The 56548-nt window shown below is 64.4% G+C and carries 51 protein-coding genes (2 of these 51 cut by a window edge); 32 read left to right on the top strand and 19 right to left on the bottom strand.

Features of this window, described 5'->3' with window-relative positions; translation table 11 throughout:
• A protein-coding gene (locus KGR00_RS01290; RefSeq protein ID WP_224417990.1) for an alpha/beta hydrolase crosses the window boundary here: on the bottom strand, positions 1-338 show its beginning. It extends 574 nt beyond the left edge of the window; only the first 338 of its 912 coding nucleotides appear in the window; its start codon is at positions 336-338; the stop codon falls past the left edge of the window.
• Between the two features lie 36 nt (positions 339-374).
• On the bottom strand, positions 375-1886 hold the full coding sequence (locus KGR00_RS01295) for a DASS family sodium-coupled anion symporter (RefSeq protein ID WP_224417989.1): 1512 nt from the start codon (positions 1884-1886) through the stop codon (positions 375-377).
• A gap of 111 nt (positions 1887-1997) precedes the next feature.
• On the opposite strand from KGR00_RS01295, the gene KGR00_RS01300 reads away from it, so the two are divergent.
• Together KGR00_RS01300 and KGR00_RS01305 are read left to right on the top strand one after the other, a co-directional pair.
• The gene (locus tag KGR00_RS01300) at positions 1998-2960 is read left to right on the top strand and encodes a LysR substrate-binding domain-containing protein (protein WP_224417988.1); all 963 of its coding nucleotides are present in this window, start codon (positions 1998-2000) and stop codon (positions 2958-2960) included.
• 1008 nt (positions 2961-3968) lie between these two features.
• Positions 3969-4745 (top strand): sulfite exporter TauE/SafE family protein, encoded by a 777-nt coding sequence (locus KGR00_RS01305; RefSeq protein ID WP_224417987.1) that lies wholly within the window; start codon positions 3969-3971, stop codon positions 4743-4745.
• Between the two features lie 74 nt (positions 4746-4819).
• Here KGR00_RS01305 and KGR00_RS01310 read toward each other — a convergent pair whose 3' ends face one another.
• A complete protein-coding gene (locus tag KGR00_RS01310) occupies positions 4820-5824 on the bottom strand; it encodes a LacI family DNA-binding transcriptional regulator (RefSeq protein ID WP_224417986.1) in 1005 nt (334 codons plus the stop codon).
• Positions 5825-6095: 271 nt separating this feature from the next.
• Here KGR00_RS01310 and KGR00_RS01315 point away from each other — a divergent pair, with 271 nt between their 5' ends.
• Positions 6096-7013 carry a dihydrodipicolinate synthase family protein gene (locus tag KGR00_RS01315; protein WP_224417985.1) on the top strand — a complete coding sequence of 306 codons (918 nt, stop codon included), beginning with the start codon at positions 6096-6098 and terminating at the stop codon, positions 7011-7013.
• Positions 7014-7139: 126 nt separating this feature from the next.
• Positions 7140-8411 carry an Nramp family divalent metal transporter gene (locus KGR00_RS01320; protein WP_224417984.1) on the top strand — a complete coding sequence of 424 codons (1272 nt, stop codon included), beginning with the start codon at positions 7140-7142 and terminating at the stop codon, positions 8409-8411.
• Between the two features lie 118 nt (positions 8412-8529).
• Here the strand turns inward: KGR00_RS01320 and KGR00_RS01325 are convergent, their stop codons facing one another.
• Complete coding sequence (locus KGR00_RS01325; RefSeq protein ID WP_224417983.1) at positions 8530-10308, bottom strand: sigma-54-dependent Fis family transcriptional regulator; 1779 nt, start codon at positions 10306-10308, stop codon at positions 8530-8532.
• A gap of 269 nt (positions 10309-10577) precedes the next feature.
• On the opposite strand from KGR00_RS01325, the gene KGR00_RS01330 reads away from it, so the two are divergent.
• The 5 genes from KGR00_RS01330 to KGR00_RS01350 all read left to right on the top strand — a co-directional run bounded on the left by KGR00_RS01330 (position 10578) and on the right by KGR00_RS01350 (position 15733).
• Positions 10578-11105 (top strand): 2,4'-dihydroxyacetophenone dioxygenase family protein, encoded by a 528-nt coding sequence (locus KGR00_RS01330; protein WP_129139517.1) that lies wholly within the window; start codon positions 10578-10580, stop codon positions 11103-11105.
• A 7-nt stretch (positions 11106-11112) separates the two neighbouring features.
• Complete coding sequence (locus KGR00_RS01335; RefSeq protein ID WP_224417982.1) at positions 11113-11931, top strand: SDR family NAD(P)-dependent oxidoreductase; 819 nt, start codon at positions 11113-11115, stop codon at positions 11929-11931.
• A complete protein-coding gene (locus KGR00_RS01340; protein WP_224417981.1) occupies positions 11931-12935 on the top strand; it encodes an alcohol dehydrogenase catalytic domain-containing protein in 1005 nt (334 codons plus the stop codon). The genes KGR00_RS01335 and KGR00_RS01340 overlap by 1 nt, the downstream gene beginning before the upstream one ends.
• Positions 12928-14214: an MFS transporter gene (locus KGR00_RS01345; protein ID WP_129139514.1), complete on the top strand. Its 1287-nt coding sequence runs from the start codon at positions 12928-12930 to the stop codon at positions 14212-14214. Before KGR00_RS01340 ends, KGR00_RS01345 begins: the two co-directional genes overlap by 8 nt.
• Before the next feature lie 64 nt (positions 14215-14278).
• Entirely contained in the window at positions 14279-15733 is a 1455-nt protein-coding gene (locus KGR00_RS01350; RefSeq protein ID WP_224417980.1) for a carbohydrate porin, read from the top strand.
• Between the two features lie 88 nt (positions 15734-15821).
• On the opposite strand, the gene KGR00_RS01355 is transcribed toward KGR00_RS01350, so the two are convergent.
• From KGR00_RS01355 to KGR00_RS01375, 5 genes are all read right to left on the bottom strand, one after another.
• Positions 15822-16811 carry an isoaspartyl peptidase/L-asparaginase gene (locus tag KGR00_RS01355; protein WP_129139512.1) on the bottom strand — a complete coding sequence of 330 codons (990 nt, stop codon included), beginning with the start codon at positions 16809-16811 and terminating at the stop codon, positions 15822-15824.
• Entirely contained in the window at positions 16808-17602 is a 795-nt protein-coding gene (locus KGR00_RS01360) for an amino acid ABC transporter ATP-binding protein (RefSeq protein WP_129139511.1), read from the bottom strand. The genes KGR00_RS01355 and KGR00_RS01360 overlap by 4 nt, the downstream gene beginning before the upstream one ends.
• Complete coding sequence (locus tag KGR00_RS01365) at positions 17599-18714, bottom strand: amino acid ABC transporter permease (protein ID WP_224417979.1); 1116 nt, start codon at positions 18712-18714, stop codon at positions 17599-17601. The genes KGR00_RS01360 and KGR00_RS01365 overlap by 4 nt, the downstream gene beginning before the upstream one ends.
• A 9-nt stretch (positions 18715-18723) precedes the next feature.
• Positions 18724-19881: an ABC transporter permease subunit gene (locus KGR00_RS01370; RefSeq protein WP_224417978.1), complete on the bottom strand. Its 1158-nt coding sequence runs from the start codon at positions 19879-19881 to the stop codon at positions 18724-18726.
• Between the two features lie 121 nt (positions 19882-20002).
• Positions 20003-21037 carry an amino acid ABC transporter substrate-binding protein gene (locus KGR00_RS01375; RefSeq protein ID WP_224417977.1) on the bottom strand — a complete coding sequence of 345 codons (1035 nt, stop codon included), beginning with the start codon at positions 21035-21037 and terminating at the stop codon, positions 20003-20005.
• Positions 21038-21326: 289 nt separating this feature from the next.
• Between KGR00_RS01375 and KGR00_RS01380 the strand changes: the two genes are divergently transcribed.
• The 4 genes from KGR00_RS01380 to KGR00_RS01395 all read left to right on the top strand — a co-directional run bounded on the left by KGR00_RS01380 (position 21327) and on the right by KGR00_RS01395 (position 24275).
• A complete protein-coding gene (locus KGR00_RS01380) occupies positions 21327-22253 on the top strand; it encodes a LysR family transcriptional regulator (protein WP_224417976.1) in 927 nt (308 codons plus the stop codon).
• A gap of 140 nt (positions 22254-22393) precedes the next feature.
• Positions 22394-22903 (top strand): CinA family protein, encoded by a 510-nt coding sequence (locus tag KGR00_RS01385; RefSeq protein ID WP_129139506.1) that lies wholly within the window; start codon positions 22394-22396, stop codon positions 22901-22903.
• A gap of 72 nt (positions 22904-22975) precedes the next feature.
• Positions 22976-23809, top strand: coding sequence for an ammonia-dependent NAD(+) synthetase (nadE, locus tag KGR00_RS01390; protein WP_129139505.1), 834 nt, complete (start codon positions 22976-22978; stop codon positions 23807-23809).
• Between the two features lie 322 nt (positions 23810-24131).
• The gene (locus KGR00_RS01395; RefSeq protein ID WP_203234809.1) at positions 24132-24275 is read left to right on the top strand and encodes a hypothetical protein; all 144 of its coding nucleotides are present in this window, start codon (positions 24132-24134) and stop codon (positions 24273-24275) included.
• A gap of 135 nt (positions 24276-24410) precedes the next feature.
• On the opposite strand, the gene KGR00_RS01400 is transcribed toward KGR00_RS01395, so the two are convergent.
• Both KGR00_RS01400 and KGR00_RS01405 read right to left on the bottom strand, forming a co-directional pair.
• Positions 24411-24947, bottom strand: coding sequence for an HPP family protein (locus KGR00_RS01400; RefSeq protein WP_224417975.1), 537 nt, complete (start codon positions 24945-24947; stop codon positions 24411-24413).
• A 118-nt stretch (positions 24948-25065) separates the two neighbouring features.
• Positions 25066-25971, bottom strand: a complete 906-nt coding sequence (locus KGR00_RS01405; protein ID WP_224417974.1) for a LysR family transcriptional regulator — start codon at positions 25969-25971, stop codon at positions 25066-25068.
• A gap of 107 nt (positions 25972-26078) precedes the next feature.
• Here KGR00_RS01405 and KGR00_RS01410 point away from each other — a divergent pair, with 107 nt between their 5' ends.
• From KGR00_RS01410 to KGR00_RS01455, 10 genes are all read left to right on the top strand, one after another.
• Positions 26079-27203, top strand: a complete 1125-nt coding sequence (locus tag KGR00_RS01410; RefSeq protein ID WP_224417973.1) for a muconate/chloromuconate family cycloisomerase — start codon at positions 26079-26081, stop codon at positions 27201-27203.
• 27 nt (positions 27204-27230) lie between these two features.
• The gene (gene catC / locus KGR00_RS01415) at positions 27231-27521 is read left to right on the top strand and encodes a muconolactone Delta-isomerase (RefSeq protein WP_224417972.1); all 291 of its coding nucleotides are present in this window, start codon (positions 27231-27233) and stop codon (positions 27519-27521) included.
• A gap of 85 nt (positions 27522-27606) precedes the next feature.
• A complete protein-coding gene (gene catA / locus KGR00_RS01420; protein WP_224417971.1) occupies positions 27607-28581 on the top strand; it encodes a catechol 1,2-dioxygenase in 975 nt (324 codons plus the stop codon).
• Positions 28582-28657: 76 nt separating this feature from the next.
• Positions 28658-30028, top strand: a complete 1371-nt coding sequence (locus KGR00_RS01425; RefSeq protein WP_224417970.1) for a Rieske 2Fe-2S domain-containing protein — start codon at positions 28658-28660, stop codon at positions 30026-30028.
• A 13-nt stretch (positions 30029-30041) separates the two neighbouring features.
• Positions 30042-30533, top strand: a complete 492-nt coding sequence (gene benB / locus KGR00_RS01430) for a benzoate 1,2-dioxygenase small subunit (RefSeq protein ID WP_224417969.1) — start codon at positions 30042-30044, stop codon at positions 30531-30533.
• Between the two features lie 28 nt (positions 30534-30561).
• Positions 30562-31590 (top strand): benzoate 1,2-dioxygenase electron transfer component BenC, encoded by a 1029-nt coding sequence (gene benC, locus KGR00_RS01435; protein WP_224417968.1) that lies wholly within the window; start codon positions 30562-30564, stop codon positions 31588-31590.
• Positions 31587-32366, top strand: a complete 780-nt coding sequence (gene benD, locus KGR00_RS01440; RefSeq protein WP_224417967.1) for a benzoate diol dehydrogenase BenD — start codon at positions 31587-31589, stop codon at positions 32364-32366. Before benC ends, benD begins: the two co-directional genes overlap by 4 nt.
• A gap of 173 nt (positions 32367-32539) precedes the next feature.
• Entirely contained in the window at positions 32540-33859 is a 1320-nt protein-coding gene (gene salA / locus KGR00_RS01445) for a salicylate 1-monooxygenase (RefSeq protein ID WP_224417966.1), read from the top strand.
• A 162-nt stretch (positions 33860-34021) separates the two neighbouring features.
• Complete coding sequence (locus KGR00_RS01450) at positions 34022-35260, top strand: benzoate/H(+) symporter BenE family transporter (RefSeq protein ID WP_224417965.1); 1239 nt, start codon at positions 34022-34024, stop codon at positions 35258-35260.
• Positions 35261-35405: 145 nt separating this feature from the next.
• A complete protein-coding gene (locus tag KGR00_RS01455; RefSeq protein WP_224417964.1) occupies positions 35406-36629 on the top strand; it encodes a benzoate/H(+) symporter BenE family transporter in 1224 nt (407 codons plus the stop codon).
• Between the two features lie 60 nt (positions 36630-36689).
• Here KGR00_RS01455 and KGR00_RS01460 read toward each other — a convergent pair whose 3' ends face one another.
• From KGR00_RS01460 to KGR00_RS01470, 3 genes are read right to left on the bottom strand one after another with little or no spacing between them, the layout of a single operon-like run.
• Positions 36690-37805: an ABC transporter permease gene (locus KGR00_RS01460; protein WP_224417963.1), complete on the bottom strand. Its 1116-nt coding sequence runs from the start codon at positions 37803-37805 to the stop codon at positions 36690-36692.
• A gap of 1 nt (position 37806) precedes the next feature.
• Positions 37807-40533: a ribosome-associated ATPase/putative transporter RbbA gene (gene rbbA / locus KGR00_RS01465; RefSeq protein ID WP_224417962.1), complete on the bottom strand. Its 2727-nt coding sequence runs from the start codon at positions 40531-40533 to the stop codon at positions 37807-37809.
• Positions 40530-41606: an HlyD family efflux transporter periplasmic adaptor subunit gene (locus KGR00_RS01470; RefSeq protein WP_224417961.1), complete on the bottom strand. Its 1077-nt coding sequence runs from the start codon at positions 41604-41606 to the stop codon at positions 40530-40532. The genes rbbA and KGR00_RS01470 overlap by 4 nt, the downstream gene beginning before the upstream one ends.
• Before the next feature lie 162 nt (positions 41607-41768).
• Between KGR00_RS01470 and KGR00_RS01475 the strand changes: the two genes are divergently transcribed.
• Positions 41769-42296, top strand: coding sequence for a TIGR02281 family clan AA aspartic protease (locus KGR00_RS01475; RefSeq protein ID WP_129139493.1), 528 nt, complete (start codon positions 41769-41771; stop codon positions 42294-42296).
• 251 nt (positions 42297-42547) lie between these two features.
• On the top strand, positions 42548-43096 hold the full coding sequence (locus KGR00_RS01480) for a carboxypeptidase-like regulatory domain-containing protein (protein WP_224417960.1): 549 nt from the start codon (positions 42548-42550) through the stop codon (positions 43094-43096).
• Positions 43097-43108: 12 nt separating this feature from the next.
• Here KGR00_RS01480 and KGR00_RS01485 read toward each other — a convergent pair whose 3' ends face one another.
• Complete coding sequence (locus KGR00_RS01485; RefSeq protein WP_224417959.1) at positions 43109-43264, bottom strand: hypothetical protein; 156 nt, start codon at positions 43262-43264, stop codon at positions 43109-43111.
• Between the two features lie 148 nt (positions 43265-43412).
• Positions 43413-43901 (bottom strand): GNAT family N-acetyltransferase, encoded by a 489-nt coding sequence (locus KGR00_RS01490; RefSeq protein ID WP_224417958.1) that lies wholly within the window; start codon positions 43899-43901, stop codon positions 43413-43415.
• Between the two features lie 208 nt (positions 43902-44109).
• On the opposite strand from KGR00_RS01490, the gene KGR00_RS01495 reads away from it, so the two are divergent.
• Together KGR00_RS01495 and KGR00_RS01500 are read left to right on the top strand one after the other, a co-directional pair.
• Complete coding sequence (locus KGR00_RS01495; RefSeq protein WP_224417957.1) at positions 44110-47409, top strand: CHASE domain-containing protein; 3300 nt, start codon at positions 44110-44112, stop codon at positions 47407-47409.
• Positions 47390-48313, top strand: coding sequence for a GGDEF domain-containing response regulator (locus KGR00_RS01500; protein WP_224417956.1), 924 nt, complete (start codon positions 47390-47392; stop codon positions 48311-48313). Before KGR00_RS01495 ends, KGR00_RS01500 begins: the two co-directional genes overlap by 20 nt.
• A gap of 156 nt (positions 48314-48469) precedes the next feature.
• Here KGR00_RS01500 and glpK read toward each other — a convergent pair whose 3' ends face one another.
• Both glpK and KGR00_RS01510 read right to left on the bottom strand, forming a co-directional pair.
• Positions 48470-49981 carry a glycerol kinase GlpK gene (gene glpK, locus KGR00_RS01505; RefSeq protein ID WP_224417955.1) on the bottom strand — a complete coding sequence of 504 codons (1512 nt, stop codon included), beginning with the start codon at positions 49979-49981 and terminating at the stop codon, positions 48470-48472.
• A gap of 81 nt (positions 49982-50062) precedes the next feature.
• Positions 50063-50899, bottom strand: coding sequence for an MIP/aquaporin family protein (locus KGR00_RS01510; protein WP_224417954.1), 837 nt, complete (start codon positions 50897-50899; stop codon positions 50063-50065).
• 408 nt (positions 50900-51307) lie between these two features.
• Here KGR00_RS01510 and KGR00_RS01515 point away from each other — a divergent pair, with 408 nt between their 5' ends.
• The 5 genes from KGR00_RS01515 (at position 51308) to KGR00_RS01535 (ending at position 56039) form a co-directional block, all read left to right on the top strand.
• Positions 51308-52252, top strand: coding sequence for a LysR substrate-binding domain-containing protein (locus tag KGR00_RS01515; RefSeq protein ID WP_224417953.1), 945 nt, complete (start codon positions 51308-51310; stop codon positions 52250-52252).
• A 110-nt stretch (positions 52253-52362) separates the two neighbouring features.
• Positions 52363-53397: a TRAP transporter substrate-binding protein DctP gene (gene dctP, locus KGR00_RS01520; protein WP_224417952.1), complete on the top strand. Its 1035-nt coding sequence runs from the start codon at positions 52363-52365 to the stop codon at positions 53395-53397.
• A gap of 68 nt (positions 53398-53465) precedes the next feature.
• On the top strand, positions 53466-53975 hold the full coding sequence (locus KGR00_RS01525) for a TRAP transporter small permease (protein ID WP_224417951.1): 510 nt from the start codon (positions 53466-53468) through the stop codon (positions 53973-53975).
• On the top strand, positions 53972-55252 hold the full coding sequence (locus KGR00_RS01530) for a TRAP transporter large permease (RefSeq protein WP_224417950.1): 1281 nt from the start codon (positions 53972-53974) through the stop codon (positions 55250-55252). Before KGR00_RS01525 ends, KGR00_RS01530 begins: the two co-directional genes overlap by 4 nt.
• Positions 55253-55274: 22 nt before the next feature.
• Complete coding sequence (locus KGR00_RS01535) at positions 55275-56039, top strand: M15 family metallopeptidase (protein WP_224417949.1); 765 nt, start codon at positions 55275-55277, stop codon at positions 56037-56039.
• 309 nt (positions 56040-56348) lie between these two features.
• Here KGR00_RS01535 and KGR00_RS01540 read toward each other — a convergent pair whose 3' ends face one another.
• On the bottom strand, positions 56349-56548 hold the 3' portion of the coding sequence (locus KGR00_RS01540; RefSeq protein ID WP_224417948.1) for a transporter substrate-binding domain-containing protein. The gene runs 628 nt beyond the window's last position; 200 of the gene's 828 nt are visible here — the last part of the coding sequence; its start codon lies off the right edge, out of view — the gene reads right to left on this strand; its stop codon occupies positions 56349-56351.

The following is a 56548-nucleotide window of genomic DNA, read 5'->3' on the forward strand; positions in this document are numbered from 1 at the left end:
CGATCGTGTGCTAGCAGGTCAAACCTTTCGAATCCCAAGCGGCGCATTAACGTCAGTTGATCTTGTGCCATCACTCGCTTTGAGTAGTTTGAGTGATCCGGCAGGCCAACTGGCTTCGATGAATCGCCGTAACCACGAAGATCGGCTGCGACGACGGTGAAATGTTCGGCCAGTGCTGGCGCTACCTTGTGCCAAATCGCAAGTGTCTGGGGGTGGCCATGCAATAATAGTAGCGGTGGGCCGCTACCGCCGATGAGAGCGTTGATGTAGGTCCGTGGTTCGACCTCAATACGTCGTGTCTCAAAACTGGGGAACAACTGACAAAGACTAGAAGACATCTTTGTTTCTCCTGATGAGTTTGAGTGACCCAATGTCTAGCGAATCCAGATCGAACCTACAATGAAATAGCTCAGAAATGTTACTAGCAATACACCTCCGATATTTAGCCAAAATCCGGTGGTGACCATTGACTTTATCCGCATGTGGCCGGTGCTAAATACGATCGCATTAGGTGGTGTTGCGACCGGTAGCATGAACGCACAACTGGCGGCGATGGCAGCGGGTATTGCGATCATTTCCACGGAAAACCCCTGAGATATTGCGACCGCCGCAAGGAGTGGCAGGAAGGCGGCCGCGGTTGCGGTATTGGACGTGACCTCGGTCAGAAATATGATGACGGCGGTCACTAGTGCAATCATGCCGAGTAGTGGTAAGGTGCCAAGTGATCCGATGCTATCTGCGATCCATTCGGCCAGGCCGGTCGACTGAATGGTTGCGGCCAGCGATAGCCCTCCGCCGAATAGAAGCAACACGCCCCAAGGAAGCTTGACGGCGTCTTTCCAGCACATAAGGAAGATGCGCTGCTTGGTATCGACTGGAATGAGAAACAGAGACAACGCGCCGGTAAGGGCAATGCTGGTGTCGTTGATACCGTGCAGGTGGTTTGCGATAAACGGCTTGAATATCCAGCTAAGCGCCGTGAGTGAAAAGACTGCCGAGACCATTTTCTCACCCTTGGACCAAGGACCTAACGCTGCTATCTCCGCACGAATCAGTTCCCGGCTGTTCCCGTCATGGAGTTTAAAGCCGCGCCGAGTCAACCACCACCACGTGAAAAGCAGCATCGTCGCCGCGACCGGGATACCCAGCAGCATCCACTGACTGAAGCCGATAGAAACCTCGTAATTTGCTTGTAAAAAACCAGCAAGCATTGCGTTCGGTGGTGTGCCGATGAGGGTTGCGACGCCGCCGATACTTGCTGCATAGGCGATGCCCAGCAGCAGGGCTGTGGCAAAGCGCGCACGTTCTGCGTTGTCCGAGCCGTCTTTGCCATGATCAAGCAGGTGAACCACGGACATGCCGATTGGCAACATCATGATCGTGGTTGCGGTGTTGCTGACCCACATGCTGAGAAATGCCGTGGATAGCATGAAGCCGGCTATCTGTTGCGAAGGGGAGCTACCAACCAGCATCAGCGTATTGAGTGCGATACGCCTGTGGAGGTTCCAGCGCTCCATCGCGAGGCCGAGTATGAAGCCGCCCAGGAAAAGATAGATGATCGGGTTGGCGTAAGGGACGGTGGCGTCGCCGATCTCGCCGATACCCAATGTCGGAATTAACAGGATGGGCAGTAAGGAGGTGATGGGGATCGGGATGGCCTCGGTCGACCACCAGGTGGCGATCAGCAACGTCATGCCCACGGTTGTCCAGGCTGAGACGGGCATGCCCGTGGGCGGGGGGATCACCAGGCACACAATCAACAGGATCGGCCCGAGATAGAAACCGATCCGGGCGGCAAGGTGACTGGATGTGTTGCCATCCCCATTGGCGTGCGCGTTCAAATTACGAGCTGAGGATGATGATACTATAGTTGTATTTTTCGTCATGGAGCATCTCTCCTATATCACCTGGGCAGCGCTTGTATCGGCTCCTACGGGGTGTTTTGTCGTTAGGGCTGGGCCTTACTTGAGACGTCGTTTAAGGATCAGGCACCAGCAATGCTATTATTCACGTTGCGTGAAGGTAACCTGCTTGGTGTGAGAGGTATGGACACGATTCGTAAACAATGGCCGCTTCCGGAAGACCTCCGTGTATTCCTGATTGTCATCAGGAAACGGAGCTTCACGGATGCAGCCGCTGAGCTGGGCGTGTCTCCCGCCTATATCAGCAAGCGCATACGGCTCCTCGAGAAGGCGTTGAATACTCGCCTGTTTCACCGAACCAGCCGGCGCTGCGCGTTGACAGATGACGGGAAACTGGCCGAGCGTGCTGCGGTGCAGATCCTGGACGATATGCATACCCTGTTCGATGATCTGTCCGATGCGCGCCAGAGCCCGCGTGGTCTGCTCCGTATCTGCAGCAGTTTCGGGTTTGGACGCAACCATGTGGCACCTGCCATCGCAGGGCTCGCGAAGCAGTTTCCAGAATTGGAGATCCGCTTTGAGGTGTTTGATAGGGTGGTCGATATCGTAGGAGAGGGTTTCGATCTGGAAATTCGAGTGGGCGACGATTTGCCCGGTCAGCATATCAGTCGCCATCTGATCTCGAACCAGCGCGTGCTCTGTGCAGCCCCAAGTTATCTGGAGCGATGCGGGATTCCGGTTACACTGGATGAGTTGACTGAGCACGACTGCCTGGTCATCAAAGAACGCAATAACGCTTTCGGTGTCTGGAATTTGGAATGTGGCGGCAGCACTCAGAGCATTCGTGTCAGGGGGCCTTTGTCCTCAAATAATGGTGAAATCGTGCTTCAGTGGGCATTGCACGGTCGTGGCATCCTGCTACGTTCAATGTGGGATGTCGGACCACTTTTGAAGCAGGGCAGCTTGGTACGCATACTAAACGACTACAGTCAGAGTGCCGATGTTTGGGCGATTTATTCAACTCGAGCTGCCAACTCGGCCAAGATACGCGTGTGTCTGGATTTTTTTGAAAATTACTTCTCTCAACTGGAAGTCTGATGGTTTGATGCTAGTACTGAATTCAAGCGATAAGCGCGGAGCCTGCGGTGTTCAGATCTCTTGATAATTTCTCTCAAGGGTGCTTGTTTCGGTGTTGGCCAACCGAAAGGATTTATCGGCGGCCGGGGCAATTGTTTACCATTTTAATTCCTTTCCAGAAGGTGGCTTGGGTGGCAACTTTCTGAATTTAAAATTTGGTGATTGGTTAGTGTAGAGTCGTGGCTAAGAGCTTCTTTAATAACCGGTGGATGGGATGGGCTTCCTCGTTGGCAAGGCCCGAGGCGTCGGACCGTTGCGAGGGCGCTGTAAACCCCTCCCTGGGCGCTACCTTTGCCATCCATGGCAAAGGACCCTCGCTTCGCCTTGCCCCCGACGCCCATCATCATCGGGGTTTGGAAATGCGTTCTAAAGGCTGCTCACGGAAAGAGTGGCGGTTCAGTAAAATGGCTAGTTGCGTGCATCGAGTGGTATGGGGGCAGACCCGGTTATGGCGCACTGCCTCCTCTGCGATGATAGAGTTGGGGCCTTGCATCTCGCTGACCTTCAAGGAGAAGAACATGAAGAAACGGGGATGCTGATTTGTGTTCTACTTGGCATGGGTGGGTCCATGGCCGCCCACGCCATCGGCCAGGCTGACTGAATCCATGTCAATATGGCGGTTGCGAAAATGCAAAAGGCCTGGATAGGAGCGGGAAACCTGGAAGCATCGAAGGAAAGGCTTGAGGGCCTGGCCAAGGAAACCCGAAGATGAGGAGCAGCCTTGACGCGTTTCTGGAGTTGGCCAAGGGCGTAGATGTCAGCGCGCCGATGGAAACCATGGACATGGCGAAATTTGATCGCTTGGGCTCATGGGATTCGAATCGCTCGTCATGGGCCCTGCGTATCAGTGTACCGTCTTGACGGGGTGTTCACGGCCACGCGGCAAGATCCGGTCGATGCTCGAAAATGAACGAGTCATTTGAGCATCGCCGAAGATAATTTCTGCAATTCCCAGCGAGAGTACATGCCATGGTGGCGTATCCCCTGATTGGTCTGCTGGCCGGATTCCTGGCGGGCGTGTTCGGTATCGGCGGGGGTGTCGTCGTGGTGCCGTTGCTGGTGGTAGTGCTGGGCTGGCAAGGCGTGGAGGGCGACATCGCCCTGCATCTCGCGGTAGGCACGTCGCTGGCCACGATCGCCATCACGTCGCTTTCGTCAGCCCGGGCGCATTATCGTCACGGTAACGTGCGTCTCGACTGCCTGCTGCCGATGCTGCCGGGAATGACGGTCGGGGCGATCGGTGGGGTCTTTCTGGGCGATGCGTTGTCCGGGCGTGTCCTGTCGCTGCTGTTGGGCCTGTTCTTCCTGTGCCTGGCGGGCAAGCTGCTGCTGGGAGCCCGGCCGCGCGGCGCCCGGGCGCTTCCCGGCTGGCCGGGAATGGCGGCGGCCGGCAGCGTGGTTGGCATTGCCTCCGCGCTGTTCGGCATCGGCGGCGGGGCGCTGACGGTGCCTTTCCTGGAGTGGCGCAGCGTCCCCATGCGTCAGGCGATCGGCACGGCGGCCGCGGCGGGCATCCCGCTGGCCCTGGTGGGGGCGATGACGGCGATGCTCGTCGGCGGTGATGCGGTCGCCATGAACTGGACTACGGGCTATGTCTACTGGCCGGCCTTTTTCGGCATCGTCATCCTGAGTGTGCCGGGCGCGCGACTCGGCGCACGGCTCGCCTCCCGGTTACCCGCGCGGGTTCTGAAGCTGACGTTCGCGGTGCTGCTGCTGCTGGTGGGCGGGCATTTCCTGCTCGGGTAGGGTGGAAAGTTGATCGAGATACGCCGTCGGCCGGGTGTCGATGGTCGGGTTCGGCCGGGCGCCGGACAGCACGCTCATCGATGAATCACGGACGAGGCTCTCGGCATCAAGCTGGGCATGGCGCGCCTGATGCAGGCCGTGCCCCGGGCCTTTTCGCTGAACAACAATTCAATGGCCTGTTGAGCGACATAGTCGAAAGGCGTGTGAACCGATGTCAAAGGCACCGGCAGGCGGCTCGCCAACGGGATATCGTTGTAGCCAACCAGTGAAAGCGATGCACCGATATCGATGCCGAGACGGTGCGCGGCGGCCATGACCCCAATGGCGAGATTGTCATTGACGGCGAATATCGCCGAAGGGCGCTCCTGTCGAGAGAGAATGTCGAAACCCGCTGTCTCACCCGACTCGATACCGAAACCGGACTCGACCACCCACTCCTCGCGGACGGTGATGCCGGCTTCTCGCATGGCCCGCCTGAAGCCTTCCTGACGGTCCCGCGCAGTGGATGTGAAGCCGGGCCCGGCGACCAGCGCGATGTCTCGATGGCCGAGGTCGAGTAGATGTCGAGTCGCGAGATAGCCGCCTTGGGCATCGTCGCCCAAGGCAGAGGGGCTGGTGCCATCGGTGCGTAATACCAGGGTGTGCGGCACGCCCTGCTCGCGCAATCGCGAGGGAAGCTGGTCGTCTAGCCGGCTGGTCGCCAGGATCAAGCCATCCACCCGTCGGTTCAGCAGCGACTCGGCCGCCTGGCGTTCGCTTTCGGGGTCGTCGCCGCAGGTCGCCACGATGGCGAAATAATGGCGTTCCTGCGCGGCCCGGGAGATTGCCTCGTAAATGAGTGCCATGACGGTGTCGCTCAGCCGGGGGACCAGCACGCCGATGGTCCCTGTGCCCCCACGTCGCAGACTGGACGCCAGTATGTCTCGCTTGTAGCCGAGGACTTCGGCGGCCTCTCTGACCCGCTGGGCAGCGGGGCTCCTGGAGGGCGGTAGGCGCTCGTCCAGAACGCGGGAGACGGTCGAGGTGCTCACGCCGGCGGCCTTGGCGACGTCGTGCATGGTTATCGGTTTGTCGTTCATTGCTTTGCTTTTCATGACCCTGGGTGAGGCAGAGAGCTTGCGTGCCGGAATGTTAGCGGCGCCAAGGACGTCGACTCGAATGATTCTAGCGACTGCCGTGTCGTCTTATAAGTAAGCAATAGGATGATGGTGACGCCCTGGCGTCGACCCATGCAAACATCCCCCAGTCCCGCTTAGACCAAGGTTGTATTTGCGCCCGAAATATTTGGTGCAAGCATTTGCAAACGTTCCCAGTAACGTTACCACATTCGTGCAACGACGAGGAATTACCATGTCTCTCGATCTCAGAGGTCTGACCCCCGCACCGGTCACCCCCTTCACTCGCGATGGTGAAGTGGATTATGCCGGCATCAAGAAGATTGGTTCCTGGCTAGGTGGTATCGACGGCATCAAGGGGCTGGTCGTCCTGGGGCATGCCGGCGAAGGCACATTCCTGACGTCCGAGGAACAAACGCGGGTCATCGAAGCGTTCGTCGAATCGGTCAAGGGCGAGGTACCGATCATCGCCGGCATCACCCGTGAAGGCGATTACGTCGCCGCCGAGGAGGCAAAGCGGGCGGTCGAGGCGGGTGCTTCCGCGGGCCTCGTCTATCCTTCGCATGGCTGGCTGCGTTTTGGCTATCAGGAAGGCGCGCCGCAGGAACGTTACCGTCGTATCCACGAGGAAAGCGGTCTGCCGCTGATTCTGTTCCAGTATCCGGATAACACCAAGGCCACCTACAACCTGCAGACTCAGCTCGATATCGCCGCGCAGCCGGGCGTGTTCGCCATGAAGAACGGTGTACGCAACATGAAACGCTGGGACACCGAAATCCCCGTGATTCGTGCCGAACGTCCCGACCTGCAAATCCTGACGTGCCACGATGAATACCTGCTACACACCATGTTCGACGTGGACGGGGCATTGGTCGGCTATGGTGGCATCGCCCCGGAGCCGCTGATCGAGATGATCGAGGCCGGTAAGGCGAAGGACTACACCAAGGCGCGCGAGCTGCATGATCGTCTAATGCCGGTCACCAAGAACGTCTATCACCGTGGCTCCCATATGGAAGGCACCGTGGCCCTCAAGTGGGCACTGGTCGCTCGTGGGATTCTCGATCATGCGACCGTGCGTGCACCGCTACGCCCGCTCGCCGAAGGCGCGGATAAGCAGATCGCCGATGCCATGCGTCAAGCAGGGCTGGCCTGAGCGCATCCGGCCAGGATCCCCCCCCGGGTCTTGGCCGACCTCCTCGGTGATGCCTTCTGGGCATCACCGTCTCGCCAGACTCGTCCATACCTCCATTCCTATAAAAATAGTTATCAGGAGCGCGTGATGAATACGGATACCCAGCGAGATACTGAAAGATCCGCGTCGTCGGCGACTTCCCGCCAGGCCCGCTTTTCGTTGTCGGTCCCCCAAATGCTCGCCCTCATGGGCCCGGCCTTCGTCGCCGGCGCGTGGCGTTTCGGGCCAGGCGCGCTGACATCCGCCGTCCAGGCCGGCAGCCAATATGGTTACGCCCTGCTTTGGGTCATTCTCGTGTCGGCGGTGCTCATGTTCGTCTTCAATGACATGGCGGTGCGTCTTGGGTTGGCTTCGGGCGACTCGGTGGTCGCCGTGACCAAACGGACGTTGGGCCGTGCGGTCGGTGTCCTGGCCGGTTTCGGTGTGTTTGCCATTACCCTGATGTTCGCCGTAGGTAATGCGGTGGGGTCGGGTCTGGCGTTGAGCCTGCTGCTCGGCGGCTCTGTCGTCGGTTGGACCCTGGCATGCACGGTTGCGGTGGGGCTGCTCATCGCGATGCGTAACACCTACAAGGCCATGGAACGGCTACTGGTGGCGTTGATCGGTCTTATGTCGGTCGGCTTTCTGGCGTCGACGATTCTAAGCGATCCCAACTGGGTAGCCGCGGCCAAGGGATTGGTACCCCAGATCCCGGCCCAGGCCGGTGTGCTACTGATCGCACTCATCGGCACCAACTTCTCGATCAACTCGGCATTCTATACCGGCTACGCCATCCACGAGAGAAAGCTCAAGCGAGAGCAGTATCGTGCCATCACACTCATGGATACGTTGCCGGGCAACATGGCGACGGCTGTCATGGCGATGTTGATCATCATCGTGGCTTCCGCCGTGCTCAACGCGACGGGGGCCGTGGTGACCACCTTCCCGCAACTGGCAAGCGTACTTGAACCGTTGGCGGGACGACTGGGTTCCACTCTGTTCGGTCTGGGCTTTTTTGCGGCGGCTTTCTCCTCTATGGCGGCCAACGCCTCGGCCGGTGGTACTCTGCTCGCGGATGCCCTGGGCTGGGACAGCCGCCTTTCCTCCTGGCGGGTCAAGATTCTGGTGTACGGTGTTCTGGCCTGGGGGGCGGGAGTCACCCTGGTGTCCAAGGGGTCTCCCATCGAGTTGATCCTGATCGCTCAAGCGTTGACGGTTCTGGTCGCTCCTTTCCTGGGGATCATTCTCTTCCTGCTGACGCAACGCCGCGATGTCATGGGCGATCTCCGGAACGGGCCCTGGCAGACCGGGTTCGCCATCCTGGGTCTCATTGCCATCTTTTCCATCTCGTTCCGGCTTATTGTCAAACTCTTCGGTTGAGCCCGAGGCGCATCCAGGTCCCGTGGCATTGATGGCGAGCTGGCGAAGCATGGAAACCATTTAGCGGCGGCTTTCGTCCCTCGTTCTGGATATCCTTGGCGCGAGTCATCGCCAGCGCTCACCACTTGTTGGGATAGCGATACCGGCTGGGGTCCAGCTCCAGCTTCTGCAGTCGATAGGCGAGCTTGGCGCGGGTGATGCCCAGGTCGCGGGCGGCCTGGGAGACGTTGCCTTCGCTGTCGCTGAGCACCCGTTCAAGCATCTCGACTTCCCGCTCTGTGGTGGGCTGGCCGGGCGTCCTGGCGCCGCCGGCGTCGGTCGTCTCGAGGTCGCCGGCGCGGTTGATTCTGAGCCGGGGGCCGGGGTTCGAGGAGAAGGCGGTGTCCTCGAACAGGTGAAAGACATCGATCGGCCCGCCATCCATGGCATTGATGACGCCACGTTCCACCAGGTTCTGGAGTTCGCGGATGTTGCCGGGGTAGTCGTATTCCAGCAAGGCGTCGGAGGCCTTGCGGGTCAGCCCGGTGATCGATTTCCGATAGCGCTCGGCGTAGTGGCGTGAGAAATGCTCGACCAGCAGCGGAATGTCGTCGCGCCGCTCCCGCAACGGCGGCAGCCGAATCGGGAAGACGTTGAGGCGGTAGTAGAGGTCCTCTCTGAAGCGGCCGGCCTGAACTTCCTGAAACAGATCCTTGTTCGAGGCGGCGACGATGCGCACGTCGACCCGGATCGGCTGGCCCCCGCCGACGCGCTCTATCTCGCCATCCTGCAGCGTGCGCAGCAGCTTGCCTTGGGCTTCCAGGCTCAATGACGGGATTTCATCGAGAAAGAGGGTCCCGCCGTCGGCGCGTTCGAAACGCCCGGGGCGACTGCGTTCCGCCCCGGTGAAGGCGCCTTTCTCCACGCCGAACAGCTCGGCCTCGATCAGCGTATCGGGGATCGCCGCGCAGTTGAGGGCGACGAAGGGGCCTTCTGCCAGCAGGCTGTTGCGGTGCAACGCATTGGCGAAGAGATCCTTGCCCACCCCCGACTCGCCATTGAGCAGCACGGTGGCCGGCGTGGGGGCCACGCGCTCGATCTTCTGCAGGGCGATGCTGACGGCGGCGGAAATCCCCACGATCCTCTGAAAATCGCTACCGGCGGCGGTGCTCCCCGGGGCTGGTGGCACCTCGGTCTTGCGCCGGGAGGCTCGCGCCGGTGCCTCGGCATTCGGCAACGTGTGCCGGTCGAGCTGCAGCCAGCCGAGATCGTCGAAGTCGTCCATGCGCTCATTGGTGGTTTCACCCACGATCCGGCAGTGCGCATGGCCACAGCCGGCGCACTCGAGTTCCCGATAGATCACGCGCTTGCCATAGAAGGCGCTGGCATAGCCACTGGCATAGCCGAGCTGCATCCAGCAGATGGGCTCCGGGGAAAGGCCGTAGGCCTTGATGTGCTCGGCGGCTTCGATGGAGTCGTGCCAGAGAAACTCCGCGTCGAAGGTGCCGTTGGGGATGTCGTGATCGCGGCGTATGGTCTCGACCTTGACCATTCCCATGACGGCATGCAGGCGCTCGCCCGCGCTCAAGACCCCGGCGTCGTCGTTATCCGGCCAGTGCTTGCGCACGAAGGCGGCATCCGAGGCCCCGGCCGAGAAGCCGACGCGCATCAGCAGATCGCGTGCGCCGATGGGGCCCAGCGCCTCGATCAGCTCACGACGCAGGGCGCCGAACGAGTTGGCGCCGAACAGCAGCATGCGGCGGGTGTCGAACCAGATTCGCCCGTCGTTGGGGGTGAAACGCAGACTCTCCGTCAGGTCGTGCAGCGTCGGCGGGTCGCCGGCATGCAGCACATCTTCGACGACATTGGCTCGCCGAGCCTGTGCCGTGATCTCCGAAAGGCGCAGTTTTCTGGGCATGTATTGACCCTACCAAAGTCGCAGATATGAGTTCGATTTGGCCTCGGTTTTAGAATTTTTTGTGAAAAAAATGAATTTTATAAATTCTAGAGGATCGTGACCTGTCTTGCCGTTAGTCATTGGTCTTCATTGCGGATGGGATTTCGTTGTCTCAATGGGGGGTTATGCCTGTGACTTATACAATGGTCTATCTCTCTTCATCGGTGGCATGTGGCTTGCTGCTGGTTAATGGAAGACCCCGATGACGCAACATTGAGAGGAGAAAGACCATGTCGAATGCCCCCGCAAGCACGGCCTATAAAATCGTCGAAGTGCCGGAGCCGATGAAAGCCATGCAGGATCGCTTCGGGCGAGAAGGGAGTTATATCGGGCGCTCGGAAGCGGAAAGCCCGTGGGTGCCTTTTGGCGATAATGCCGCAATACGCCATCTGGCTTTCGATGTCAGGAACAATGTCTACTGCAATATCTTGTGGATAAAGGGGCCGGGTGTCATCGGTACACACAAGCACCGTGGCATGGTCTGGGCCGTGGGGATGGAGGGAAGTTTTCGCTATCTGGAGTACGACTGGACCTGCGGCCCCGGTGATTTCATCACCGAAATGCCCGGCCAGGCCCACACCCTGGTGACCGATGAGCCGAATGGCATGAAGGCGCTGTTCTGGATGCAGGGAGCCAATGAGTTCTACGACGAGAATGGCGAATGGGCGGAAACCCTGGACGTCTTCTGGTTCATCAATCACTACGTCACTTACTGCGAAGAAAACGGCATTCCCATCAACGATCAACTGTTTCTGTGAGGTGGGTATGCGTGTCTTGGAACAGTTCAGCGTCGAAGGACGCTCGGCATTGGTGACGGGAGGCGCCTCGGGTCTGGGTCTCGCTTATGTCGAAGCCCTGGTGGAAAACGGCGCTCGCGTCACGCTGGCGGATATCGATGTCGACGCCGCGATACGTGAAGCGGCGCGCTTGCGGGAGCAGGGCTTCGAGGTGCATGTCCAGGCGCTCGATGTGGCCGACCGGGAACAGACGCGCCTGGTGTTCGAGGAGCATGTGCGCCGCTTCGACGGTCTGGATATCGTCTTCGCCAATGCCGGTATCGATCCGGGGGCGGGCTTCTGGAATCCGGGCGGCTGGCGCAACGAGGACGGGCAGGTCGACACCCTGGACCCGGCCCGCTGGGATCGCACGATCGCCATCAATCTGACGGGCACCTTCAATACCCTGCGCATGGCGGCTAAGTACATGAAGCCCCGGCGCCGCGGCTCCATCGTCGTCACTTCGTCGAACGCCGCCGTCATCACCGAGCCCGTGGTGGGCCTGCCCTACATGCCGGCCAAGGCCGGGGTGTCGCACATGGTCCGCCAACTGGCCCTGGAACTCGCGGCGTTCGGGATACGCGTCAACACCATCGCGCCGGGGGGCTTCGTCACCAATATCGGCGGCGGCTGGCTGAAAGACTCGGACGTGCGCCAGAGCTGGGATGCCAAGGTACCCCTGGGGCAACTGGCGGAGCCGGAGCAGATCAAGGCGCTCGCCCTCTATCTGGCCTCGGAGGCGTCCTCGTACATGACGGGGGCGCAACTGGTCATCGATGGCGGGACCTCGTTGGGGAGGGTCGGCTGATGCGTGCTGCCGTTTTCCATGAACTGCACCGGCCGCTGGAGATCCGCGAGCTTCCCGATCCCACGCCGGGCGACGACGAAGTCGTCATTCAGGTGAGGCGCTGCGGGATCTGCGGGTCCGATCTGCACATGACCGAAGATGCCGTCTTCGGCCTCTGCCCCGGCGACGTGCTGGGTCACGAGTATGCCGGCGAGATCGTCGCCTGCGGTACCGCGGTCGATAACCTGCGCACGGGGCAACTGGTCTCCGTCATGCCCTTCCGCAGTTGCGGGCGCTGTCTCTCCTGCCTGTCGGGGGACCCGGCCTGGTGCCGGCAGATGGTGCTCGAAGGCGGGGGCTATGGCGAATACGCGGCCACCGCGGCACGCCAGTGCATTGCGCTGCCCGAGGGGGTGAACACGGACGACGGGGCGATCGTCGAGCCGTTGGCCGTGGCGCTCCACGGCGTCCGGCTCTCCGGCATGCGCCCCGGGGACCGCGTGCTGATCCTCGGTGCCGGTCCCATCGGTCTGGCGGCCGCGTTCTGGGCGCGTCGCTTCGGAGCGAGACAGGTCGTCGTCCAGGACATCGCCCGCTATCAGGAGCAGCGTGCCCATTACATGGGAGCGACCGGTTTCGTCTGTGCCCCGCAGGAACCCGTGGCGGCCGCGGAACGTCAGCTCGGCGGGGAGGCGGACGTCGTCTTCGAATGTGCCGGTGTGCCGGGACTCATCGCCCAGGCCATCGAGCAGGTGCGCCCGCATGGCACGATCCTGCTCCTCGGCCTTTGCACCAAACCCGACAGTTTCGTCCCCTTTGCCGCCCTGTCGAAGGAAGTCCGTCTGCAGACGGCGGCCTTCTTTTCCCGACGCGAGTACGAAAGTGCCCTGGACGTACTCGACGCCGGTGCCGTCGAACCTCGCCACTTGATTACCGAGACGGTGTCGCTGCAAGACGCGCCGACGGTATTCGAGTCCCTGAAAAACCGCACTCGCCAATGCAAGGTGCTAATCAATCATGAATAACAACAATGCTAATGCCATCCCCGACGCGCCTGTCAGCTCACGCTACCAGATCATTCTGGTAGCCCTGCTGAGCTTCAACTTCGGTATCGTCTTCTTCGACCGGAATGCGCTGAACTTTCTGATGCCCTTCGTCCAGCCCGAACTCGGGCTGACGAACACCCAGATAGGTCTGACGGCGTCGGCACTGTCGATTACCTGGGCCCTGTCGGGCCTGATATTCGGCGCGATGTCCGATCGTAGCGGGCGAAGAAAGAGCTTTCTCATTCTGGCGACCATCATTTTCTCCCTCTGCTCCTTCCTGACGGGGCTCGCCAGCTCCTTCCTGCTGCTGCTCGGTGCGCGGTTGCTCATGGGGGTCGCCGAGGGACCCATTCTGCCGATATCGCAGACGGTGACGGCCATGGAAGTGACGCCCAAGCGTAGGGGCGTGGCCATGGGCGTGATGCAGAACTTCGGCTCGAACCTGCTGGGCTCCTTCGCGGCCCCGGTAGTGCTGGTCGCCATCGCCACGGCCTTCGGCTGGCGCGAGGCGTTCTTCCTCGCCGGGGTGCCGGGGCTGATCGCCGCCGGATTGATCTGGTGGCTGATGCGGGAGCCCGGCGTTTCTCCGGTACCGTCCGCGGTGGGTGACAAGCCAGCCTCACGGCGACCGAGTATCAAGGAGATGCTCGCCCACCGAAACATGGTCATCTGCTCGCTGATGGCGATCCTGCTGGTCGGCTATCTGGTGGTCTGCTGGTCCTTCATGCCGATCTATCTCACCAGTGTGCGCGGCTACTCGCCAGAAGTGATGGGCTGGCTGATGGGGACCCTGGGCATCTCGGCGGCCGTCGGGAGCTTCGTGGTCAGCGGTATTTCCGATCGAATCGGCCGTAAGCCGGTGATGATCATCACGCCCTTCATGGGGCTGATTCTGACCCTGGGCGCCATGTACTTCCAGGGGCATGCGTTCATCCTCGCCCTGTTGTTCTTCTTCGGCTGGTCCCTGAACGGCATCTTCCCGCTGTTCATGGCCATCGTTCCCTCCGAAACCGTCGATGCACGCTACATCGCCACGGCCCTCGGTTTCGTGTGCGGCATTGGCGAGGTCCTGGGCGGTGGCATCCTGCCCACGGTGGCCGGTGCGGCGGCCGACGTGGCTGGCGAGTCCGCGCCGCTCTGGCTGATGAGCGGTATCTGTGTGATCGCCGGCATCCTGGCCATGGGGCTTCAGGAGACTGCCCCGGCGGTCCTGGCCAGGCGGTCGCAAGAGACGCTCGCCTCGACATCACTCAATTGAATCCGGCCCTGGTGCCGAAAAAACAATAGTCATAAACGCACGCCAAATAATCATAAGGATAACAATGAACGCCTCGATCCCTGCACGCCGTCATTTCCAAGGTCGGCATGGAATTTCGCGCCGAAACATTTCCAAGTTCCGCATGCTGGCGCTGGCCAGGCCGGTCTTGTCGGCCGCCGTCATCATGGCGGTATCCTCGAACGCCTGGGCAGAAAAGTCAGCACTATCGGAGCGACTCGATGACAATCAAGAGGCCCCCCGCCTGACCCAGAAAGAACCCCTGTTCAGCGGGCTGGGAAGAGAGCTCGATGCTGCCGGCATCAAGCCGCATCTATCGCTCTGGTCCCTGTGGGTCGGCAACCCGTCCACCGGCCCCAGAGAAGGGAGTCACGCTGTCACCAATAACATATTCGCCGGGGCCGACTTCGACCTGGAAAGGCTATTTGACATACCCGATGCGACCTTCCATCTGGAATATATTGCCTTCCCCGGCAATTATAATGTCGGGCAACCTACCACATCCGCCTATGCCGGTGCCGCGGGCGGCTATTTCGGTGGATCGCCGGCGCGCAACGATATTTCCAGCGGTTACCTGTCGCAGTTTTCCTATGAGCAGACCTATTTCGATGGCCGATTGAAGACCGTGCTGGGCCGTACCAACGCCCGGCGCTACTTCTTCGAGAACAACTGTTCCAGTGTCGTGGCCTGCAACGACCCCATCTGGGATTATGCGACGGGGTCGCTCCCGCCACCCTACGCCTCCTGGGGCGCATTCGGGCAGCTCCGGCTAGGCAACCACAAGAGCCTGAAGCTGGGCGTCTTCGAGTCCGATCCTCAGCAGTATCTGGACAAGGGGCATGGCTTCGACTGGAATCCCTCGGATTCCGCCGGGGAGAGCATTCTTGCCGCCATCGGCCACGAGACGACGTTCTCGGAGGCGACGTATCCCGGACGCTACGAACTCATCGGGTTCTACAACACCAGTGATCAGTACGACCCGCGTACCGGCGAGCGTGACGGCAGTGGTACCGCCGGTGTCATGTTCAAGTTCCGCCAGGCGTTCTGGCGCCCGGATGGGGGACGGGGAGACAGCGTGGACCCGGAGGCGCTGCTCGTGTTCGGATCGATGGAGGCGGCGCCCGGTGACAACCAACCCTACCAGGCCTTCGTCGAAACGGGGCTAACCTATCTGAACCCCTTTGATCGACCGGCCGACATGGCCAATATCAAGGTGAGTTATGCCCGCCTGGGGAGCCGTCAGCTCGAGGCACAGCGTGCCGCTCGCATCGCCAATGGCGGGACGACCGATACAGGGTCCCGGAACGTGTACCGTGTCGAGACGAATTACCATCTTGGCTTGCCCGGCTACGTGTTCCTGGAACCGTCGGTGCAATACGTCATCAACCCCAGCAACGTCTACAACCCGGCGGCGCGGGATCTCAATGACGACGGGTTCGTGGTGGCCTTGCAGTTCGGCATCGATCTGGGCAAGGCCCTGGGGCTGAGTGCGCCGGATTGAGAACCGGACGCCTTGCATAGAGAACGTCGTTGGATGAAGCCTGCAACCGAGAGACAGCGGCCGGCCCGTCAGGGCCGGCCGCTCTCGTTCAGTCATGCACTCGGTCATCCTTGGCGTAGATCGCCGTGTGACGCCGCCCCTGACGGTCCCGCCAGGCGCGATACATGCCCGGGGTATTGAAGACAAGTTGGGTATCCCCAGCCGGCGAGACGGCAATGATTCCGCCCTGGCCGCCGAGAGCCTTCAGCTCCTGAAAGACCACCTCGTGGCAGGCCGCCTCGAGGTCCTTGCCGGCATGGCGCATGCGCGCGGCGATGTCGTGGGCCACGGCGGCACGTATGAAGTATTCGCCGTGCCCGGTGGCGGAAATCGCCGCGCTGCGGTCATCGGCCCAGGTGCCGGCGCCGATCAGCGGAGTGTCTCCGACTCGCGAATAGCGCTTGTTGGTGATACCGCCCGTGGAGGTGGCCGCGGCGACATGACCGTGACGGTCGAGCGCCACGGCGCCCACCGTACCGAACTTGTGGCCCGGCGCTGGATCGTCCTGACCACCACGATGGTCGGCCTCGCTGGGCTCCAGCGTCGGGGCCCCGCCCTTGAGGCGATTGTCCTGCCATTGGCGGCGGCGGAGTTCGGTGTCGTACCAGTCATTGGCGACCTGAGGCAGCTGGTGTTCCACCAGGAAACGATCGGCACCTTCGCCGATGAGCATGACGTGCTCGCTGCATTCCATGACGGCACGCGCCCCGCGGATCGGGTTGCGGACGTGATGAACGCCGGCAATGGCTCCGGCGTTACGATCGCTGCCGCGCATGATCGCGGCGTCCAGTTCATGTCGGCCGTCGTCGGTGAACACGGCGCCCTTGCCGGCATTGAACCAGGGAGAGTCTTCCAGCACCGCGACACTGGCTTCCACGGCGTCCAGACTGCTGCCGCCCGCTTCCAGTATTTGCTGGCCGGCGTCTAGGGCCCGTCGCAGTGTCTCGTGGATGTCGCTTTCGTCCTGCGTGGTCAACAGGCCGGGCGTCAGCACGCCGGCGCCGCCATGAATCGCCATGGCGATGGGGACATCATTCATGCGGTAGAGACTCCGTGATCGAGGATTTGCGTCAGAAACTGCCGGGTACGCGGCGAGCGCGGCGTATCGAAGAATTGTCGGGGTGGGGCTTCCTCGACGATCTCGCCACGGTCCATGAACACCACGCGGTCGGCCACGCGACGCGCAAAGCCCATTTCGTGGGTGACGCAGATCATGGTCATGCCCTCCTTGGCGAGGTCCACCATGACCTCGAGCACTTCGGCGATCATCTCGGGGTCGAGCGCCGAGGTGGGCTCGTCGAAGAGCATGACCTTGGGGCGCATGCACAGGGCGCGGGCGATGGCGATACGCTGCTGCTGGCCACCCGATAGCTGGCCCGGGTACTTGTTGGCGTGTTCGCGCATCTGCACCCGGTCGAGCAGCGCCAGGGCATGCTCGATGGCCTCGGACTGGGCAATGCCGAGGTTGGCGGTTTGGGGGAGCGTGCAGTTCTTGAGCACGCTCAGGTGCGGAAAGAGATTGAAGTGCTGAAAGCACATGCCCACGCTGCGCCGGATGCGCTGCAGGCGCTGGCGGTTGTCGTCAAGTGTCTCGCCCAGTACCTCGAGCGTGCCCTGCTGATGGACTTCGAGCTGGTTGATGCAGCGGATGAGCGTGGACTTGCCCGATCCTGAGGGGCCGCAGATGACGATGCGCTCGCCGCTTCGGACATCCAGCGAGATATCCTTGAGGGCGTGAAACTTGTCATACCACTTGTCGAGGTGCTGGATCCGCACGACGGGTGAATCCTGCGACGGCGTGGCAGAGGGAGAAGTCGATACAGGGCTCATGAGCGGCTCTTTTCCAGTTGTTTTTCCAGATGGCGCGCGTAGCGAGACAGGGCGAAGCAGATGGTGAAGAAGAACATCGCCAGGAACAGATAGACCTCGTGCTCGAGACCCAACCATTCGGGGGCGGAAGTGGTACTCATGGCAATGCCCACGATATCCAGTACCCCGACGACGACGACCAGCGTGGTCTCCTTGAACAGCCCGATGAACTGTGTCAGCAGTGGCGGGATGGTGTTGCGCAACACTTGAGGCAGGATGATCAGTCCCATGGTCTTCCAGTAGGAGAAGCCCAGCGCCTTGGCGGCTTCGTACTGACCCCGCGGTATACCCTGCAGGCCGCCCCGAATGGTCTCGGCCATGTAGGCGGCGGTGAACATGATCAGCACGATCAACACCCGCAGCAGGATGTCGATGGTGAAACCTTCGGGAAAGAACAGCTGGATCATCAGTGACGCCATGAACAGCAGCGTGATGACGGGTACCGAACGCACCAGCTCGATGTACAGCACGCTGAGCAGCTTGATGGCGGGTTTGCTCGAGCGGCGACCGAGCGCCAGGAGGATGCCGATCGGCAGGGCGAAGAGCATGCCGATGACGCCCAGGAAGACGGTGACCAGAATGCCCGCGAACTTCGTCGACGAGACCTCCGCCAGCCCCGCGCCTCCCTTGAGCAGCCACCACATCACGAACGGCAGGGCGACCAGGTAGCCCAGCACCCAGCGGCGGTCGATGCGCTTGAGGTAGAGCAGAGGAAAGATCGCCGCCGAGAGTGCGAAGGCGATATTGACGCGCCAGGTCTGCGTGTCCGGATAGAAACCGTAGACGAACAGCTCGATGCGTTGCGTCACGGGTAGCCAGCAGGCGCCGTCGCCGAGACAGTCGGCCTGGCTGTCGCCGCTGAAGGTCGCCGAGAGGATCAGCCAGTCCAGGGCGCGTGGTACAAACCATGCCAGCAGGGCCAGAGTGACGAGTGTCAGCAGGGACTGGAAGGAGGTCGGGAACAGGTGGCGCTTCACCCAGCGCTTGGTGCGCTGCACGCCACCCTGGCTAGGTGGCGATTGCGCCGGACGATGCGTCTGCTCGGGCGTGGAGACGGTCGAGGACGATGACATGGGAGCTCCTTAACCGTGCGTGCGCAGGCTGACGCGGTAGTTGTAGAGATTCATCAACAGCGAGGTGACCAGGCTGAAGACACAGTAGGTCGCCATGACCAGGGCGATGCACTCGATGGCCTGGCCCGTCTGGTTGAGCGTGGTACCACCCGTCGACGACACCAGCTCCATGTAGCCGACGACCACGCCCAGTGATGAATTCTTGATGATGTTGAGGTAGGTGCTGGTGACCTGAGGGATCATCGGATAGATCGCCTGGGGAACGATCAGCCGGAACATGGTGGGCATCTCGGAAAAGCCCAGGGCGTGGGCCGCCTCGTATTGTCCGCGCGGCACCGACTGGATGGAGCCGCGGACGATTTCGGCGATATAGCTGGCGCTGTAGACGGAAAGCGCCAGCCACAGTGCCATCAGCTCGGGGGTGAGGTTGACGCCGCCGCTGAAGCCGAAGCCGCGTGAAACGGGCACATCCCACTGCCAGTGGCTGCCGCTGATCAGGTAGACGATGACCGGCAAGACGACGGCGCCCGCGAGCATGGCGGGCCAGACGGGCGGCCCGAAGCCCTTCCAGGCAAGACCGGCCCGGTAACGCGCCATCAGCGCATAGCCGAGGGCGCCGCCAATGACGACACACAGCAGCCCCCAGCCGACCAGCGCGCCATCGCTGGCCCAGGCGAGCGTCAAGCCGCGGTTGCTGAGATACCCGACATCGAACAGCGAGATGGCCTGGCGTACGCCGGGCAGCGCCAGCATCAGTCCGTACCACCAGATCAGATGGACGATCAACGGGACATTGCGCAGGAATTCGACGGCGAGATAGCTGATCCGGCCCAGCAGCCAGTTCTCCGAGACCCGGCAGACACCGAGGAATACGCCGAGCAGGGTGGCCAGGGCGATGCTCAAGCCCGACACGAGCAGGGTATTGAGCAGGCCGACCAGATAAGCGCGAAAGTAGCTGTCATCCGGGGTGTAGTCGATCAGCCGAAAGCTGATCGCATAGCCGGCGCGTTCCTGCAGGAAGCCGAAGCCCGAGGCGATGCCCAGGGCATCGAGGTTGGCGCTGGCATTGACGATCAGAAGATAGAAGGCGCCGGCGACGAGGGCGAGGATGCCGCCTTGTTGCAATGCACTGAGAACGCGCGCACTTTGCAGGGGATTGTTCCACATGAGCGTTACTCGAGACGATGCCACGCGAACGCAGCGGTGCAGCGGACGATGCTGCGCGACGAGCGCCCGGCCAGGACGAGCCGGACGCTCGGGGTCTTCTAGTACCGGGGCAGCCGGCCGCTTAGCGAATGGGCGCCGGGTAGATCAGCCCGCCGTCGCTCCACAGGCGGTTGAGGCCACGATCGAATTTCAGCGGCGTCTCGGGGCCCACGTTGCGGGCGAATATTTCCGCGTAGTTGCCGACCTGCCTGATGGCCTGGTAGGCCCAGTCGTTGCTCAGTCCGAAGCGCTCGCCGATACGGCCATCGGTGCCCAGCAGGCGAGCGATGTTGGGGTTCCGGGTTTCCTCGCGCAGTGACTCGACGTTCTGCGAGGTGACTTCGAGTTCCTCGGCGTTCATCAAGGCGAAGGCGGTCCAGGTGACGATGTCTCGCCATTGGGCATCGCCCTGGGGTACGTAGGCGCCCAGTGGCTCCTTGGAGATCGTCTCGGGGAGCAGGGTATAGGCGTCGGGATCGGCGAACTGGGTCCGGCGCGAGGCAAGGCCGCTCATGTCGTTGGTAATGGCGTCGCAACGTCCCTTCTGGAAGGCGTTGTACAGTTCCGTGCTCTTCTCGATGACCACGGTGCGATAGCTGAGATCCCGTCGTCCGAAGTAGTCTTCCAGGTTTTGTTCGGAGGTGGTGCCGGGCGACAGGCAGAAGACGGCGCCATCGAGTTCTTCGATGGAATTGACGCCGAAGTCGGCATGCGTCATCACCCCCTGGCCGTCGTAGAACCAGGGCGTAGTGAAGTCTGCCCCCAGATTGGCATCCCGCGAGGCTGTCCAGGTCGTGGCTCGTGACAGCACATCGATCTCGCCCGAGGCGAGCGCCGTGAAACGGTTCTTGGCCGTCGTCACCACGAATTCCACCTTCTCGGCATCGCCGAGCACGGCGGCGGCGATCCCGCGGCACAGGTCGACATCCATGCCGCTCCACCGACCCTCATCCGTCAGATAGGAAAAGCCGGCCTTGTCGCTGCTGACACCGCAGCGCAGGGCATCGCGTGCCTTGACGTCATCGAGCAGGCTGGCCTGGGCGGCACCGGCATAGGCCAGGCTCAGGCCCAACAGGCCCATGGCGGTAATCTGTCCCAGCATCTTGTTGTTCTGCATGTTATTTACCTTCCGTTCCGTGACGTTGATTCGAGTAGCCCGGGACCGACGCAGCCGTGAGAAAGAAGCTACGCCATGGCCTCTGACCAGGCCATCGACCCCTGCATCAGGTGTCTCTGGCGCCAGTCGGCGTCTGGTCAACACTACGCACACCCTACGGGTGGCTCTAGCATTGATTGATCGTGACCGCTGTACTAGCTATCGAATATTCGCATGACCTGATATTTTGTCAGTATTCTTCCCCGTCCGCGCGGTGCTCGGGGCGCCGCGCCCGACTCAGCGAGGCGCCATGGATATCATCTGGTACGCCGACTTCCTGGCGCTTGCCGAAACCGGCAAATTCACCGCCGCCGCACGGCTTCGTAATTGTTCGCAGTCGACACTGAGCCGGCGTATCCAGTTGCTGGAAGCCCATCTCGGCACGCAGTTGTTCGATCGCGCAGTGACCCCCATCCGTCTGACCGCCTCGGGGGATGCGTTGATACCCGCCGCCGCGGAACTGGTGCGCTTGTCGCATGAATGCGAGCAGAGCGTGAAAGTCGTCGATCGGCCACTGACCTTCGCGTCGCTGCATACGCTGGCATGCAATTTCTTCCCGCAGTGGATCTCGCGCTACTCCACGCCGGAAGCGCCCTTGTTCACGCGTATCGATACCGGCCACAAGAGCACCGAAAACTATTACATGTCGCTGATGTCGGGACGCAGCGATTTCATTCTCTTCTATCGGGACGATGAATCGCAGCGTTACTTCCAGCGCGAGGACTTCGAAGTGCTGTCACTGGGTCACGACGAACTCTATTGGGTAGGGACGCCGGCGCTGGCGCGATCGTGTCGAAGCGGCAAGGGGACGATTCCCTGGTTGACCTATTCGCGGACCGCCCAGCTGCACGAGCTGTCACGGGCCCAGGTCGAGCGTCATCCCGAGCCGTCTCGGCTAAAGCGGGTCTTCGAGGCGACCGTGTCCGAAGCCCTCAAGCCCATGGTGGCCATGGGGCAGGGCATTGCCTGCATGCCTCACAGCATGTCCGCCCCGCTGATCGACGATGGCAGACTGGTTCGTATCTACCCGCAGATGCCGGCGGATCATGTCGAGATCATCCTGGTGCGCTGGCTGGGTAATCGTAATGGCATGGCCGGGGCGTTCTGGCAGCGGCTCAAGAGCGACGGGGGCGTGCCTGACTCCCCCGGCCCCGACGAGGACGCTCCCTGGCGGTAAGACAGCCATGCCCGGTGCCCCTTACCGGCCCATCACAGGTTATGGGTCCACTGCCGATCCTGCGACTACGCTGTTCGGGAGTCCGCCGTGCCCGCTGCCGCACGGCTCATTGCCAAGCAAGGAAGCCAGGGAGGCAACCCATGGATTGGCTCGAAGAGGTCATTCAGTACCTGACCGATCAGAAATTGCAGGTCACCACCGCGGAATCCTGCACCGCGGGGCTGGTGGTGTCCGAACTCGCCAGTGTCCCGGGGAGCGGCCAGTCGATCGACTGCGGTCTGGCGGTGTATTCCCCCGAGGCCAAGAATCGCTATCTCAACGTGCCCTATGAGGCGATGTCGCGCGACGGCCTGACCAGCGAGGCCACCTCGAAGGCGATGGCCCTGGGGGCGCTCAACAACAGTGCCGCTAATCTGGCGCTGGCCAACACCGGCATCGCCGGCCCCAAGCCGGGGGACGACGGCACGCCGGTGGGCACCGTCTGCCTGGCGTGGGCATTTCGCCACGAAGGGCGAGTCTACGTCGTCAGCGAGACGCAGCGGCTTTCCGGCGAGCGTAACGAGGTCCGCCTGAGCGCGGCCCACGAGAGCCTGTCGCGTATCCCGGACCTGCATCGCCAGGTCTGTGACGGCGATATCGCGCCGCTTTGAGCCGGCAGTCGGGTGCGCCAACCCACCGGATGGTCTGACGACCATCGCAACGTCAACGGCAAGGAGGCTTTGATGAGCAACGATCCTACCTCGCAGGACCAGCGCGCGATCGCCGCGGCGCTGGGTGTCGAAACCCGGCGTGATCCCGCCGAGCAGGTCGCGCGTCGGCTGCGCTTTCTGGAGCAGGAAATGCGGGAAAGCGGCCAGCATGCCCTGGTACTGGGGATCAGTGGGGGTATCGATTCCACCGTCGCCGGGCGCCTGTCGCAACTGGCCGTCGAGGCGGTGCGCGACGCCTTGCCCGATGCCCGGTTCTGGGCGCTGCGACTGCCCTACGGCACCCAGAAGGATGATGACGAGGCCGCCCAGGCGCTGGACTTCATCGCCCCCGACGAGGTCCTGACGGTGGATATCCAGCCGGCCAGCGATGCCATGCTCGAGTCCCTGGAGACGGGCGGGGTGACGTTTCGCGACGATGAGCAGCGCGATTTCGTGATGGGCAACATCAAGGCGCGCCAGCGGATGATCGCCCAGTACGCGGTGGCGGGGACTCACGGTGGCCTGGTGGTGGGTACCGATCAGGCCGCCGAGGCGGTGATGGGCTTCTTCACCAAGTTCGGCGATGGTGCCTGCGACCTGACGCCGTTGGCCGGGCTGACCAAGGGGCAAGTGCGCGACATCGCCAGCCACCTCGGCGCACCGCAGTGGCTGGTCGACAAGGTGCCCACGGCGGATCTCGAATCGCTGCGTCCTCAGCGCAGCGACGAGGACGCGCTGGGCGTCAGCTACGAGGCCATCGACCGTTTTCTCTCGGGAGAGACGGTCGCCGACGAGGACGCCCGTACCATCATCGCGGGTTATCGCAAGACCGAGCACAAGCGTCGTTTGCCCAAGGCCCCTGACTGAACGAGGCCTGATAGCCTGTTAGAAAGTACCGCGGGGCGCAGTGGCGCCCCGTTTTTCTTGTCCGGCGCCTTCTCGCGCCTCTCTTCGGCTTCTTCTCTCGCCATCCGCGACATCCCGCCACGGGGCTCTTCACCGCGGATTTTCCCCGCGATCGAGCCTCTTTTTGCGTCGATTCCTGCCGGCGGGGCGGTACTGCTGCGCTGGGTGGGCCGATGCGAGCGTCTTTCTCCGACTCTTCGACTAAAGGTTAATTGATTGGACTAAAGTCTAAGAGTCGGGCATAATGGTTCCATCACCTGAAACAACCAGGGAGCGACACATCATGAAGACGCAAGAAACCGCACCGGCCAAGCTGTCTCTGAGCAAGCGTATCGGCAAGGCCGCTTACCGCGTGCTGGAAGCCATGACCGAGAGCGCCTACCAGGGCTTTCTGGCCCAAGGTGGCCTGCGCTACGGCATCGACTGAATAGCAGACGTTGTGGCACCCCCGGCAGGGGAGCGCCACGATGGTGGGCCGCCTGCAGTGGCCCCGCCCTTACGAAAACGCCGCGATCTCGATCGCGGCGTTTTCGTGTCCGTGGTTCTGCGGTGAGCGGTCTACTTACCACCAGTGCTGCGGGTAACGCCGATGGCGGGCCAGGTTGTTGACGGTGACGGCCACCGCGAGCATGAACAGGCAGCCGGCGGCGACCGGTATCAGCGCATAACCCAGCCCGAGCGCGTGAAGCGGCTCGCTGCCGATCACCGCGATCAGCGCCGTGGCACCGCCCGGCGGGTGCAGAGTATGGGTCAATTGCATCACCAGGATGGCGGTCGAGACGGCCGCCGCCGCTGCCAGCCAGGTGTCGCCGAGGAAGTGCCAGCACAGCACGCCGATCAACGCCGAGAGCACGTTGCCGCCCAGCACGTTGCGCGGCTGGGCGAGGGGGCTCTCCGGCGCGGCATAGAGCAGCACCGAGGTGGCGCCGAAGGAGCCGATCATCAGCAGCGGCTGCGTCTCCAGCAGGCGGCTGCTCAGCAGCCCCACACCGGCCACGCCCACGAAGGCACCCAGCCAGGACCAGCAGGCGTCCTTCCAGCACGGTGTCGCGCGCTGCACCGGCGCGCCCTTCATCTTACCCAGATAGCTTCGGACCATGGTGTTTTCGTCTGGCTCTCCATTTGGCGGGCGATCATTCTGCCCAAGACGGGGCCGGAAGCGAAATGCCGTTTCGCTATGAAACTAATCGCTGACGTCGAGACGCCCGCTTCGCGACTCAGGGGGGATAGCGTCCGCTGCGGCGGTTCTCCACGAGAATCTCGAGAATGGCATCGGCGGCCTGCATGATCGCCGAAGGCGGATCGTTGCGTCGCCGACTGCACACGATGGGACAGGTGATGCTCTTGTCCGCCAGGTACTCGTAGACGATGCCGGCGCGCTGCAACTGCTTGACCTGCTCCGGTACCAGGGTGATCCCCAGCCCCGAGACCACCAGGCCCAGCGCGGTCTGAAGCTCGTTGGCCTCCTGCGCGATCTGGACCTTGAGCGCGCGTCGCCGGAATAGCCCGAGGATCATGTCGGCCAGGCTGGGGCGCGGCTTGGCCGGGAACAGAATCAGCGGATACTCGGCCAGCTGGGCGAGGCTCGGGGAGGTACCGCACAGCGGATGCCCGGCGGGCAGTGCCACCATGAACGGCTCATCGAACAGCACTTCCTGCTCGACCTCGGCATCGTCGATACGCAGCCGGCCGAAGCCCAGATCGATACGTCCCGCCTTGAGCGCCTGCACCTGCTGCACGGTGGTCAGTTCGGTCAGCGTCAGCTCGACCTCATCCTTTTGTCGCAATTCACGGACCAGCCGAGGAAGCTGGCCATAGAACACCGATGGCACGAAGCCGATGCCGAACGACTGGCGCTTGCTGCGGGCCAGGTGGCGTGTCGCGGCGACGGTGGTGTCGATCTTCTCCAGTATCTGCAGGGTATGTTCGTGAAAGAACTGCCCGGCCGTGGTGAACGCCAGCCCACGAGCCCCCCGAACAAATAGTCTTACCCCAAGTTCTTCTTCCAACTGATTGATTTGCCGGGTCAGTGGCGGCTGTGCCATGTGCAGGCGACGGGCCGCCCGGGTGAGGTTCAGCTCCTCGGCAACGACACAGAAATAGCGCAGGTGACGCAGCTCCATGATACCTCCCGGGTATGGCTGGCGACTCAAACCATATTGGTGCAAGGCCTGGGCGGCAAGCAAACTCAAGTCAATTCGCCAGTCCGCCGCCTTTTCGGGAGCCATCCATGTCCGCCGTGATCGACACCATCGAGACGCTGCTGGTCGACCTGCCGACCATCCGTCCGCACAAGCTCTCCATGACCACCATGGCCTGCCAGACGCTGGTGATCGTGCGCATGCGCCACTCCGATGGCATCGAGGGCATCGGCGAGGGCACCACCATCGGCGGCCTGAGTTATGGCCCGGAAAGTCCGGAAAGCATCAAGCGCAACATCGACTGCTACCTGGCGCCGCTGCTGGTCGGCCAGCCCTCGAGCAACCTCAATGCCCTGCGAGCCCGCATGCACACCCAGGTGCGCGGCAACACCATCGCCAAGTCGGCGCTCGAGACCGCACTGCTCGATGCCCAGGGCAAGCGGCTGGGGCTGTCGGTGGCCGAGCTGCTGGGCGGCGCGCGGCATGACCATCTGCCGGTGCTGTGGACCCTGGCCAGTGGCGATACCCGAAAGGACATCGACGAGGCCTTCCAGCGCCTCGACGACCGGCGGCATGGCGACTTCAAGCTCAAGATCGGTGCCAACGCCGTCGACGACGATGTCCGCCACGTGGCGGCGATCAAGGCGGCGCTGGGCGATCGTGCCAGCGTACGCGTCGACGTCAATCAGGCCTGGGACGAAGCCACCGCCGTGCGTGGCATCGCCGCACTGCAGGACGCCGGCATCGCCCTGGTCGAGCAGCCGATCCCGGCCCGCGAACATGCCGGGCTGGCCCGGCTGGCGCAGCGTTTCGTGGTGCCGATGCTCGCCGACGAAGCGGTGGCCGATGCCCGCGACGGCTTCAGCCTGGCGGCCGCCGGCTTCAGTGGCGCCGTCGCCCTGAAGATCGCCAAGGCCGGCGGCCCGCGCGGCGCGCTGGAGCTGGCCGGTGTCTCGCGGGCAGCGGGCATCGGCTTGTATGGCGGCACCATGCTCGAGGGCACCATCGGCACGGCCGCCGCGCTGCACGCCTGGGCGACCCTCGGCGAACTGACCTGGGGCACCGAGATGTTCGGCCCGCTGCTGCTCACCGACGACATCGTCACCGAGCCGCTGAACTATCACGAATTCGGCGTCGACCTGCCGCACGGGCCGGGGCTGGGCGTCGCCCTCGATGAAGACAAGCTGGGCTTCTACCGCCGCAAGGACGGCTGAAGTCGAATCGAACCCGGAGGATCACCGATGCTGTTCCACGTCGAAATGACCGTCAAGCTACCCCCCGACATGCCGGCCGAGCGTGCCGCCGAGATCAAGGCGACCGAAAAGGCCTATTCTCAGGACCTCCAGCGCCAGGGCAAGTGGCGCCACCTGTGGCGAGTGGCCGGCAGTTACTCGAACGTCAGCGTCTTCGATGTCGAGGACAACGCCGAACTCCAGGAGATCATCAGCGGCCTGCCGCTCTTCCCCTACATGGAAATCCACGTCAAGCCGCTGTGTCGCCATCCCTCGTCCGTGCGGGACGGCGATCACTGAGCACGCCCGCGCCAGCCCGAGTGCCCTGAAAGCCAAACCAAAAAGCCAGACCCATAAGGCATTACAACAACCGAGGAGCCAGACCATGTCAGTCAAGATTTTCGATACCCCCGAGGTCCAGGATTTCCTGAACGCCGTCAGCGGTTTCGACAAGCAAGGCGGTAACACGCGTGCCAAGCAGATCCTGCACCGCCTGGTCGCCGATCTTTACAAGCTGATCGACGACTTCGACGTCACCCCCGAGGAGTACTGGTCGGCGGTGAGCGTGCTCAACGCGCTGGGCGGCCAGACCCAGTTCGGTCTGCTCTCCCCGGGGCTCGGCTTCGATCACTATCTGGACATGCGCCAGGATGCCATCGACGCCGAGGCCCGGCGGACCGGCAGTACCCCGCGGACCATCGAGGGCCCGCTCTACGTGGCCGGCGCGCCGGAGACCGAGGGCTTCGCGCGCATGGACGACGGCAGCGACACCGCCGGCGAAGCGATGTGGCTGACCGGGCAGGTGCGTGACATCGACGGCAAGCCGGTCGCCGGGGCCAAGGTCGAGATCTGGCACGCCGATTCCAAGGGCAATTACTCGTTCTTCGACCCGAGTCAGAGCGAATACAACCTGCGCCGTACCATCATCACCGACGCCGAAGGCCGCTACACCGCGCGCAGCATAATCCCCTCCGGCTATGCGGTGCCGAACGGCAGCCCCACCGACCAGGTGCTCAAGCTGCTCGGTCGCCACGGCGAGCGTCCGGCGCACATCCACTACTTCATCTCCGCGCCGGGTCACCAGCACCTGACCACCCAGATCAATCTGGCCGGCGATCCCTATACCTTCGACGACTTCGCCTTCGCCACCCGCGAGGAACTGGTGATCCCCGCCCAGCGCATCGACGATCCCGGCGAAATCGCCCGGCGCGAGCTGGACGGGCCTTTCTCGGAGGTGGTGTTCGACATCGTGCTGGCCAGGACCGACGAGACCGCGTTGCAGAACCGTCATGCCCGCCCGCGCGCCAAGGAAGACGAGCAGGATCAGGCCAGCCAGCTGGCTAGTTCCGCCAAGGTGTGACCGGAACCCGCGCTGACGCCGGCGGGCCGCCTGCCGGTCCCGCCGGGCAGACTCGACAGCAACGAGGAGCATGACCATGAGTACACAGCTCGATCGTCTCGAAAGCCGCGTCCGCGGCGCCGTGGTCGACGACGCCGAGGCCGGAATCTACCGAGTGCATCGCAGCATCTTCACCGATCCCGAGTTCTTCGAACTGGAGATGAAACACGTCTTTGAGGGCAACTGGCTGTTCCTGGCCCACGAGAGCCAGATAGCCGAGCCGGGCGACTACATGACCGTGACCCTGGGTCGCCAGCCGGTGATCATCACTCGTGACAAGCAGGGCGAGCTGCATGCCCTGATCAATGCCTGTGCCCATCGCGGGGCTACGCTGTGCCGCAAGAAGCGTGGCAACAAGGGGACCTTCACCTGCCCGTTTCACGGCTGGACCTTCAAGAACGACGGCAAGCTGCTCAAGGCCAAGAACGAGAAGACCGGTGCCTACCCGGAGGGCTTCAAGCAGGAAGGTTCCCACGACCTCAAGCGGTTGCCGATGTTCGAGAACTACCGAGGATTCCTGTTCGGCAGCCTGAGTGCCGACGTGATGCCGCTGGCGGACTACCTGGGCGAGACGCGCAAGATCATCGACAACATCGTCGATCAGGCCCCGGAAGGGATCGAGATCCTGCGCGGCACCTCGTCGTATACCTTCAACGGCAACTGGAAGCTGGGTGCCGAGAATGGCGCCGACGGTTACCACGTCAGTTCGGTGCACTGGAACTACGCCTCGACCATGGAGCGACGCAACTACGATGCCGGCGGCACCAAGGCGGTGGACGCCAACGGCTGGTCGAAGAGCCTGGGTGGTTTCTACTCCTTCGATAACGGCCACATGATGCTGTGGACGCGGTTGCTCAATCCCGAGGTGCGTCCGGTCTACAACCAGAAGGACAAGCTCGAGGCCGAGCTCGGCGAGGCCCGCGCCGACTCGATCGTCAACCAGACCCGCAATCTCTGCCTGTATCCCAACGTCTATCTGATGGACCAGTTCTCGACCCAGATCCGGGTGATCCGCCCGCTGGCCGTGGACAAGAGCGAGGTGACCATCTACTGCTTCGCGCCCAGGGGCGAGTCCGCCGAGAACCGCGCGCTGCGTATTCGCCAGTACGAGGATTTCTTCAACGTCAGCGGCATGGGCACGCCGGACGACCTGGAGGAGTTCCGTGCCTGCCAGAACGGCTATCAAGGGCGAGACGCCGAGTGGAACGATCTGAGTCGCGGCGCCAGGCAGTGGATCGAGGGCGCCGACGACAACGCCAGGGCAATCGACATGAAACCGCTGCTCAGCGGGGCGTCTCCCGAGGACGAGGGCCTCTATGTGCTGCACCACCAGCACTGGGTCGAGGAGATGCTGCGTGCCATCGACAAGGAACGCAGCCGATTCATCCCGACTGCGTCGGCATCCTGAGGAGGGCACCACCATGCACATGAACTTTCTCGACATCCAGGCCTTTGTCCATCGCGAGGCACGCCTGCTCGACGACCGTCAGTGGGACGAATGGCTCGAATGCTACAGCAAGGACGTGGTGTTCTGGATGCCGGCCTGGGATGACGACGACCGGCTGACCGAGGATCCGCAGCGCGAGATATCGCTGATCTATTACCCCAACCGCGAGGGGCTCGAGGACCGCGTCTACCGGATCAAGACCGAGCGCAGCGGCGCGACCAGCATTCCCGAACCGCGTGTCACGCATCAGGTCTCCAACCTCGAGGTGCTCTCGCAGGAGGGCGGCAAGGTCGAGTTGCGCTTCAACTGGCACACCCTGAGCCACCGCTATCAGCAGACCAACCAGTTCTTCGGCACCTCCTTCTACACGCTGGACGTGTCGGGCGAGGCGCCGTTGATCGAGCGGAAAGTCGTCATTCTCAACAACGATTACATCCACCAGGTCATCGACATCTACCACATCTGAGCGTCGACCGGGTAGGAGGAGCACGACCATGAGCTACACCATTGCACTCAACTTCGAGGACGGCGTCACCCGTTTCATCGGCTGCAAGGACGGCGAGACCGTTCTCGATGCCGCCTACCGTCAGAAGGTCAACCTGCCGATGGACTGCTCCGACGGCGTCTGCGGTACCTGCAAGGGGCGGTGCGAGACGGGCGAATTCGACCTGGGCGACGAGTATCTGGAAGAGGCGCTTTCCGACGAGGAAGCGGACAATGGTCTGGTACTGACCTGCCAGATGGTGCCGTCCTCCGACTGCGTCATTCAGGTACCCATGGCTTCGGCCCTGTGCAAGACAGCGGTCGGTAAGGTCGAGGGCACCGTGGCCATGGTCGAGCCACTTTCCGAGGACAGCATCGAACTGGCTGTCGATCTGGACGAGGGTGCCGAGCTGGCCTTCCTGCCCGGTCAGTATGTGCATATCGACGTGCCGGGGGCCGGGGAGCATCGCTCCTACTCCTTCAGTTCCCGAGCTGGCGCCTCGCGGGCCACCTTCCTGATCCGTAACGTGCCCGGTGGCCTGATGAGCGGCTACCTCAGCAACCGCTGCCGAGCGGGCGAACGACTCACCTTGACCGGGCCGATGGGCAGCTTCTACCTGCGCGAGATCACCCGTCCAGTGCTGATGCTGGCCGGTGGCACCGGGCTGGCCCCCTTCCTTTCCATGCTCGAGAAGCTGGTGGAGCAGGGCTGCGCCCATCCGGTGCACCTGATCTACGGCGTCAACAAGGACGATCACCTGGTCAAGACCGACGTCCTGGACGTCTTCCAGGCGCAATTGTCGAGCTTCAGCTACACCACCGTGGTGGTCGACGAGGCGAGCGAGCATCCGCGCAAGGGCTACGTGACCCACCACATGGACGCCGAGGTGCTCCACGACGGCGATGTCGACGTCTACCTGTGCGGCCCGCCGCCGATGGTCGATGCGGTGCTCGAGCACTTCGACACGCAGGGCATCACTCCGCAGAGCTTCCACTACGAGAAGTTCACCCCCAACCAGGCCTCGGAGGAAGCGGCATGAAGCGTTTCCAGGACCAGGTGATGGTGGTCACCGGCGCCGCCCAGGGCATCGGGCGGCGGGTCGCCGAGCAGGCCGGGGCCGAGGGTGGGCGCCTGGTGCTGGTCGACCGCGCCGAGATCGTCGACGACGTCGTGGCGACGATCCGTGAGCAGGGCGGTGAGGCGATCGCCGTTCGGGCTGATCTCGAGACCTTCGCGGGGGCCGAGTCGGCGATGGGTGCCGCTCGTGAGCACTTCGGGCGTATCGACGTGCTGATCAACAATGTCGGCGGGGCGATCAACTTCAAGCCGTTCACCGAGTTCAGCGCCGACGAGATATCGGCCGAGATTCAGCGCTCGCTGATGCCCACGCTGTGGTGCTGTCGGGCGGTGCTGCCGACGATGGTCGCCCAGGGCGAGGGCGTGATCGTCAACGTCTCCTCGGCGGCGACCCGCGGCATCCACCGCATTCCCTACTCGGCGGCCAAGGGCGGCGTCAACGCCCTGACCGCCTCGCTGGCGTTCGAATATGCCGATGCCGGGATTCGCGTCGTCGCCACCGCACCGGGCGGCACCGAAGCGCCACCGCGCAGGATCTCGCGCGGTACGCCCGAAGCGCGCAGCGAGCAGGAGCGGGCCTGGTTCCAGGCGCATATCGACCAGACCCTGGCGAGCAGCCTGATGCATCGCTACGGCACCCTGGACGAGCAGGCGGCGCCGATCCTGTTCCTGGCTTCAAGTGAGGCCAGCTACATCACCGGCACGGTGGTGCCGGTGGCGGGCGGAGACAGCGGGTAACTCACGGGGCGAGTGCCCCGCGATTCGCTTCACGTCCGGCGGTGGCGGTTTCACCAACAACACCAACAAGACTGCCAGGAGTCGCACCTCATGCCACTGATTCAAGGCCCCCTGTTCGCACCACGGCGACCGGCGGCCAGGCATCTGGCGCCGCTGTTCCAAGGAGGTTCTCCATGACACTCACCAAGACTCCCGCCCGCCTTCGAGTCGGCATCGTCGGCGGCGGCATCGGCGGGGTGGCACTGGCCATCGGCCTGTCGCGCCACGCCGATCTCGACGTGACGCTGTTCGAGTCGGCGCCGGCGTTTTCCGAAATCGGCGCCGGCGTCTCGTTCGGCCCCAACGCGGTGCGCGCCATCGAACGCCTCGATCTGGGCGAGGCCTACCGCCGGGTGGCGGATGGCTCGCCGGCGCCGTTCGAGGACGTCTGGTTCGAATGGCGCCACGGCGCCGACGACCGCTACATCACCGCCACGCTGGCCCCGGGGTGCGGCCAGTCCTCGGTGCATCGCGCCGATTTCCTCGACAGCCTGGTGGCCTGCCTGCCCGAGGGTATCGCCCGGTTCGGCAAACGCTGTTGCGAGGTGACCCAGCGCGATGACGGCGTGCGCCTGTCGTTCAGCGATGGCACCCACGCCGAGTGCGACGTGGCGATCGGCTGCGACGGCATCAAGTCGGTACTGCGCGCCCATGTGCTGCCCGTCGAGAGCTACGGCGATACCGGGCCACGCTTCAGCGGCACCTACGCCTACCGGGGGCTGATCCCGCGCACGACGCTTGAAGCCGAGCTAACACGCCGGGGCGCTGATGCGCGGCTTGCCCGGGTGCCGCAGATGCTGCTGGGCCAGGACCGTCACATCCTGACCTTTCCGGTCAAGGAGGGCGAGGTGGTCAACGTGGTGGCGTTCGAGACCGACAGTGCCCAGCCCCGCCCCCGTGCCGCCGTGACGGATGCCTGGGTCGAGGAGGTGTCGCAAGCGCAGATGCTGGCTGCCTTTGCCGACTGGGGCGATGCGACGCAGGCGATTCTCGGCTGCATCGAAAAGCCCACGCGCTGGGCGTTGCACGACATCGCACCGCTGTCGCACTACCACCGTGGGCGGGTGCTGCTGATCGGCGATGCCGCCCACGCGATGCTGCCGCATCAGGGCGCCGGCGCCGGTCAGGCGCTGGAAGATGCCTGGGTGCTGAGCGAGCTGCTGGGCGATACCGCCTGTGACCGGGATGGGGTCAGCGCGGTACTGGCCGAGTTCGACAGGGTGCGCCGCCCGCACGCGAGCGAGGTGCAGCGGACCTCGTTCGAGGCCGGCGAACTCTACGAACGGCGCGGGCCCTGGCGTGACTGCGAGGATGCCGTGCTCGCCCGCGAGCTGGAAAGGCGCTTCGACTGGCTGTGGTCCGCCGACCCGCAGCGCGCCATCGCCGAGATCCAGACCGCATTGTCGGGAGACCGCATCGTCACTCCTGCCACCACGGAACGAGACCATGACTGACGGGCCCTTGCGGGACTCATCACGCAGAAACGGGCGTCGGTCTATCGGGGCCGGGTCGACGGCGTGGCTCGATGTCTCCTATCGCCATGGCTCGATCCGGTGCGAGAGGCGCCGGTAACGACATAGTCATCCTGATACCAACAACAATCCCTGGAGCACACCGTGAAACATATCGAAAAAGGCATCAGTCTGCGCCACGCACCTGCCGACTTCGTTCGCGATCTCGACGTCGACAATGTCAGCGCGGGTATCGTCGCCGGTATCTTCGGCATCAGCGCCAGCGTGATTCATATTGGCGCCGGAACCGCCGCCGGGCTCGATCCGCAGTTCATCATGATCTGGGTCATCGCCTACCTGTTGATCAACGGCCTGTTCGGACTGGTCATGCCTGCCTACTACCGCCTGCCGCTGCCGATGGCCAACTCCATTCCCGGCGCGCTGCTGTTCGCGGCGATCGTCCCGGTGGTCGGTTTGGAGGCGGCGCTGGGAGCCTCGCTGATCGCCGGGGCCATCTCGCTGGTGGCCGGGCTGGCCGGGGTGATGGGGATCGTCATGAAGCTGATTCCCATGCCCATCGTCATGGGCATGGTCGGGGGTATCCTGCTCAAGTTCGGCCTCAACATGGTCGCGCCGCTGGAGAACGCCATCCTGCCGGCGGCGATCATGATCCTGGCCTTCTTCCTGTCGGCGCGATTCCTGCGTCGGGTACCGCCGCTGATTGTGGCCATGCTGGCCGGTATCGCCTACATGGCCGTTACTGGCATCGACTTTTCGGGTGTGGAATTCTCGGTGGCCTTCCCCGAATTCGTCGTGCCCACCTTCACGCTGGAGGCCTTCCTCGCCTACGGGTTGCCGTTGGCACTGATTCTGGTGGGCATGGAGACGCCGGCCGGCGTGGGGCTGGTCAAGGGCATGGGCTACAAGCAGGTGCCGGCCAATGCCATCACTGCGGTAGGCGGCTTCGCGACGATGATCTCGTCGTTCTTCAACCTGCACAGTACCTGCATCGCGGCGCCGATGACCGGCATCTGCTCCTCGCCCGAGGCCGGCAAGGCGGACAAGCGCTGGGTGGCGGCGGTGATCGCCGGTGCGATCTTCGTGGCGGGCGCACCCTTCTATGGCTTCGTGATCAGCCTGATCGAGGCCATGCCCTCCTACTTCGTGGCCATTGTCGCCGGTCTGGCCCTGCTCAAGGTGATCACCTCGGCGATGTACATGACCTTCTCCGGCAAGCATGAAATGGGCGGGCTTTTCGCTTTCCTGATCGCCGCCTCGGGGCTGCAGATCCTGGGGATTGGCGCATCCTTCTGGGCGCTGGTGCTGGGGGTATTCATCTCGCTGATCTTCGAGACCAGGGACTTCGAGTTCATTCGTCGGATCGCCAACGAGCCCACGGCGTAGTCGCGGCCTCTGTCAGACGTTCGAGATCCTCCAAGGGTCCGCAGGTGCCCCAGGCAGTGCGGGCCTTTTTGCCTTTCCATTGCAGCCGGCCGGACCATGGCACGCGTGTCAGGGGCCGGCCTCTTGACCAGACGGGGAGACGTTGATGTTCAAGGATTGGTCGATTTCTGCCATCACCGCCGGTTTCCTGGCGGTGCTGATCTCCTATTCCGGGCCGTTGGCGATCTTCTTCCAGGCGGCGCAGAGTGCCGATGTCTCGCCGGCGATGATGACCTCCTGGGTATGGGCGATCTCGATGGGCGCGGCGGTCGCCGGGATCCTGCTCAGCGTCTGGCTGAAGGTCCCGGTGATTACCGCCTGGTCGGCGCCCGGCACCGCGCTGCTGGTGACGCTGTTTCCGGGGTTGTCGCTCAACGAGGCGGTGGGCGCCTACCTCGTCGCGGCGGCGCTGACGGTGGTGATCGGCATCACCGGCACCTTCGATCGCCTGGTGGCACTGATTCCCCGGGGCATCGCCGCCGGGATGATGGCCGGCATCCTCTTCCAGTTCGGCGTCGGCGCCTTCCAGTCCATCGAGTCGACCCCGTGGCTGGCGCTGGGCATGCTCGTCGCCTATCTGGCGTTCAAGCGTGTGGCGCCGCGCTACTGCCTGATCCTGCTGCTGGTCACCGGCATCCTGCTGGCGATGGGACTGGAAGACGCCTCGCTGACCGGGGTGCACTGGCAACTGGCCACGCCGCAATGGATCACGCCCGAGTGGAGCTGGCACGCCGTGCTGAGCCTGGCGTTGCCGCTGGTGCTGGTCAGCCTCACCGGGCAGTTCCTGCCGGGCATGGCGATCCTGCGCGGGGCGGGCTACACCACCCGCGCCCGGCCGATCGTCACCGTGGCGGGCCTGGTCTCGCTGCCCACGGCGCTGTTCGGTGGGGTGACAACCGTGGTCGCGGCGATCACCGCGGCGATCTGTACCGGCGAGGACGCCCACACCGACCCGGGCCGGCGCTATGTGGCGGGCATCGCCAACGGCGTGTTCTACCTGTTCGGCGCGCTCTTCGCCGGGTCCATCGTGGCGCTGTTCAGCGCCCTGCCGGCGGCCTTCGTCGCGGTGCTGGCTGGGCTCGCGCTGATCGGCGCGATCGCCAGCAACCTGGTCGCCGCGGTCGAGGATGTCGCGCACCGCGAGGCCGCGGTGATCACCTTCCTGGCGACCGCCTCGGGGATGAGTCTGCTGGGGCTGGGCTCGGCGTTCTGGGGCGTGGTGATCGGCATGATCGCGCATGGCTTGCTGCACTATCGCCCCGCCCGGACCACGGGCGAGGGGCGCCCGGCACCCGCTACGAGCTTGCGGGCCGGCGAGACACGCGATTGAGCGCGTCGGCGGTGGACGGTTGGGCAGGGCGCCCAGTTACCACGCCCATGAGTGGCGTAACTACTGCAGCGAGCGCCGCAGGCGCGCCAGGGCGGCGAGGAAGAAAGTCGCGCCGATGCCGGCCAGGGCGAGCAGTTGCGGCCAGATCACCGCCAGGCCGGCGCCGCGGAACAGCACCGCCTGGGCCAGGATCACGAAGTGGGTGGTGGGGGCGACGAGCATCACCCGCTGGACGAATTCGGGCATGCTCTCGCGGGGCGACATGCCGCCGGAGAGTATTTCCAGCGGGATCAGCACCAGAATGATCAACAGCCCCAACTGTGGCATCGAGCGCGCCAGGGTGGCGAAGAAGATGCCCATCGAGGTGGTCGCGAACAGCAGCAAGGCGGCACCGACGATGAATAGCGCCAGCGAGCCCTGCAGCGGAACCGCCAGCCAGCCCTCGACGACGGCGATCAACGAGACCAGCGCGGCGACGAGCACCACCGCGGCCATCGAGCCGACCTTGGCGAGCATGATTTCCAGCGGCGTCACCGGCATCACCAGCAGGTGCTCCAGGGTGCCGTGTTCGCGCTCGCGGATCAGCGCGGCGCCGGTGAGGATGATCGACAGCAGGGTGATCTGGTTGACGACCTCGTTGATGGCGCCGAACCAGGCACGGGTCAGGTTGGGGTTGAAGGCGTTGCGGACCACCAGCTCGACCGGCGCGGCGGCGTCTTGCCGGTAGCGCTGCACGAAGGTCCGCGTCTCGTCGTCGAGAATCTGCCGGATGTAGCCGGCGCCGGTGAAGGCCTGACTGATCTGGGTGGCATCGACGTTGAGCTGCACGGTGGGCGACTCGCCGGCCAGCAGGTCCTGCTGGAAGTCGGGTGGAATGACCAGGGTGAAGGTGTAGCGGCCGTCGTCCATGCCACGGTCCATCGCGGTCAGGTCGATTCGCTCGGGCGGCAGGAAGTAGGGCAACTGGAAGGCGTTGAGCAGGCGCTGCGAGGCCTGCGACTGGTCTTCGTCGACCACCGCCAGGGTGGCCCGGTGCGGCGCCTCGGGGACGCCGGTGGCGCTGGCGTAGATGCCCAGGGTGAAGGCGTAGACGATCAGCAGCAGCAGCGCCGGGTCGCGATAGAGACTGCGCAGTTCCTTGAGGCCGAGCTGCAGGACGTTGGCGAGGCGTGGCATGTCAGCGCTCCTGCTTGCGCAGGCCGGCCACCGCCAGGGCGAGCAGTACCGGCAGGGTGGCCGCCAGGGCGATGAAGTGCGGGGCGAGCGCCGTGAGCCCCAGCGACTTGGCGAAGACGCCGCGGCTGATGGTCAGGAAGTGGCTGGTCGGGTAGATCGCGCCGATGAGCGCCGCGCCGCCTTCCAGGGCCGCGACCGGATGCAGGAAGCCCGAGAACTGGATCGCCGGTACCAGCGTGGCGATGGCGGTGCCGAAGATCGCCGCGATCTGGCTGCGCAACAGGGTCGACAGCGCCAGCCCCATGGCCGTGGCGCAGGCGATGTAGAGCAGCGCGCCGAGCGCCAGGACCAGCAGGTTGCCCTTGAGCGTCACGCCGAAGCCCCATACCGCGATGGCCACCAGGGTGACGAAGTTGAGCATGCCCAGCGCCACGTAGGGCAACTGCTTGCCGAGCAAGAATTCCAGGCGGGTGACCGGGGTGACGTAGAAATTGACGATCGAGCCCAGTTCCTTCTCGCGCACCACGCCGAGCGCGGTGAGCATCGCCGGAATCAGCATCAGCAGCAGCGGAATCACCGCCGGGACCATCGCCGGCAGGCTTTCGACCTCGGGGTTGTAGCGATAGCGCACGGCGACGTCGAGCGGCGAAGCGACCGCCTGGCCGCTGTCGCGGGCGAGCTGGCGCAGGTAGTCGCCGTGAATGCCCTGCACATAGCCCTGGATGGTATCGGCGCGCATCGGCATCGAGCCGTCGATCCACACCCCGATCCGGGGGGCATCGCCACGCTTGAGGTCGCGCCCGAAGTCGGGAGGGATCTCGACGGCCAGGCTCAATTCGCCGCTCTTCATGCGCGCCGCCAGTTCGGTGGCGCTGTGCAGGGGCGGGCGCTCGACGAAGTAGCGCGAGCCGGCGAGGTTCAGCGCATAGGCCTGGCTGGTGGTGGTCCGGTCGTGGTCGAGTACCGCGTAGCGCAGGTTCTCGACATCCAGGCTGATGCCGTAGCCCATGATCAGCAGTAGCAGCAGGCTGCCGACCAGCGCCAGGGTGGCGCGAATCGGGTCGCGCTCGAGCTCCTTGGCCTCGCGCCGGGTATAGCTGAGCAGGCGGCGCACACTGAACCGGGCCTGGGGCGGCCGGGCCGACGCCACCGGCGTGTCCGCCATCGGCGGCGTTGTCGCGGGGGCGGAGTCGTCGCTCTGGGCCTCGCGCAGCCAGGCGATGAAGGCGGCTTCCAGGCTGTCCAGGCCGCTGGCCTCGATCAGCCGCTGCGGGCTGTCGCTGGCCAGCACCCGGCCGGCATGCATCAGCGAGATACGGTCGCAGCGCAGGGCCTCGTTCATGAAGTGGGTGGCGACGAAGATCGTCACCCCCTCCTGGCGCGAGAGTTCGACCAGCAGCGCCCAGAAGTCGTCGCGGGCCACCGGGTCGACCCCCGAGGTGGGCTCGTCGAGGATCAGGATCTCGGGGCGGTGGATCACCGCCACGGCCAGCGACAGACGCTGGCGAACGCCCAGCGGCAGGCTGGTGGGCAACTGGTCGACCACGCCGCCGAGTTCGAAACGCGCGAGCAGTTCGGCGATGCGCGCTTCGCGCGAGTCTTCGGGCAACTGGAACAGCCGGGCGTGCAGATCCAGGTTCTGGCGCACCGTCAGTTCGGCGTAGAGCGAGAAGCCCTGCGACATGTAGCCGACCCGGCGACGGGTATCGGTATCCTGCGGGTCCACCGCGCGGCCGAACAGTCGCGCTTCGCCGTCGCTCGCCGGCAGCAGGCCGGTGAGCATCTTCATGGTGGTGCTCTTGCCGCAGCCATTGGAACCCAGGAAGCCGAAGATCTCGCCACGCTCGATGCGGAAGTCGACGTGATCGACGGCGGTGAAGTCACCGAAGCGCCGCGTCAGCTGGTGGGCCTCGATGGCGACCTCGCCGCTGTTGGTGCGCGGCGGGATCACCAGCTCGTGGTGGCCGCGTCGCCGGGATTCCGGCAGCAGGGCGATGAAGGCGGCTTCCAGCGTCTCGCTGCGGGTACGCTCGAGCAGTTCGGCGGGGCTGCCGGTGGCCAGCACCCGGCCAGCGTCCATGGCGATCAGGTGGTCGAAGCGCGCCGCCTCGTCCATGTAGGCGGTGGCGACGATCACGCTCATCGCCGGGCGCTGGTCGCGGATGCGTGCGATCAGCTCCCAGAACTGCACCCGCGAGAGCGGATCGACGCCGGTGGTGGGCTCGTCGAGGATCAGCAGGTCGGGGTCGTGGATCAGCGCGCAGCACAGGCCGAGCTTCTGCTTCATGCCCCCGGAGAGCTGGCCCGCCGGGCGCTCGGTGAAACGTTCGAGACCGGTACTGCGGGTCAGTTCGTCGATGCGCCGCTGGCGCTCGGCGGCGTCCTGGCCGAACAGCCGGCCGAAGAATTCGAGATTCTCGGCCACCGTCAGGGTCGCGTAGAGATTCCGGCCCAGCCCCTGGGGCATGTAGGCGATGCGCTGGCAACTAGCGCGGCGGTGGCCGGCATCGGCCATGTCGCCGTCGAGGACCGTGACCGTGCCCTGCTGGATGCGCCGGGCCCCGGCGATCAAGGCCAGCAGGCTCGACTTGCCCACGCCGTCGGGGCCGATCAATCCGACCATGCCGCGCGCCGGAATGGCGAGATCCAGCGCGTCCAGTGCCGTGGTATCGCCGTAATGCAGGCTGACGCCGTGCAGACGGGCCACGCTGGGGGCGGCGTCGCTCATGGTGCGACGTTGACTCTCAGGTTCTCGGGCCACTCGACGTCGTCATCGAGCTTGAGATAGGCCATGCCCGGCAGCCCGGTCTTGACCTTGTCGATGTGGGCCCGGAGCAGCGCCGGGTCGATGCGCGCCTTGACCCGGAACATCAGCTTTTCGCGCTCGCTCTGGGTTTCCACCGTCTTGGGCGTGAACTGGGCGACGCTGGCGACGTAGCTGACCCGCGCGGGAATCACGTACTGCGGCGCGGCGTCGAGTATCAGATGGACCGCGTCGCCGAGCCCCACCCGGCCGGCCTGACGCTCGGGCAGGAAGAAGGTCATGTAGACGTCGGTGAGATCGACCAGGTTGACGACCTTGCCACCGGCGGGGAGCACCTCGCCCGGTTCGACGATGCGGTATTGCACCCGGGCGTTGCGATCCGCGGTGAGCCGGCTGTCGTCGATGTCGACCTGCAACTGCGCGACCGCGGCCCGGGCGGCTTCCACGGCGGATTCCGCCTCGGTGGTCTGGGAGTGGGCGGCGCGGATCGCCGCCTCGCTGGAGCGTACCTGGGCGTTGGCCGCGGCGCGTGCCGCGAGTGCGCTCTGCCAGGCGGCGTAGTCGTCGTCGAGCTGCTGACGCGACAGGGCATTGCGCTCGACCAGCGTCCGGGTGCGCCGGTAGCGCTTCTCGGCCGCGGTCGCTTCCGCCTCGCGCTGGTGTACCACCGCCTCGGCGGTGGCCTTCTCGCTGTCGCGCTGGGCGATCAGCGAGCGGGCGGTTTCCAGGGCGTTCTCGGCCTGGCGGACCTGCGCCCGGGCCTGGGCCAGCCGCGCCTCGAGTGGCTGGGTATCCATGCGGGCCAGCACCTGACCCGGCTCGACGAAGTCGCCCTCGGCGACATCGATCGCCGCGACGCGGCCGCCCAGTCGGGTCGCCACGTCGATCTCGGTGGCCTCGATACGCCCGTTGCCGCTGGCGAAGCCATCGCCCAGGCCGTCGGGGCGCAGCGCCGTCCAGGCCAGCAGGGCGACGGCGGCCACGATGGCGACGACGACCAGGCCGCGGACGAGGCGCTTGCGGAGTTCCTGGGACATGGCTGGTATCCTGACGATGACGAGAGAGAAGCGGTGCGCCCATTATCCGTTACCGGCGCGGCGATGATGTGACATGCATCAACGAATGGTGGATCGTGTTGCCTGGCGGCGGTGATGGCGCGGGAGCCGTGCGGGGGAGACGTGGACGATGATCGAGGCGAGATGAGCGACGACAACGACGGCGTGCGGCGCATCGGGGTGGGCATGATGGTCCTGTTCTGGGTGCTGCTGCTGGGCCTGGCGGTGATCTGGTTCCAGGGCCGCCTGACCGCGCGACACAATCCCAACGCCGGGCTCGTGCACGACGACGGCAGCGGACCGATCACCCTGACGCGCAACGCCGGCGGGCATTTCGTGGCCTCCGGCCGGATCAACGGCGAGCCGGTGACCTTTCTGCTGGACACCGGCGCCAGCCTGGTCTCGATCCCCGCCGATCTCGCCGATCGCCTGGGGCTCGAGCGCGGGGTGCGCGCCACGTTCGACACCGCCAACGGGCGCGCCGAGGGGTTCATGACCACGCTCGACCGGGTCTCGCTGGGCGGTCTCGAGGCCCGCGACGTGCGCGGCTCGATCAACCCCGGCATCGGCGGCGACACCGCCCTGCTGGGGATGAGCTTCCTGGGCCGTTTCGATATCCGCATCCGCGGCTCGCGGATGGTCCTGAGCGCGCCGTCTCGCGACGCCACATGAGGCGTCGTGACGTCACCCGACGAGGGTTTCGCCCGCAAGGGAAATGCTGAATAAATCGACGAGCGAGATGAAGCGCGAGGCGCATGGAACGCAGAAAACGAGACATAACATGAAGTTAGGCGAGTTTTCGACCGGGCTGGCGCCCCAGTACCACGCAACGAAGCGATTCGTTGGGGACGCCGAGTCCGCGCAGGCATTTATGCAGTGTTTCCCAAGAATCGGGCGTCACGCGGAAAAAGGAGAGAACGCAAATGCGCCAATGGATGGGAGTGGTACTGCTGGGGCTGCTGCTCAGCGGCTGCCAGAGTTTGCAGGGCATGCTGCCCGGGGGCGGCGAGACCTCGCGCCCGACGGTCATCGAGCGCGGTGGCGACACCGCCGGACAGCCGGACATGGTCGAGCGCAAGGTGGCGTTTCCCGCCGAGACCTACGCCAAGCTCGACAAGCACGGCAGTGCGACGATCAAGGGGCGTCTGCGCTATACCGACTCGCGCGGGCAGACGCTGATCGGCGCCCACGAGACGGTGTCGATCGCGCCGGCGACGCAATACTCCGCCGAGGCCGCCGATGTGGCGCTGGCCGGCAAGCGCATCGAGCCCGCCGATCCACGGGCCCGGGAATACACCCATTACGCCGAGACCGACGCCAACGGGTACTTCGTCGCCAACGGCATTCCGGCAGGGGTGTTCTACGTCGCCGGCAGCGTGCTGCTGCCCGGCGGTGAGTCGCGCAGCCCGCTGATTCTCAAGCAGGTCACGGTCGGCAAGGGGCAGACGGTCAAGGTCGACCTGAGCCGCTGAGATGCCGCGACGTCACGCGTCGCGGGGCTTGTCGTCGCTGCCACCCGACGCCTGGCCGCTGTCGGGCGTGCGGTAGTGGCCGGGAATCGTCTCCCGCTCGCCGTTGGGCAGGTCGCGAACATGGGTGGGGACGTAGACGCGGGTGATGACGCTCTTGCGCTGAGTCATTGTCCGAGTGCTCCACTCAAGTATTCCATCGGCTCAAGCTACCGTGTCTCGGTCCGAGTGGCAAATCCCCACAGCGCCGCCGCCATCATCGATGGCGGTGGCGCTTCGCGAGATTGCGCTTGCCGAAGGGCACCCGAGCGACGAGCCCTCAAGGGGCCGTCAGGACCCGATTCATGAAGATCATCTCGCCGCTGTCGTCGCGCAGCAGTTCGGTGAAGCCCAGCGAGCGATACAGGCCCAGGGCGGCGTGGTTGTCGGCGTAGACGTTGAGGGTCAGCCGGCGGGCCGCGAAGGCGTCTCTGGCGCGGTCGCTCAGCGCCCGGCAAAGCACGCGCCCCAGGCCGTGGCCGCGATGGGCCGGGGCGACGATCAGCCGGGCCAGGTGCACCACCCGATAATCCCGCTCCAGCAACTGGCCGAAGCCGAGCAGCTCGCCTGCATCGTCGACCAGCGCGAAGCTGTTCTCCGGGGAGGCTTCCAGCGTCATCCAGGCGGTGTTGGCCGTGGTCGGGAAGGGCAGGCGCGGCCCCGCCCAGCGCCGACACGCCGTGGCGTCGGCGGGCCAGGTGAGCACGTTGTCGAGATCGTCGACCCGGGCGGGGCGCAAATGAGGCGCGGTATGGACGGCATCGGTCATGGCGATACCCTAGCAGGATCAAGGCCCCGGCGCGCCCAGCTACCCCTGGCATTGTTTGAAAGGTTGAGCCGTAAAATCACAGAAATGCCTTTGTGGAATATTGTGTATAAGCGCCTCGTGGCGCCCCGGGCCACTTGTCCACTTCCTGACGCCGCCGGATACTCCGATTCAGTCGTCGGCGGTGGCCGTGTGCCCCAGGAAACTTGCCATGCCCTTTCCCTCATTCAAACGCAGTGTTCTGCCTGCCTCGATAAACGGCCTGCACTGGGTCGTCATTCTGCTGTCCTTGGCGCTCACCCTCGTTGCCTGGCAGGTCTCCGCGCGCATGGCCGAGGAGAAGGCACGGGAAGAGTTCGAGCACCAGGTTGGCCAACTCAACGAGCTGATCGTGGACCGCATGAGAAATTATGCGTTTGCCATGGTCTCGGGGGTGGGTGCCATCCATGCCAAGGAGGGTGACATGTCGCTGGAGGCCTGGCGGTCATTCAGCCAGTCTCTTGCGCTGACCGATCGGCTGCCCGGCATCAATGGTATCGGCATCATCAAACGAGTCAGCCCGGGCGATGTCGACGCCTTCGTCGAGGCGCAGCGAGCCAAGCGCCCCGACTTTCGTATCCACCCGGCGCATTCGCGCAACGACTACTGGCCCATCGTCTTCATCGAACCGGAAGCGGCGAACAAGGCGGCCGTGGGGCTGGACATGGCCCACGAGTCCAATCGCTACCAGGCCGCTCGGCGTGCCATGGCCACGGGGGAGACACAGATCACCGGCCCCATCGTGCTCGTTCAGGACGCCCAGAAGACCCCGGGTTTTCTCTTCTTCCAGCCGTTCTACGACAGTACGTCGACCCCGCCGGCCGGACAACGGGACGCGCACTTCGAAGGGCTGGTCTATGCCCCGTTCATCATGTCCAGGCTGATGGAAGGCGCGCTGGCCAATGTGACACGCATGATCCAGGTGCGAATTAGCGACAACGGCAGCGTGATGTATGACGAATTCGGCGATGGCGGGGAGAACGTCGATGCGACGCCGATGTTCGCGAAAACGTATTCGCTGGACCTTTATGGCCGTCGGTGGGATTTCGACGTTCAGACCAACGCCTTGTTCGAGCGTATTCATTCGAGCAAGCAGCCCGCCATCATTCTGGCGGCGGGTATCGTCATAGAAGTCCTGATCATACTGGTCATCCTGCTTCTCAAGAATGCCAGGGTCCGCGCGGAAGCCGAGGTGAAAAGGAAAACGCGAGAGCTGCGGGAGAGTCTGGACTTCATAGAAACGCTGACCGACCAGTTGCCGGTGACCATCGGCGTCTGGAATTCGGACCTGAAATGCCAGTTCCTGAATGGATACGGTAGGAATATGCTGCTGTCTTCCCCAAAAACGGCCATTGGCCGGCCGCTCTCCGACTTCATCGGCGAGGACGTGGTGGCCGAGCGTCGGAATTTTTATCAGCGAGCCTTGCACGGTGAGACGATTTCCAGCAGTGCCCGATTCACCGACAGGGCGGGTGAACCACGCGAAGTCAGCCTCAAGTATTTCCCTATCGTCATGAAAGAAAAGCCGTGCTTCGTTTCCATCGCCCTGGATGTCACGGAGTTGAAGGCGCGGGAAAAGGAACTCGAGCAATTGAACGCGGAACTCGAAGTTCAGACCCGGCAAGCCGAAGCGGCGGCCTCCGCCAAGGCAGCTTTCCTGGCCAATATGAGCCACGAAATACGAACGCCGATGAATGCGATCCTGGGCATGCTGGTGCTGATGCTGGATACGAACATCGAGGAGTATCCCCGGAGCCTGGCGAGGAAGGCTCTGTCCGCGTCCGAGGGGCTACTGTCACTGCTCAACGACATCCTGGATATTTCCAAGATCGAATCCGGCCATGTCGATGTCGACTGTCGGGAGTTCGCTGTGCAGGAGCTCCTGCAGCGTAGTGTCGAACTTTTCGCGATTGCCGCGGAAGAAAAGGGACTGGACCTGGTCGTCGACGTGGCACCGGCGATCCCCGGTAGCATGAAGGGCGACTTGCTGCGGATTTCGCAGGTATTGATCAATGTCATCGGTAACGCCGTCAAGTTCACGGAGGCGGGGCGTGTCGCGGTTCGTTTGAGCCGGACGTCCAGGACGGATGACACGGAATGCCTGGTCGTTGCCGTGCAGGATACCGGCATCGGCATTCAGGAAAGCGACCAGGCGTATATCTTCGAGACGTTCAGGCAGGCCGAGCGGTCGAAACGTCGCAGTCTTGGCGGTACGGGGCTGGGGCTGGCGATCAGCAAGAGGCTTTGCGAGTTGATGGGGGGCCGTCTGAGCGTCACCAGCCGGGTGGGCGCGGGCAGCACCTTCACCGTCGAGATCCCCGTGGTCTTCGGGGATGAGGCCCGGGTCATTGGCGGCGAGTGCCAGGATCGCCGCGACGGTGACGTTTCGACAGGCAGCGGAGCGTCGGCACTCGCGAGTGCCGAGGGCGATGGCGCCGTTCCCCAGTATCCGACTGTGCGGGTGCTCGTCGTCGACGACCTGTCCATCAATTGCGAAATCGTCGAAAGCTACCTCCAACGCTTCGGCGTGTCCGCCACGTCCGTCAACACGGGGGACGAGGCGCTGGCGTACCTGCAAGAGCAGCCTTGCGATCTGGTGTTCATGGACCTGCACCTCGAACGCGAGACGGGACAGGACGTTGCCCGCCGCATTCGGCGTGCCCCGCTGGCCAGACAGCCCTATATCGTCGCCTTGTCGGCCTCCGTACTGGACCAGGACCGGGAGAGCGCGAAAGACAGCGGGATGGAGGCCTATCTGACGAAGCCCGCCTTGCCCGCCGATATCCAGCGGATGCTGGCGCGGTTTTTCTCATCCGCCAAGGTGACGGGGGCCGCGGTCTCCAGCGCACTCGAGGATCGCGAAACCGCGAATGGGTTGCCGGACTGTATATCGGCCGAGCGACATGCGGCCATGTTCGGCCAGATTCCCGAGCTGTTCGCGCAATGCCTGCACAGCTATGCGGCGAGTGCGCGCGACATCGTGCAACGCCTGACGGAGAGCCTTGCCGAGGGGGACGCCCAGAGCATCAGGCGCCTGGCACACCGGCTCAAGGGGGCGTCCGGCAATATCGCCCATGTCAGGTTGCAGCGCATGGCGGGCCATGTCGAAGGGACCCACGACGATGCCTTGATCGTCGACGAGGGGCGGGCGCTGGTCACTGCACTGAACGCTGACCTGGCCGATATAGAAGCCTATCTGCACTCGTTGGAAGACCCGCAGCCCCAGCCGGCGAGTACGGATATCGGCGAGTGTCGGGAGGCCCTGGGCCGTGTCGAGCAGCGCCTCGGCGGCAATCGCCTGGTCGATGAGGCGGATGTCGACAGTATCCTCGGCTTTTTACGACACGCGAATCGCGAGGCGCTGGCCGAGCGCTTCAAGACGGCCCTGGAGCGCTTCGATTTCGAGGTGGCCAGGCAGACCCTTCAAGAGGTTCGCAGGGAGATGGAATGCCATGAACACGAGTGTCGATGACGCGAGTCGTCCGGTCGTTCTCATCGTGGAAGATGACCCCGTTGGCATTGCGAGCCTCGCCGGCATCCTGGGTGGGCAGTTCGAACTGGTGATCGCGCGCAGTGTCGAGGAGGCAAAACGGGTGATGCCGGCGAATGTCGATCTCGTTCTGCTGGATCTGTATCTCGATGATCAAAGCGGGTTGAGCGTGCTGGAGCATGTTCGAGACAGAACCGAGTTCTTGCACACGCCGGTGGTGGTCATTTCGGGCTCGGACAGCGAGGCGGATATCGAAGGCGCCTTCGAGAAAGGCGCGATCGACTATGTCGCCAAGCCGTTCAACCAGGTGATCCTCAAGTCCAAGGTCTCGACCTTTATCGACTTCAAGAAGAAAGCCGAGCTGATGGCCTCCGCCGCCTACACGGATCCGCTGACGGCGATCGCCAATCGGCGTACCTTCGACGAGCAACTGGAACTCGAGTGGCGGCGTGCGCTTCGCCACCAGGCAGCGTTGAGCGTGTTGTTGATCGATCTCGATAATTTCAAGGCGATCAACGACACTCACGGCCACCAGGCGGGCGATCAGTGTCTCGTGCTGCTGGCCGGCCTGATGAAGGAAGCCCTGGCGCGTGCCGGCGATGTCGTGTGTCGATTGGGCGGCGACGAGTTTGCCGCGATTCTGCCCAACACCCATATCGACCAGGCGGTGTTGGTCGCGAATCGGCTGAGAACGGCCGTGGTCGAGCGTGGCGGGGCCGGCGCATCGGCCCCGGCGTTCAGCGTGTCGATTGGCTGTGCGGCCGTCGTGCCGACGGCGACGGACTCGCATCGGGAACTCGTCGAGGCGGCCGACCGGGCGCTGTATCGGGCCAAGGTGGAGGGCGGGCGCAATTGTGTCAGCCCGGGACCGCACGAGAGCGGCTGATGCCGATGGACGGTGCATGAAAGCCCTCTCTCCGGTAAGGTCAGGCGCTGATCATCGATCTCGCGGCATCGCACGGGGTAGCGGGCCTTCGTCAATGCGAGTGCCGGTTCCCGACGAGTGGGCCGCCCGGCGAGTCGGGCGGCACCGCTGCGGTCGTCAGGCCTCGTCGGCGTCTTCACGCTCCCAGTCCATGGTGCGCCGCACGGCCTTCTTCCAGCCCTTGTAGTGGCGCTCGCGCTGCGCGGCTTCCATCACCGGCTCGAAGGTGTGTTCCAGCCGGCCCTTGCCGACCACCTCGTCCTGGGTCCACAGGCCCACGGCGATGCCCGCCAGATAGGCCGCCCCCAGGGCGGTGGATTCGGTGACCTCCGGGCGTTCGACGGCGACGCCGAGCATGTCGGCCTGGAACTGCATCATCACGTTGTTGGCCACCGCGCCGCCGTCGACTCGCAGGGACTTCAGGGCGATACCCGAGTCGGTCTGCATGGCGTCGATGACGTCCTTGGTCTGGTAGGCCAGGGAGTCGAGGGTGGCACGGGCGATGTGTTCCTTGCGGGTGCCGCGGGTGAGGCCGAAGATCGCCCCGCGGGCGTACATGTCCCAGTAGGGCGCGCCCAGGCCGGCGAAGGCCGGTACCACGTAGACGCCGCCGGCATCCTCGACCTTGCCGGCGAAGTATTCCGAGTCCTCCGCCGAGTCGATGAGCTTGAGCTCGTCGCGCAGCCACTGCACGGCGGCGCCGGCGATGAAGATGGCGCCCTCGAGGGCGTAGGACACCCGGCCGTCCAGGCCCCAGGCGATGGTGGTGAGCAGGCCGGAAGCGGACGGGACCGGCGTCTCGCCGGTGTTCATCAACAGGAAGCAGCCGGTGCCGTAGGTGTTCTTGACCATGCCCTTCTCGAAGCAGGTCTGGCCGAACAGCGCCGCCTGCTGGTCGCCGGCGATGCCCGCGATGGGGATCCGCGCGCCGGCGAACATCTCGGCGTCGGTGGTGCCGTAGACCTCGCTGGAGGAGCGCACGTCCGGTAACAGGCTGGAGGGGATGCCCAGCTCGTCGAGCATTCGCTGGTCCCAATCCAGGTTGCGGATGTCGTAGAGCAGGGTGCGCGAGGCATTGCTGTAGTCGGTGATGTGACTCTCGCCGCGGGTCAGGTTCCAGACCAGCCAGCTGTCCATGGTGCCGAACAGCAGGTCGCCGCGTTCCGCCCGTTCACGCACGCCCTCGACGTTGTCGAGGATCCAGCGGATCTTGGTGCCGGAGAAGTAGGCGTCCGCCACCAGGCCGGTGGTCTCGCGGATGTAGGTCTCCAGGCCGCGGGCCTTGAGGTCGTCGCACAGCGGCGCGGTGCGCCGGTCCTGCCAGACGATGGCGTTGTAGACCGGCTTGCCGGTGTGGCGGTCCCAGATCACCGTGGTCTCGCGCTGGTTGGTGATGCCGATGGCCGCCACCTGCGACGGCTTGACCCCGTAGGTCTCCAGCACTTCGCGCGCCACGCCCATCTGGCTGCCCCAGATCTCCATGGCATCGTGTTCCACCCAGCCCGGGGTCGGGTAGTACTGGTTGAACTCCTTCTGGGCGATGCCGACGATACGCGCATCGCGATCGAAGAGGATGGCGCGGCAACTGGTCGTGCCCTGATCGAAGGCCAGGATGTATTGCGTCTCCATGGGCGTGCTTCCTTGTTGTGGCGATGAATGGGGGCGTGCGTCCGGCGCCTCGGCGTCGTTGGCGCCCGGTCAAGCTGTGTCTTATTGGTGGCGGGACGCCGCGTGCCGGGATGCCGCATGGCGATGCGAGCCGCGTCGCACGACGATCACGTCCAGCGCCAGGCAGACCACGACCACCGCCAGGGCGATGGCCATGGCCAGCTCACTGCCATCGACGAAGACGTGGCGATAGAACAGCCCGCCGGCCACGCCGCCGATCAGTGGTCCGACGACCGGAATCCAGGCGTACTTCCAGTTCGAGTCGCCCTTGCCGGCGATCGGCAGCAGCCAGTGCGCCAGGCGGGGGCCCAGGTCCCGGGCGGGGTTGATGGCATAGCCGGTGGTGCCGCCCAGTGACAGCCCGATGGCGAGGATCAGCAGCCCGATGATGAGCGGATTGAGGCCGTCGGTGAAGGTGTTGGCGCCGATCGACAGAATGCCCAGGACCAGCACGAAGCTGCCGATGATCTCGCTCAGCAGGTTGGAGGGCCAGTGGCTAATGGCCGGATCGGTGCAGAAGACCGCCAGCTTGGCCGCCTTGTCCTCGGTGGCTTCCCAGTGGGGATAGTAGTGCAGCCAGACGATCACCGCGCCGAGGAAGGCGCCGATCATCTGCCCCAGCAGATAGAGCGGCACCTTGGACCAGGGGAATTCGCCGATCACCGCCAGGCTGACGGTGACCGCGGGGTTGATGTGCGCGCCGCTGATCTGGCCCACCGCATAGATGGCCATGGCCACGCCCAGCCCCCAGCCGAAGGTGATCACGATCCAGCCGCCGGCCGCGGCCTTGGAGTGCTTGAGCAACACGCCGGCGACGACGCCACCGCCGAAGATGATCAGGATCATCGTGCCGAAAATCTCGCCCAGAAACGGGGACATGAGGGTTCTCCTGTGCGTGCTTGTCGAGGTTGGTCGATGCGGCCGGTGAGCGATACGCACATGCCGGTCGTCTCCGTGCGCCGGGTAGTGGAAGTCGTTCGATACTGATACCCGGCAAGTTCGTTTTCGGTCAGGAATCCCTTTAAAATGTTCGTTTTCGATAATTGGTGGAGTCTAAAGGGCGTGAATGGAAACTGCCCTTAGACTTTCTGCTATTAACCTTTCGTTTGATTCTTCGGGCGGAGGCCGGATTGCAGGGCGGGGCGGGAAGCCAGCGGGGCGGCGTTCGGTGGCAGGAGGCTGCGGGACGCCCGGCGCCGCTGGGGCATGGGCGCTGGCGTCCCATGGGTGGATAATACGCAACCGACCGCGCCCGGCGGTCTTTCGCTCCACCTGGCCGAGTGACTCATGAGCCCCTTCAAGACCCGCGCCCTGGAATACCTCGACGCCATCGTCCACTACGGTTCGCTGCGCCGTGCCGCCGCCCAGTTGGGCGTCAATCCGTCGGCGCTCAGTCGCCAGTTGCGCGCCCTCGAGGAGGAACTGGATACCCTGCTGCTGGTACGCGCCTCGCGGGTCGCGCTGACCCCGGCCGGCGAGCTGATCCTGCGCCACTACCGCGATCAGCGCGCCGCCGAACGGGCCACCCTGTCGCGCCTGCAGGCACTGCAGAACCTGGAGCGCGGTGAAGTGCGCATCGCCGTGGGCGAGGGCTTCATCGCCGATCTGATCTCGGCCCCCTTGCAGAACTTTCTGGCCACCTACCCGGGGCTGGAGATCGAGGTACGCATGGCCGGCCTCTCCGAGGCGATGCTGCTGGTCAAGGAGGACGCCGTCGATCTGGCGCTGCTCTATGCGCCGCCCGACGATCGGCAACTGGTCTCGCACATCGACCGCTGCCAGCCGCTGGATCTGATCGTGCCCGCCGGGCATGCGCTGGCCGAGGCACCGGCGCCGCTGTCGCTGGCGGCGATCGCCGATCATCCGCTGGCACTGATCGACGGCCGGACCGGTATGGGCCAGCTGGTCGACATGGCGCTCTACGCGGTGCATCTTTCCTACCGACCGCGCATGACCACCAACTCGGTGTCGGTGCTCAAGAATTTCGTGCGCTCTGGGCTGGGCGTGACCTTCATGCCCGAGTTGACCGTCCTCGAGGAGATCCACGAGGGCAGTATCGTCGTGCGTGAGGTCGAGGCCGATGTGCTGCGTCATGCCCGGGCGCGTATCGTCAGTCAGGCCGAGCGGCCGCTGACGGTGGCCGCCCAGGCCTTCATCCATCACCTGCGGCACAGCATGCGCTTCTTCAGTGCCGATGCACCGCGGGTGCTGGATGCCCGGGCGTTGCCTTGAAGGCAACATGCGCCGACTTGAAAGGTCAACGGCGCAACGGCTAGCGTCGAGGTGTCATCGCAGCCCGACACCGGTCGTGCTGTGAATCGCACAACAACAAGGAGCCCTTCATGCGCATTCCCGCCCTGCACAACGCCCTGCTGGCCGCCGCCGCGACGAGCCTGCTCGCCACCGCGAGCCTGGCCAACGCGGCCACCACCCTCAATCTGAGCTACAACGGCCCGCCCGATGCCGACAAGAACGCCGTGCATCTGTTCGCCACCAACCTCAAGCGGCTGGTCGAGGAGAAGACCGACGGCGACATCCAGCTCAAGCTCTACCCCAACTCCATGCTCGGCGAGGAGCAGGAGCGCATGGAGCAGGTGATCAACACGCCGAGCCTGAACATCGCCTCGTTCGCCGGCCTGTCGCCGATCGTCCCGGAGATCTACGTCAGCGCCATCCCCTTCCTGTTCGAGGATTACGACGCCGCCCACCAGTTCTTCGACGAGGGCGATTACTGGAACAAGGTCGAGGACACCCTCAAGCAGCGCACCGGCGCCGAACTGCTGGGCGTGATCGAGGAGGGCGGCTTCCTCGATTTCACCAACTCCAAGCGCCCCATCAGCAGCCCGGATGACTTCGAGGGTTTGCGCTTCCGCGCCATGGACCCCAGCCAGGTGGCGCTCTACGAGGCCTTCGGTGCGTCCGGTACGCCGATTCCCTGGACCGATACCTACATGGCACTCAAGACCAACGTCGCCGACGGCCAGATGAACCCGCCGATGTACATCATCATGGGCAGCCTCTACGAGGTGCAGAAGTACCTGACGTTGGCCAACGTGCAGTATTCGGACCAGTTCCTGATCGCCAACGGCAGCTGGTACGACGGCCTCTCCGATGCCGATCGCCAGGCGATCGACGCGGCCGTGCAGGAGGCCAACGCGCTCAACCGCGAGGACGTCGAGAAACGCGTCGACGAGCGCATCCAGTTCCTCGCCGACAACGGCATGCAGGTGATCGAACCCAGCGACGAGGAACTCGCCGCCTTCCGCGAGAAGGGCCAGCCGGCCTACATCGACTGGCTCCGGCAGAAGGATATCGGCGACGAGTGGATCGAGACGGCGCTCGAGGATGCCGGGCAGGGCGACCTGCTCACCGACTGACCGCTCCCATTCACTCGACGAGGCACGCACTCATGGCCGCTCGTCGGCCATGAGCGCGTGACACCATCATGTTCCGAGATACCCTGCTGACGCTGCTGGGGCGGGTCACCACCGGCCTTGGCGGCCTGGCGCTGCTGATCACCCTGCTCGACATCCTCTACGGTGTCGTTACCCGCTACGTGGTCGGTCAGGCGCCGATCTGGAGCGACGAACTCGCCCGTTACTGCCTGATCGCCTCGGCGCTGCTGATCGCCGGCAATGTCTGGGTGCGCGGCGAGCACATGCGCGTGGCGTTGCTCGAACGCCGCCTCGGCGCGACCGCCCGCCGCGTGCTGCTGGCCTACCAGTGGCTGCTGACGCTGGCGCTGGCCGTGGCCATGACCTGGTGGAGCTGGCACTACGCGCTGTCGGTCGGCTACTTCACCTCCCAGGGCCTGGGCATCAGCCGTACCATCCCCATGCTGGCCATGCCGCTGGGCTTCGGCCTGCTCACGCTGCAGGTACTGGTCCATGGCCCGCGCCCGCTGCCCCAGCCCGGTGCCGACGACACGGCCAGTGCCGAGGGGGCTGCTTCATGATGGTCGCCGCGATGTTTGCCAGCCTGCTGGCCAACACCCTGCTGGGCATTCCGCTGTTCCTGACGCTGATCGTCACCGCGCTGGTGGGCTTCGTGTTCGTCGATCCGGGGATGGTCGCGCGCATGATGCCCCAGCAGTTCTTCGGCGGTCTCAACAGTTTCTCGCTGATGGCGATACCGCTGTTCATCCTCGCCGGCAACCTGATGAACGCCTGCGGCATGACCGAGCGGCTGATGCGCGTCGCGCGGCTGCTGGTCGGCCATCTGCGCGGCGGCATCGGTCACGTCAACGTGGTGGGCAGCGTGTTCATGTCCGGGGTCAACGGCTCGGCCGCCGCCGATGCCTCGGCGCTGGGCGCGCTGCTGGTGCCGGCGATGACTCGCGAGGGCTATTCCACCGCCTTCGCCGCTGGGCTGACCGCCGGCAGTTCGCTGATCGGGCCGATCATCCCGCCGAGCATCTTCATGATCCTCTACAGCGCCCAGACCAACACCTCGGTGGGCCAGTTGTTCCTGGGCGGCGTGGTGCCGGGGTTGTTGCTGGCGCTGGCCTTCATGGCCATGAACGCTTTCCATGCCCGGCGCGCCGGCCTCGAGCGGCGCACGTCGCTGCCCGCGATGCGCGAGGTGTCCTCCGCGGTGCGCGGCGCGCTGCCGGCATTGGTCGCACCCTTCATCATCGTCGCCGGCATCGTGCTGGGCTTCGTCACGCCCACCGAGTCGGGGGCGCTGACCGTGCTCTACGTGGCCCTGTGCGGTCTGGCGATGGGCGAGCTGCGTCCGGGCGCCTTCTGGCGGGCGGTGATCGAGACCACCCGGCTGGCCGCGGCGATCTTCATGATCATCGGCATCTCCTCGGTGATCAGCTGGGAGCTGGCCTACGCCCAGGCGCCGGATCGCTTCGCCGGGCTGCTCGAGCCATTCATCGACTCGCCGGTCATCGTGCTGCTGCTGCTCAGCGCGATCACCTTCGTCACCGGCATGTTCATGGAGGAGGTCTCGGCGCTGATGCTGCTCTCGCCGGTGTTCACGCCGGTCGCGCTGGCGGCTGGCATCGATCCGGTGGCGTTGGGCATCATCATCACCCTGAACATCACCATCGCCCTGATCACGCCGCCGATGGGCGCCTGCCTGTTCATTGCCGCGGCGGTCAGCCGGCTCGACATCACGGTGCTGTTCCGTACCATCTGGCCGTTCATCCTGACGGCAGTGGCGGTCCTGCTGGTGCTGATCCTTTTCCCCGGCCTGATCACCTGGCTACCCGAAACCCTGGGCTGACTGCATCTTGGAAACCAACCGCGTGAACGTGACCGATTCGACCCAACGACCCATCGCCGACATCGCCGAGCCGCAGTGGGAGGCCATCGCGGCGATCCCCATCGTCGACGAGGGCGCGCCGCTGCACCCGTTGAGTCTTGCCGCGCCGGCGCTGCGCACCCTGCCCATCTACCACACCCTGGGCGTGCCCCGGGCGGTACCCGAGTGCTGGACCCGCGAGGCGCTCTATCGCCGCCTGCTCGCGGTGGCGCGCAGCCTGCCTGAGGGCATCGGCCTGGTGGTGCTGGACGCCTGGCGCCCCTACGTCGTGCAGCGCTACCTCTACGACACCCTGCTGGGCATGGTCGAGACCCGCTACGCCGATCTCGACGCCGGCGATCGCCGGGCACTGACCCGTGCCTTCGTCTCGCCGCCCAGCGAGCGCCCGGACTGCCCCAGTCCGCACCTCACCGGCGGGGCGGTGGACGTGGCATTGTGCGATGCCGACGGACTGCTGCTGGACATGGGCTCGGCCTTCGACGAGGCGCGGGCGGCCTCGCATACCGTGCATTTCGAGCACCACGCCGACGACGCCGAATCGCGCACCTGGCGCGACCGACGTCGCATCCTCTACCACGCCATGCGTGATGCCGGCTTCGCCAACCTGCCCAGCGAGTGGTGGCACTACAGCTACGGCGATCAGATGTGGGCCTGGTACCGCGACGCGCCCCGGGCGCTGTTCGGCCCCACCGGCCCCGACACTCTGGAAGCGCGCTGGCAGCGCTCGCTGGGGCTGGTAGAGGCTTGAGTGGGCGCGCCCGCCCGGCCCGCGCTTGACCGGTTGCGGCCTGGGTGTCGCGCCCCGATGTCGCCTTCGCGCGTCGACTGTTCGGGCAAGGCCTAATAGCTCATTTCCAAACTCTCTGATGATGGGCGCCGGGGGCAGGGCAAAGCGAGGGGCCTTTGTCATGGCCGGAAAATGCTCCTTTCCATTCCGGCATTCCCGCCATCCATGGCGGTCAGATAGCAGAGGTAGCGCCCAGGAGGGGTTTACAGCACCCTCGCGACGCCCTGCCGCCGGAGAAGCCCACTTTGCCTACCAGTTGTGAAAGGCGTTCTAATCCATCTGCTCGACTGCGGTCTGTGCGGCCTCGTCGATCATTTTCTGGATTTCTCCCGACTCTTTCTTCTGAGCGATGAATTCGTTCAGCTCCTGCATATCCGCTTCCGGTGTCGACTTGTTGACACCGAAGGCAACTCCTTGGCTAGCCAAGGGGGGCGTGGGCGTCATGACCTTGGCCCAATCGGGGTTGGCAT

Source organism: Modicisalibacter sp. MOD 31.J (assembly GCF_020147985.1).
GTDB classification, from domain to species: Bacteria; Pseudomonadota; Gammaproteobacteria; order Pseudomonadales; family Halomonadaceae; genus Modicisalibacter; species Modicisalibacter coralii.

What these genes read in the sequence shown, in the direction of transcription:
- KGR00_RS01295 (WP_224417989.1), bottom strand. Translation starts at nt 1,886, where the DNA reads ATGACGAAAAATACAACTATAGTATCATCATCCTCAGCTCGTAATTTG.
- KGR00_RS01300 (WP_224417988.1), top strand. Translation starts at nt 1,998, where the DNA reads ATGCTATTATTCACGTTGCGTGAAGGTAACCTGCTTGGTGTGAGAGGT.
- KGR00_RS01305 (WP_224417987.1), top strand. Translation starts at nt 3,969, where the DNA reads ATGGTGGCGTATCCCCTGATTGGTCTGCTGGCCGGATTCCTGGCGGGC.
- KGR00_RS01310 (WP_224417986.1), bottom strand. Translation starts at nt 5,824, where the DNA reads ATGAACGACAAACCGATAACCATGCACGACGTCGCCAAGGCCGCCGGC.
- KGR00_RS01315 (WP_224417985.1), top strand. Translation starts at nt 6,096, where the DNA reads ATGTCTCTCGATCTCAGAGGTCTGACCCCCGCACCGGTCACCCCCTTC.
- KGR00_RS01320 (WP_224417984.1), top strand. Translation starts at nt 7,140, where the DNA reads ATGAATACGGATACCCAGCGAGATACTGAAAGATCCGCGTCGTCGGCG.
- KGR00_RS01325 (WP_224417983.1), bottom strand. Translation starts at nt 10,308, where the DNA reads ATGCCCAGAAAACTGCGCCTTTCGGAGATCACGGCACAGGCTCGGCGA.
- KGR00_RS01330 (WP_129139517.1), top strand. Translation starts at nt 10,578, where the DNA reads ATGTCGAATGCCCCCGCAAGCACGGCCTATAAAATCGTCGAAGTGCCG.
- KGR00_RS01335 (WP_224417982.1), top strand. Translation starts at nt 11,113, where the DNA reads ATGCGTGTCTTGGAACAGTTCAGCGTCGAAGGACGCTCGGCATTGGTG.
- KGR00_RS01340 (WP_224417981.1), top strand. Translation starts at nt 11,931, where the DNA reads ATGCGTGCTGCCGTTTTCCATGAACTGCACCGGCCGCTGGAGATCCGC.
- KGR00_RS01345 (WP_129139514.1), top strand. Translation starts at nt 12,928, where the DNA reads ATGAATAACAACAATGCTAATGCCATCCCCGACGCGCCTGTCAGCTCA.
- KGR00_RS01350 (WP_224417980.1), top strand. Translation starts at nt 14,279, where the DNA reads ATGAACGCCTCGATCCCTGCACGCCGTCATTTCCAAGGTCGGCATGGA.
- KGR00_RS01355 (WP_129139512.1), bottom strand. Translation starts at nt 16,811, where the DNA reads ATGAATGATGTCCCCATCGCCATGGCGATTCATGGCGGCGCCGGCGTG.
- KGR00_RS01360 (WP_129139511.1), bottom strand. Translation starts at nt 17,602, where the DNA reads ATGAGCCCTGTATCGACTTCTCCCTCTGCCACGCCGTCGCAGGATTCA.
- KGR00_RS01365 (WP_224417979.1), bottom strand. Translation starts at nt 18,714, where the DNA reads ATGTCATCGTCCTCGACCGTCTCCACGCCCGAGCAGACGCATCGTCCG.
- KGR00_RS01370 (WP_224417978.1), bottom strand. Translation starts at nt 19,881, where the DNA reads ATGTGGAACAATCCCCTGCAAAGTGCGCGCGTTCTCAGTGCATTGCAA.
- KGR00_RS01375 (WP_224417977.1), bottom strand. Translation starts at nt 21,037, where the DNA reads ATGCAGAACAACAAGATGCTGGGACAGATTACCGCCATGGGCCTGTTG.
- KGR00_RS01380 (WP_224417976.1), top strand. Translation starts at nt 21,327, where the DNA reads ATGGATATCATCTGGTACGCCGACTTCCTGGCGCTTGCCGAAACCGGC.
- KGR00_RS01385 (WP_129139506.1), top strand. Translation starts at nt 22,394, where the DNA reads ATGGATTGGCTCGAAGAGGTCATTCAGTACCTGACCGATCAGAAATTG.
- nadE (WP_129139505.1), top strand. Translation starts at nt 22,976, where the DNA reads ATGAGCAACGATCCTACCTCGCAGGACCAGCGCGCGATCGCCGCGGCG.
- KGR00_RS01395 (WP_203234809.1), top strand. Translation starts at nt 24,132, where the DNA reads ATGAAGACGCAAGAAACCGCACCGGCCAAGCTGTCTCTGAGCAAGCGT.
- KGR00_RS01400 (WP_224417975.1), bottom strand. Translation starts at nt 24,947, where the DNA reads ATGGTCCGAAGCTATCTGGGTAAGATGAAGGGCGCGCCGGTGCAGCGC.
- KGR00_RS01405 (WP_224417974.1), bottom strand. Translation starts at nt 25,971, where the DNA reads ATGGAGCTGCGTCACCTGCGCTATTTCTGTGTCGTTGCCGAGGAGCTG.
- KGR00_RS01410 (WP_224417973.1), top strand. Translation starts at nt 26,079, where the DNA reads ATGTCCGCCGTGATCGACACCATCGAGACGCTGCTGGTCGACCTGCCG.
- catC (WP_224417972.1), top strand. Translation starts at nt 27,231, where the DNA reads ATGCTGTTCCACGTCGAAATGACCGTCAAGCTACCCCCCGACATGCCG.
- catA (WP_224417971.1), top strand. Translation starts at nt 27,607, where the DNA reads ATGTCAGTCAAGATTTTCGATACCCCCGAGGTCCAGGATTTCCTGAAC.
- KGR00_RS01425 (WP_224417970.1), top strand. Translation starts at nt 28,658, where the DNA reads ATGAGTACACAGCTCGATCGTCTCGAAAGCCGCGTCCGCGGCGCCGTG.
- benB (WP_224417969.1), top strand. Translation starts at nt 30,042, where the DNA reads ATGCACATGAACTTTCTCGACATCCAGGCCTTTGTCCATCGCGAGGCA.
- benC (WP_224417968.1), top strand. Translation starts at nt 30,562, where the DNA reads ATGAGCTACACCATTGCACTCAACTTCGAGGACGGCGTCACCCGTTTC.
- benD (WP_224417967.1), top strand. Translation starts at nt 31,587, where the DNA reads ATGAAGCGTTTCCAGGACCAGGTGATGGTGGTCACCGGCGCCGCCCAG.
- salA (WP_224417966.1), top strand. Translation starts at nt 32,540, where the DNA reads ATGACACTCACCAAGACTCCCGCCCGCCTTCGAGTCGGCATCGTCGGC.
- KGR00_RS01455 (WP_224417964.1), top strand. Translation starts at nt 35,406, where the DNA reads ATGTTCAAGGATTGGTCGATTTCTGCCATCACCGCCGGTTTCCTGGCG.
- KGR00_RS01460 (WP_224417963.1), bottom strand. Translation starts at nt 37,805, where the DNA reads ATGCCACGCCTCGCCAACGTCCTGCAGCTCGGCCTCAAGGAACTGCGC.
- rbbA (WP_224417962.1), bottom strand. Translation starts at nt 40,533, where the DNA reads ATGAGCGACGCCGCCCCCAGCGTGGCCCGTCTGCACGGCGTCAGCCTG.
- KGR00_RS01470 (WP_224417961.1), bottom strand. Translation starts at nt 41,606, where the DNA reads ATGTCCCAGGAACTCCGCAAGCGCCTCGTCCGCGGCCTGGTCGTCGTC.
- KGR00_RS01475 (WP_129139493.1), top strand. Translation starts at nt 41,769, where the DNA reads ATGAGCGACGACAACGACGGCGTGCGGCGCATCGGGGTGGGCATGATG.
- KGR00_RS01480 (WP_224417960.1), top strand. Translation starts at nt 42,548, where the DNA reads ATGCGCCAATGGATGGGAGTGGTACTGCTGGGGCTGCTGCTCAGCGGC.
- KGR00_RS01485 (WP_224417959.1), bottom strand. Translation starts at nt 43,264, where the DNA reads ATGACTCAGCGCAAGAGCGTCATCACCCGCGTCTACGTCCCCACCCAT.
- KGR00_RS01490 (WP_224417958.1), bottom strand. Translation starts at nt 43,901, where the DNA reads ATGACCGATGCCGTCCATACCGCGCCTCATTTGCGCCCCGCCCGGGTC.
- KGR00_RS01495 (WP_224417957.1), top strand. Translation starts at nt 44,110, where the DNA reads ATGCCCTTTCCCTCATTCAAACGCAGTGTTCTGCCTGCCTCGATAAAC.
- KGR00_RS01500 (WP_224417956.1), top strand. Translation starts at nt 47,390, where the DNA reads ATGAACACGAGTGTCGATGACGCGAGTCGTCCGGTCGTTCTCATCGTG.
- glpK (WP_224417955.1), bottom strand. Translation starts at nt 49,981, where the DNA reads ATGGAGACGCAATACATCCTGGCCTTCGATCAGGGCACGACCAGTTGC.
- KGR00_RS01510 (WP_224417954.1), bottom strand. Translation starts at nt 50,899, where the DNA reads ATGTCCCCGTTTCTGGGCGAGATTTTCGGCACGATGATCCTGATCATC.
- KGR00_RS01515 (WP_224417953.1), top strand. Translation starts at nt 51,308, where the DNA reads ATGAGCCCCTTCAAGACCCGCGCCCTGGAATACCTCGACGCCATCGTC.
- dctP (WP_224417952.1), top strand. Translation starts at nt 52,363, where the DNA reads ATGCGCATTCCCGCCCTGCACAACGCCCTGCTGGCCGCCGCCGCGACG.
- KGR00_RS01525 (WP_224417951.1), top strand. Translation starts at nt 53,466, where the DNA reads ATGTTCCGAGATACCCTGCTGACGCTGCTGGGGCGGGTCACCACCGGC.
- KGR00_RS01530 (WP_224417950.1), top strand. Translation starts at nt 53,972, where the DNA reads ATGATGGTCGCCGCGATGTTTGCCAGCCTGCTGGCCAACACCCTGCTG.